Source organism: Candidimonas humi (genome assembly GCF_019166065.1).
Classification (GTDB): domain Bacteria; phylum Pseudomonadota; class Gammaproteobacteria; order Burkholderiales; family Burkholderiaceae_B; genus Candidimonas; species Candidimonas humi.
Genome location: NZ_JAHTBN010000002.1, coordinates 395121 through 452791, shown reverse-complemented (window position 1 = coordinate 452791; position 57671 = coordinate 395121). Strand labels below are relative to the sequence as shown.

Here is a 57671-nt window from a genome sequence, read left to right as displayed (position 1 = left end):
AGGCCGGCCGGCCGTCCAGGCCTTGCGGGGCTTCGAGCATGGGGCTGGCGCTGTGCAAAGCCTGGCGCTCTTCCCAGAGCGGCCGATCGTCGGGCCCGATGATGCGGGTCAGCGTGCACAGGCCGGCGTCGTTCCAGGACTCGCCGCTGGCTCGGCGGCCCAGCAGTGCGGCGTCCCAGCCCAGCGCCGTGGCGCCGGCGGCCAGGCGCAGGGTGAACCGCTGGCGCGCATGGCTGCCGTTGAAGAAGATATTGTCCTGCGGCAGCCAGTCGAGCCGGGCATCGCGCCGGACGGTGATGTCTATGGCCTGGCTTGCGGGCCGCTCGGGCAGGCCCTTGTACCATTTGGTGGCGCCGGGCGTGGTGAGCAGGGCATGGGCGCCGGATTGGACGTCGAGCGTGATGCGCAACTGGTCGCCCGCTGCCAGGCCGCCCGGCGGGTGCACGATCACGACGTGGCAGATGCCGCCGCCTTCCGGGTAGAGCGGCTTTTGCACCGTGAGCGGGCCTTCGTGGCGGCGTTCGGCCAGCACTGTGCGTTCGCCCCGCCGGGCAAACCCCATGTGCAGCCGGGCCTGCCAGCACGCATGCGCAGCGCCGCAGGCGCTACCCTGATCCGATTTCCAGTTCATCGAACCGTTTCCATCGATAGATCAATACCGAGCACAGCCAGCTCACGACGAATACGCCGACGATGGCATAGCCGATCAATCCGAAGTTGTTGTTCAAGGCGCCGATGGCGTTCCAGAACGGCCCGGCAAGCCGCAGTTGGTCCGCGAGCAATCCGAGTCCCTCGATGCCGCCGACGACGAACGCGACGAGGACCGAGATCGAGGTGATCGTGATGTTGTAGTAGAGCTTGCGGACGGGCTTGGCGAACGCCCAGCCGTAAGCGCCCAGCATCAGGATGCTGTCGGTCGTGTCGATCAGGGTCATGCCGGCGGTGAACAGCACGGGAAACACGAGGATGGACCAGATCGGCATGCCCTGGGCAGCGCCGGCGGCCGAGATGCCGAGCAGGCCGACCTCGGTCGCGGTGTCGAAGCCCAGGCCGAAGAGGAAACCGAGGAAATACATGTGCCAGCTACGCGTGACGAGCGCGAACATCGGCCGGAAGATCCGCGCGAAAACTCCCCCGCCCGCCAGCAGCATGTCGAAGTCTTCCTGGACATAGGATAGCCCGCGCCGCACGTTCCGGAATGCGGCGATCACCGTTTTCAGGACATACAAGTTCACCAGCGCGATCGCGAACAGAAAGAGCGTCGAGACCGACGTGCCGATGACGCCGCCGACGCTCTTGAAGGAATCCATGTGGCTTTTCATCGCCAGGGCGGCGATCGCGATGCCGATGGAGGCCAGGACGACGACTGTCGAATGGCCGAGCGAGAACATGAGCCCGACGGTGAGCGGGCGCTTGCCCGCCTGCATCAGCTTGCGCGTCACGTTGTCGATGGCGGCGATGTGATCGGCATCCACCGCGTGGCGCAGGCCGAACGACCAGGCGAGCAGGCTCGTGCCCATCAGCAGGGGGTAGCGGTGGAACGCGGCGAATGCCCACAGCCATGCGCCGGCGTTCGAAGCAATCAGCAGTGCATAGAGTATTCCGATCTTCTTTTTCATGTTCAGGGCGGGCCGGAAACCTTGTTGCGGGAAATGAATCACACCGAGAGAAATTTTCGTACCTCCTCGCTGCCCATGTCGGCCTGCGCGCCGCGGGCCACGACTTCGCCGCGCGACAGCACGATGAACTGATCCGCCAGTTCCCTGGCGAAATCGAAATATTGCTCGCACAGCAGAATGCCGATGTCGCCGCGCTGGCGCAGCATGTGGATCACGCGGCCTATGTCCTTGATGATGGAGGGCTGGATACCTTCGGTGGGTTCGTCCAGGATGATGAGCTTGGGTTCGGCCACCAGCGCCCGCGCGATCGCCAGTTGCTGCTGCTGGCCGCCGGACAGATCGCCGCCGCGGCGGCCCAGCATGGACTCGAGCACGGGGAACAGCTCGAAGATCTCTTTCTTGATGCGCCGCGCCTGCGCGGCCGGCTTGGCCGCCATGCCCATGGCGATGTTTTCCCCGACCGTCAGGCGCGCGAAGATTTCGCGGCCCTGGGGCACGTAGGCCATGCCCAGACGGGCGCGCTGGTGCGGAGCGAGCCTGGTTATGTCGATGCCGTCCAGCCTGACGCCGCCGCGCGCGACCGGCAGCACGCCCATCAGGCACTTGAGCAGGGTGGTCTTGCCCACGCCGTTGCGGCCCAGCAAGGCCAGGCATTCGCCGCGCGCGAGCGACAGCGAAATGCCGCGCAGCGTGTGGCTGCCGCCGTAGTATTGGTTGATGTTCTCGACGTCGAGCATGTTCGCGTTCCGTTCAGCGGCCCAGGTAGACTTCGATCACGCGCGGGTCGGACTGCACCGCGGCCATGGAGCCTTCGGCCAGCACCGAGCCCTCGTGCAGCACCGTCACCTTGCCTTGGCCCGCGATCTGCGCGACGAAATCCATGTCGTGCTCGACCACCATCAGTGAGTGCTTGCCGCGCAATTCGTTGAGCAGTTCTCCGGTGCGCTCGGTTTCAGCATCGGTCATGCCGGCCACCGGCTCGTCCAGCAGCAGCAGCCGGGGCTCCTGCATGAGCAGCATACCGATCTCCAGCCATTGTTTCTGGCCATGCGAGAGCAGCCCCGCGGGCGTGCCGGCGAGCGCACCCAGGCGGATGAGATCCAGCGTCTGCGCGATGCGGTCGAGCTGCTCGCCACCAAGGCGCGAGAAGAGCGTGGGCAACACGCGCTTGTCGGTCTTCATGGCGAGCTCGAGGTTTTCGAACACGGAGTGGTTCTCGAACACCGTGGGCCGCTGGAATTTCCGGCCTATGCCCTGGTGGGCGATCTGAGCCTCGGACAGCGAGGTGAGATCCATGGTCTGGCCGAAAAAGGCGCGGCCCGAGGCGGGGCGCGTCTTGCCGGTGATGACGTCCATCATGGTCGTCTTGCCGGCGCCGTTGGGACCGATGATGCAGCGCAGCTCGCCCACGTCTATGTCCAGCGTGAGATTGTTCAGGGCCTTGAAGCCGTCGAAGCTGACGGTGATGTCTTCCAGGTAGAGAATGACGCCGTGGACAGTGTCCAGGCCCCCGGTGCTCAGGCGCGCGCCCGTGCTCATTGCGCACCTCCCATGCCTTCCGCTCTCAGGCCTTCTGCGCTCATGCCCTCTTCGTTCATGCTGTTGCCGCGCAGGTCTTTGCCGACGATGTTTTTGTCGCCGACGCGTTTGTCATCGACGCCTTTGCTGCCGGCGCCCCTGTGGCCGATGCGTGCGCCGGCCTGGCGTACCAGGCCGACGATGCCCTGCGGCAAGAACAGCGTGGCCAGCACGAACACCAGGCCCAGCGCGTACAGCCAGTAGTCAGGGAAAGCGCTGGTGAACCAGAGCTTGAGGCCGTTGATCACGCCAGCGCCGATGATGGGGCCGATCAGCGTGCCGCGTCCGCCGGTGGCCACCCAGATCACCATCTCGATGGAATTTGACGTGGACATTTCGCTGGGGTTGATGATGCCGATCTGCGGCACGTACAGGGCACCGGCGATGCCGCACATGACAGCCGACAGCGTCCAGACGAAGAGCTTGAAGCCCAGCGGCTCATATCCCAGGAAGCGCAGCCGGTTCTCGGCATCGCGCACGCCGGTCAGTACGCGCCCCAGCTTGGACTGCGTGACCAGGCGGGCCACGATGAGCGCCAGCACCAGCATGATCAGCGTGATCCAGAAGAGCGCCGCGCGCGTGGCGGGCTGGGTGATGTCGAAACCCAGGATGCGCTTGAAATCGGTGAAGCCGTTGTTGCCGCCAAAGCCGGTCTCATTGCGGAAGAACAGCAGCATGGCGGCGTAGGTCAGCGCCTGCGTGATGATGGAGAAGTACACGCCCTTGATGCGCGAGCGGAAGGCGAAGTAGCCGAATACGAAGGCCAGCACGCCCGGCACCAGCACCACCAGCAGCATGGCGTAGAGGAAATGGTCGGTGAAGGCCCAGTACCAGGGATAGCTCTTCCAGTTCAGGAACACCATGAAGTCCGGCAGATTGCTGTGGTAGGAGCCGTCGCGGCCGATGGCGCGCATCAGGTACATGCCCTGGGCATAGCCTCCCAGGGCGAAGAACAGGCCATGGCCCAGCGACAGGATGCCGGTATAGCCCCAGGCCAGGTCCAGCGCCAGCGCGGCCATGGCATAGCACATGAAGCGCCCGCAGACCGTGATGGTGTAGTCCGAGACGTGCAGCGCCTGCCCGGCGGGGAAGAACAGATTGAGCGCCGGCAGCGCGGCCATGACGAGGACGGCGATGGCGAGCGCGGTCCAGGCCGCGGGCGGGAACAGCCGCCGGCGGTTCAGATGCGCGAGAGCGGCGGCGGTGGTCATTCCGAGCTCCGCCCGGCCGCCCGAAGAAGGCCGGAGCCCCCTTTGGGGATGAGCCCGGACATGGCACAGTCCCTGCGGGCTGTGCCATGCCTGGCGAATCCGAGCGGCTTGCAAGCCGCGAGGTGGACAGCGAGTACAACGAGCGTGGGGGTCATTCTGAACTCCGGCCCTTGGGGGCGAAGATGCCTTGCGGGCGCTTTTGTATGAACAGCACGACGAGAACGAGGATGGCGATCTTGGCCATGACGGCGCCGGAGTATGGTTCGAGGAACTTGTTGACCCAGCCCAGGCCCAGGCCGCCGACCACGGTGCCGGCCAACTGGCCGACGCCGCCCAGCACCACCACCATGAAGGAGTCGACGATGTAGTTCTGGCCCAGGGCCGGCCCCACGTTGCCCAGCTGCGACAGCGCCACGCCGCCCAGGCCGGCGATGCCCGACCCCAGGCCAAAAGCCAGCATGTCGATGCGGCCGGTAGGCACGCCCACGCAACTGGCCATGCTGCGATTCTGCGTGATGGCCCGCACGAACAGACCCAGCCGCGTGTGATTGAGCAGCAGCCAGACGAAGAACACCACCAGCAGGGCGAAGGCGACGACGACCAGGCGGTTGTAGGTGATGGTCAGGCCATCCATCAGGTTCAAGCCGCCGGACATCCAGCTCGGGTTGGCGACTTCGACATTCTGCGCGCCGAAGATCGAGCGGACGGCCTGTATGAGGATGAGGCTGATGCCCCAGGTGGCAAGCAAGGTTTCCAGCGGCCGCCCGTACAGCCAGCGGATCACCGTGCGTTCCAGCGCCATTCCCACCAGGGCCGCGACGACGAAGGCCACGGGCAGGGCGGCCACCACGTACCAGTCCATCAAGCCCGGCAGCCAGTGCTGGAAGAGGGTTTGCACGACATAGGTGGCGTAGGCGCCGATCATGAGCAGTTCGCCGTGCGCCATGTTGATGACGCCCATCAGGCCGAAGGTGATGGCCAGGCCCAGGGCGGCCAGGAGCAGCACGCTGCCCAGGCTCAGTCCGTAGAAGATGTTGCCGACCCATCCGAGCATCTCCATGTGCCGGTCGATGTGATCGAGCGCGGCGGCCGCGGCGGCGCGCACCATGGCGTCGGGTTCGGCATAGCTGCCGTCGGAACGCCGCTGGAGCAGCGCCTGCAGTATGGGCCGGAACGCAGCGTTGCCGCTTGCGCCCAGCGTGCGCGCGGCGGCGCGGCGCACGGCCGGATCCTTGGACGAGAGCTGCAGGCGCGCCTGGAGGATGCTCAGGGCCGAGCGCACGCCGGAGTCGGTTTCCTTGCGCAGGGCCTCATCCACGATGGGCAGCAGCGCCTCATTGCCGGACTGCTGCAGCAATTGGGCCGCGGCCAGCCTGTCGGCCGCCTTCGGCGCGCGCAGTTGGGCGATTGCCCGCGCATTGTCGATGGCGCCGCGCACCCGGTTGTTGATGACCAGCGTGTCCGAGCCGTCGGGCATGGGCCGGCTCGCGCCGGTCAGCGGATCCTTGCCGGTGGCGCCGTTGTCGTCGCTGATGTAGAGCTTATTGTCCGGCGTGGCGTAGACATTGTTGTTCGCCAGGGCTGCAAGCAGCTCGGCCGCGCGCGGATCAGACAGGCGGCTCAGCTTGTTTATCGCGGCGATCTTGTCGTCGCTGCTGTCGCTGGTGAGCAATGACAGCAGGGATGCGTCCAGGCCGCCGGCCTGGGCTGGCCGCGTTTGCGGCGTGGCGACGCCCGGCGTGGCGACACCAGGGGCGGCGCCGCTCGATGCCGCCGGCGCCTGGGCGCAGGCGGAAAGGGAGGCCAGGCCCAGCGTCACGCCCAGCATCGAGCTCCACAATACTTGACGCATCCGTACCAGGAAAACTGCGTTATGCATGGCCACCCTTTGCCGCTCAGGATTTCTGCTTTGCGCCGCTGGGCGCGGGGATGTATGGGCTCCAGGGTTGAGCGCGGATCAGACCCTTGCTCTTCCACACGACCTGGAACTGGCCATCGGCCTGCACTTCGCCGATGAACACGGGCTTGTGCAGGTGATGATTGGTCTCGTCCATTTCGACGGTGTAGCCGTCCGGCGCCTTGAACCGCTGGCCACCCACGGCCGGGATCACCTTGTCGACGTCGGTGGACTTGGCCTGTTCGACGGCCTGCTTCCACATGTGGATGCCGATGTAGGTGGCTTCCATCGGGTCGTTGGTGACGGTGGTCTGCCAGTTGGGCAGGTTCTTGGCCTTGGCGTAGGCCTTCCACTTCTTCACGAACTCGGCGTTGGTCGGGTTCCTGAGGGATTCGAAGTAGTTCCAGGCGGCCAATTGGCCGACCAGCGGCTTGGTGTCCACGCCGCGTAGCTCTTCCTCGCCCACCGAGAAGGCCACCACGGGAATATCGGTCGCCTTGATGCCCGAGTTGCCCAATTCCTTGTAGAAGGGCACGTTCGAGTCGCCGTTGATGGTCGAGACCACCGCGGTCTTGCCGCCCGTGGCGAATTCCTTGATCTTGGCGACGATGGTCTGGTAGTCGGAGAAGCCGAAGGGGGTGTATTCCTCGTAGATATCCTTGTCCTTTACGCCCTTGGCGTGCAGGAAGGCGCGCAGGATCTTGTTGGTGGTGCGCGGGTACACGTAGTCGGTGCCCAGCAGCACCCAGCGGCGGGCCGAGCCGCCGTCCTTGGACATCAGGTATTCCACGGCGGGAATGGCCTGCTGGTTGGGGGCTGCCCCGGTGTAGAACACGTTGTGCTCGAGCTCCTCGCCTTCGTACTGCACGGGATAGAAGAGCAAGCCGTTCAACTCCCTGAGGACGGGCAGCACCGACTTGCGCGACACCGAGGTCCAGCAGCCGAATATCACCGCCACCTTGTCCTGGCTGAGCAGCTCGCGGGCCTTGGTGGCGTAGGTGGGCCAGTCGGAAGCCGGATCGACGACCACCGGCACGATCTTCTTGCCCATCACGCCGCCTTGGGCGTTGATCTCGTCGAAGGTCATCAAAGCGAGGTTCTTGAGAACCGTTTCGGAAATAGCCATCGTGCCCGACAGCGAATGCAGGATGCCGACCTTGATGGTGTCCTCGGCGGCCATGGCCTCGGGCAGTCCGCCGGATACGGCCATCATGCTCATGGCCGCCAGTTGTTTGAGTATGAGTCTGCGTTTCATTTGCTGGATCCTTTCCATGTATGCCGGACACGCCCGGCGCGATTCCGCCCGAACAGCCTCTTGATGCGCCACCGCGCCCACTGCCAGGCCGCGGTACCGGCTGCATGGGGGTACAAAGCAAAACGCATGCCAGGTACTGCGGCGGGCCTGCGCCCCGCGCCGCGGCATACGCAGCACGGCCGGCACTGCGGGACGGCGCCAGCCCGCCACGCACTATGTAATGCATCGATCCGGACGCATCCGGCACATTATTGGTGCGCGCATGCCTCGAAATGGTGAATGGTGCGCACCTCGACTATGCAGCCGGCCGGCGCGCCGCGCGCGGCGGCTGGAAGACGGGCGATGTCGACCGCATCGAGATCAACGAGGCTTTCGCGGCCATCTCGATCGCGGTCATGCGCGAACTCGGGCTGCCGGAGGACGTCGTCAATGTCGAAGGCGGAGCCATCCGCCCACGGCTACCCGATCGGCGCCACGGGAGCGATCCTGGTCACGCGCCTGCTCCATTCCATGAAAAGGGATGGCCTCAGGCACGGCGGCGTCACGCTGTGCATCGGCGGCAGCCGGGGTATCGCCCTGGTCCTGGAGACGGTCTGAGGCCCGCCTGCGCCAGTCGCACAGAGCCATGGCGGCTGGCGGACGGATCCTGAACGGCTCCCCGGGCAGGCTTCAAGACCAGGTGGGAGAAAGGCTGGATTGCGCATCCGCCATGCGGCGCAGGCAGTCCTCGGCGTCGCCCACCACTACCTGCGCGCTGCAGGCGATCATCAGGTTCAAGCTCAGGCTGAAGTCTTCGACGGTATAGCCCTGGGCGTCGACGGCGCGCGCGCCGTCCCGGCCGGTAGCGACCTGCTCTATCAGGCTGGCGCCGCTGGCGGTGTAGACCCATACGGACTTGCCCAGGGCCGCGGCGTAGCCGACCTCGAACACCGTGCCCGAGTCGGGCTCGGCGCCGCGAAACGGGTTGAGATTGGCCATCACCATGTCGGCCCTGCGCAGCAGGCCGATATTGGCCTCGCAGATCCATTGCGCCAGGGCGCGCCCCGACAGTTCCGGCGGCGCCGCGTTATCCAGCGGATACAGCCCTACGAAACCATGGCGCAGGCAGGCCTGCCTGAGGCGCTCGCCGTATTCGAGCGCATCGGCGCGGAATACGTCGTAGCCGGCCAGGTAGAGGGTCTTGGGCTTCGGGGCCGGAGCCTCTTCCTTCGTCGCCGAGGCCCGCGCTTGCCTCGCTGCAACCTCCTGCTTCCTCGCCGAGACTTTCTCTATCATCGTCGTGCCATCCCCTTTCACGGCCGCCCCGGCGCCGCGTGGCCTCTACCGCGGGGCCGGAAGCCAATGCTCGACCCCGTCATTTGAAGGCGGTCTCTATGAAGCTGCGCAGCTTGCGCGAATGCAGGCGCTCGCGCGGCATATTGCGCAACAGCTCGAGCGCGCGAATGCCGATATGCAGATGCTGGCCGACCTGGGTGCGGTAGAAGTCGCTGGCCATGCCGGGCAGCTTGAGCTCGCCATGCAGGGGCTTGTCGGACACGCACAGCAGCGTGCCGTAGGGCACGCGGAAGCGGAAGCCGTTGGCGGCGATGGTCGCCGATTCCATGTCCAGCGCGATGGCGCGCGACTGCGACAGGCGCTGGATGGGCTCGTGGTGGTCGCGCAATTCCCAGTTGCGGTTGTCGATGGTGGCAACCGTGCCGGTGCGCATGATGCGCTTGAGATCCCAGCCCGACAGGCCCGCAATCTCGGCCACGGCCTGTTCCAGCGCGACCTGGATCTCGGCCAGGGGCGGCACCGGCACCCAGGTCGGCAGATCGGCGTCCAGCACATGGTCTTCGCGCACGTAGCCGTGGGCCAGCACGTAGTCGCCCAGGCGCTGCGTGGTGCGCAGGCCCGCGCAATGTCCCAGCATCAGCCAGGCCGAAGGACGCAGCACGGCGACGTGGTCGGTAATGGTCTTGGCGTTGGACGGCCCCACGCCGATGTTGATGAGAGTGATGCCGGAATGGTTCTCGCGCACCAGATGATAGGAAGGCATCTGCGGAACGCGCGCCGGGTCCTGGCCGCTGCGCTCGGCGTCGGCGCCGCGTGGCGTCACGACATTGCCGGGCTCGACCAGGGCCAGGTAGCCGCCCTCGCCCTGGGCCAGGGTCTCGCGCGCCCACTGGCAGAAGGCGTCGACGTAGAACTGGTAGTTGGTGAACAGCACGAAGTTCTGGAAGTGCTGCGGCGCGGTGGCGGTGTAGTGCTGCAATCGGTGCAGCGAGTAATCGACGCGCGGCGCGGTAAAGGGCGCCAGCGGCATGGGCTCGCCGGGCCGCGGCTGCCAGGTGCCGTTGACGATGGCGTCGTCGGTCACGGCCAGGTCGGGCACATCGAAATGGTCGCGCAGCGCGTCGCCGTGGGCGTCGCTGTATGTGGCCTCGACATACTTGCCGTCGGTAAAGGAAAAATGCAGCGGGATGGGCATGCTGGACTCGCCGATTTCCACGGGCACGCCGTGGTTGCGCAGCAGCAGGCCTATCTGTTCCTTGAGATAGTCGGCGTAGAGCTCCGGCTGGGTGACGGTGGTCATGTAGGTGCCGGGCTCGACCACGTGGCCGTACGACAGCCGGCTGTCCACGCCCTGGTAGGTGCGCACCTTGATGCGTATGGCGGGGTAGTAGGCGCGCACGCGCTGGCCCGTAGGCAGGCGACCGGCGACGTAGTCGTCGAAGGCCTTGCGGATGAATGCGGTATTGCGCTGGTAGATTTCCACCAGGCGCTGCACGGCCTGCGCGGCGTCGGAGAAGCCGGCGAAGGGGATGAGTTCGGGCAGCAGAGGCGGGCTGTCGTAGCTGAATGAGTCGTACATGCAGTGTCGGTTCAGGATGCGGGGCGCGGCACGGAACACAGGCCGCCGGAGGGCGCCGGCCGGTTTGCTTGCGCTCCGGCGCCCTTGCATGGATGGGCGGGCGCGGACGCGCCGGCTGTGTCGATCACTTTACCGCAAATGTGTGACGGGAATGCGGGCCGCACCGGCCGGAACCATGCAAGGAGAATGAAGGGTAAAGGCGCTACACTTTCGGACTTTCGCCTTTGCCGCGGGCGGGCGCGCGGGCCGCGTCCAGGTAGGCCCGCGACGTGGCACCGCGCCGGGCGGGGCATCGGCCGGCGTGCATGGCGGCGCGAGACGCGAGGAAATGGATTGGATCTGGTATTGACTGCGGTGCTGCCGCTGTTCGGGCTGATTGCGGCGGGCTATGTGTGCGCCCGCAAGCGCTTGTTCGGGCCGGGCGCGGTGGACAGCCTGAACAAGTACGTGGTGTGGCTGGCGCTGCCGGCGTTGCTGTTCCAGGCGATGGCGCACATCACCTGGGACCAGCTCGACCATCCGGGCTTCGCCTGGGCCTTCACATTGGGCATTGCCGTGGTGTTCGCCGCCTCGTACGCGATGGACCGGCAACGCCGCGGGCGCCTGGCGGACGCGAGCATCGAAGGGCTGGCGGCCTCGTATCCGAACGCAGGCTTCATGGGGATTCCGCTGTGCCTGGCGGTGTTCGGCCGCGACAGCCTGCCGGCGGCGATCATCACTGCGCTGCTGACCGCTTGCGTGCTGTTCGCATTTTCTATCGTGCTGATCGAGATCGACCTGCAAGGCACGCGCAGCCTGGCGCGCACCCTGCGCAAAGTGCTGCTGTCGGTGTTGCGCAATCCGCTGGTGGCCTCGCCGCTGGCCGGACTGGTGTTCCCGCTGATGCACTGGCGGCTGCCCGGCCCGGTGGAACAGTTCGTGGGATTGCTCTCGGACTCGGCGAGCCCCTGCGCGCTGGTGACGATAGGGCTGTTCCTGGCGCAGTCGGCGCCCGCCGCCGGGCGCCAGGGCGCGGTGTGGCGCATCGTGGGCCTGAAGATGCTGCTGCAGCCGGCGGTGACGGCAGCGCTGGCGTACTGGGTGTTCGACATGCCGCCCATGTGGGCGCAGGCGGCAGTGCTGCTGAGCGCACTGCCCATAGGCACGGGGCCGTTCATGCTGGCCAAGCTGTACGACCGCGAAGCCGCGGTGACTTCGCGGGCGATCCTGATTTCGACGGTGCTGTCCGTGGCGTCGGTCTCGGCGCTGGTGGCGGTGTTCAGGCCGGGCCACTAAAAACCACTGCAGATCACACGAGCTGGTCCATGTAGGCGGCCAGGGATACGTCGAGCTGGGTCACGCCCTTGGCGTCGTGCGTGGCGAGCACGACGCTGACGCGGTTGTAGACATTGGACCATTCCGGGTGATGGTCCATTTTTTCGGCCTGCAGGGCAACTCGGGCCATGAAGCCGAAGGCCTCGCTGAAGTTCTTGAAGACGTAGGTCTTCTGGATGGCGTCGCGCGCGGGCACGGCCGACCATCCGTCCAGCAACAACAGGGCGGCGGGCGCGCCCACCAGTTGGGGTTGCGATTTCATCGGTGCGCTCCTATTCCGTTGCACAACACGGCATCAGGACTGCAGATGCTGCAAACCATTGTACTTGCGCCGCCGGCCGGCTCTACTGGCCGCTCCAGGCCGCGATGGCGGCGCGCTCGGCGTCGGTCATCTTGGTCAGGTTGCCCAGCGGCATGTAGCGGCTGGCCACGACCTGCTTGATCTGGGCGCCGCGGGCGCGGATTTCCGCGGGCGTGTCGAACATGATGCCCGCGGGCGCGGACGCAAAGCCCGCTTGGCTGGGCTTGGCGGAATGGCATTCGATGCAGCGCATGCCTATGATGGCGCGCACCTGTTGCAGCTCGTCCGCGGCCCCCGAGGCGGCGCCGGCTGCGGCGCCTGCCGCAGTAGCGGCCGGGGCAGCGCCGGCGGAGGCGGCGGCCGCGGAAGATGCCATGGCCGGCCCGCCGGACGCCGCGCTCGCAGCGGCAGCCGCATTGACCTGGGCCACTGTCGAAGCCGCGGCCGGAGCCGCAGCCACCGCGGGCGCCGGCGCAGGCGCGGCCAGCCAGGCGATGATCAGCAGCATGACAATGCCGGCGGCGGGATAGCCGAGCTGGTTCTTGCCGACGTGGCGCAGCACGAAGTACTGGCGAATCACCGCGCCAGCGAAGATGAACAGGCTCATGATGATCCATGCGTACTCGCTGCTGAAGGCGAACGAGTAGTGGTTGCTCAGCATCAGGAACACAACTGGCAGCGTGAAATACGTGTTGTGCACCGAGCGCTGCTTGCCGCGCTTGCCGTCCAGCGGATCGGGCTTGCGGCCGGCCTTCAGGGCATCGACCATGCGGTGCTGGCCGGGAATGATCCAGAAAAACACATTGGCCGACATGCAGGTGGCCATCAGCGCGCCGGTCAGCAGGAACGAGGCCCGGCCCGCGAAGATGTGGGTGGCCAGGTACGAAACCACGACCATCATCACGCCCACGGCGGCGCTGAGCCAGCCGTCGTGATCCATATTGGGGCTGATGCGGCGGCATAGCTGGGAATAGACGATGTAGCCCACGACCAGGAAGGCGACCGCCAGGACGCCGGCCTGGAGCCCGCTCATGGAAGCCGCCCAATGCCAGGGGCTGGCGGGATTGACCAGGTAGAGCTGCGGGTTGCTGAGATACAGCAGCGCGAACAGGGCGAAGCCCGAGAGCCAGGTAGCGTAGGACTTCCAGAACGACCAGTGCAGGTCGTCGGGCAGCTCGGCCGGATTGGTGAGGTACTTCTGGTTATGGTAGAAGCCGCCGCCGTGCACGGCCCACATTTCGCCGAACACGCCGCGCTGGCGGCTCTGCTCGCCGCGCGGCGGGTGCAGGCTGTTGTCCAGCATGACGAAGTAGATGGATTCGCCTATCCAGGCGATGGCGGCGACGACGTGCAGCCAGCGCAGCAGGAGATTGCCGAATTCGAGTACGTAAGCTTGCATAGTGAAGGTGCTCTGGTTGCGCCGGCGTCCGGTTCGATGGGACGGCTCGACGGGACTATCTGCCGGATCAGTGCCGTGTCTGGGAAGTTCGCACTGAAAAGAGGGGCCGCACTGGCGGGCTTCGGAATGGGCCGGGCGATGCAAGCCTTGCTTCGCCCGGCGAGGATGCGCCGCCATGGCGGCGCGTGTCAGCTACCGCGGTACGTGGACCAGGTCCAGGGGGTTACCAGCAGCGGCACGTGATAGCTCTGGGCTGCGTCGGCCACGCCGAATCGCAGGGCGACCTCATCCACGAAACGCGGTTCGGGAACCTGGACTCCGCGGCCGGCGAAATAGTCGCCGGCATGGAAGACCAGCTCGTAGACGCCGCTGACAAAGGCCGGGCCGTGCAGCAGCGGCTGGTCGCAGCGGCCATCGTGATTGGTCGTGGCGTGGCCCAGCAACTGGCGCTGGCCGTCCTGCACCAGGTAGAGGTCGATATGCACGCCTTGCGCGGGCACGCCGTGCATGGTGTCCAGGACATGGGTGGAAAGCTTGCCCATCGGGCTCCTCCTGTCGGTATGCGCCCGGTTGCGGCGGCCGCCGCAGCCGGGGGCGCGTGAGCGGGAAAAAGCCGGAATTCCAGGCCTTTCCATCCGATCACCAATTATTGTTTACAATTTCTGTTGACGATTTTGTGCCCATCGCCAATAATTGTCAATACTTCATCAAAGGTTTTTCCCATGCTCAGTCTGAATGCCTCACAGGATGCGCCGGCGGACCTGCAGGCGCCGCGGGCCTCGTCGCTGCGCCACCCGCACGCCGGCGCCAGGACCGAGGTCGACCGCGTCTACGACGACATTTTCGATGCCGTGATGGACCGCCGCCTGCTGCCCGGCGCCAAGCTGACCGAGGCGACGCTGTGCTCGGTCTTCGACTGCACGCGCGCCACGGTGCGCGCGGCCCTGGCGCAGCTTGCGCACGACAAGATCGTGCTGATCGAGCCGAACCGCGGTGCCTTTGTGTGGCAGCCGCAAGCCAAGGAAACGCGCGATGTGTTCGCCATGCGCCGCGCGCTGGAATGCACCGTCGTCGACATGCTGCTGGCGCTGCCCGACCTGGCGCAGCGCCTGGAACCGCTGTACGCCATGGTGGGCCGCGAGCGCCAGGCGTTCGAATGCGGCGACCGCATAAGCTGGATCCGCCTGTCCAACGCCTTCCATGTAGAGCTGGCGCAACTGCTCGACAACGACGTGCTGACCGACATCCTGCACAGCCTGTGCGCCCGCAGCTCGCTGATCATCGCCTACTACGACACGCCGGGCCAGAGCGCCTGCTCGTATTTCGAGCACCAGGACATACTCGACAAGCTGGCGCAGGGCGACGCCGCCGGCGCCAAGTCGGCCATGCAGCACCACTTGCATGACTGCGAAGAGCGCATGGGCGAACCCGACAAAGCCCCGGCGGCCGACCCGTGGCTGGCTTTCAGCGTCAAGCGCTGAAGGCCGCATAGCCGCCCCCAGACACGAACCCGCAGCCTATACCAGAACAGGCCGCCGGACCCGCCCGCGCCGACACGGCATGACGGGCCGGCCCGCGGCCTCACCAGATCGGAGACTCAGCAAATGCCGGAACCACACTACCCGCGCGACCTGGCCGGATACGGCCGCAACCCGCCCCAGGCCGACTGGCCCGGCAAGGCCCGCATCGCCCTGCAATTCGTGCTGAACTTCGAAGAGGGCGGCGAGAACTGCGTGCTGCATGGCGATGCAGGCTCGGAACAATTCCTGTCCGAGATCATCGGCGCCGAATCCTATCCGGCGCGGCACATGTCCATGGAATCCATCTACGAATACGGCTCGCGCGCCGGCGTCTGGCGGGTGTTGCGCGAATTCGAGCGCCGCGGCCTGCCGCTGACGGTGTTCGCCATCGGCATGGCGCTGCAGCGCAACCCCGAGGCGGCGCGCGCCTTCGTCGAGCTCGGCCACGAGATCGCCTGCCACGGCTATCGCTGGATCCACTACCAGTCGGTGGCCGAAGAGCTGGAACGCGAGCACATGCGCCGCTGCGTGGAAATCGTCACGCAACTGATAGGCCGCCACCCCGATGGCTGGTACACCGGGCGCGACAGTCCGAATACCTTGCGCCTGGTGGCCGAGGAAGGCGGCTTCCTGTACGACGCGGATTATTACGGCGACGACCTGCCCTTCTGGACCGAAGTGCAACTGAGCGACGGCAGCAGCAAGCCGCAATTGATGGTGCCGTATACGCTGGACACCAACGACATGCGCTTCGCCTCGCCGCAAGGCTTCAATAGCGGCGAACAGTTCTACCAATACCTGCGGGACGCTTTCGACGTGCTCTACGAAGAAGGCGCGCAGGCGCCGCGCATGATGTCCGTGGGCCTGCACTGCAGGCTGGTGGGGAGGCCGGGCCGCTTCAGGGCCCTGCAGCGCTTCCTCGACTATGTGCAGGCCCGCGACGGCGTCTGGATCGCCACGCGCGCCGCCATCGCCCGCCACTGGGCCGAGCGCCACCCCTGGCAGGCGCGCACGCCTCTTGCCGGCGCCCACGCCTGAAACCGGCGGACATCCATATACGGGCTTGCAAGCGGAACCGGGCACACGGCGCTACATCCGACGCCGCCGCCGTTCCGATAGCAAACCCCCGGCACGCCCCGCCATTGAACATCAACCTGCCACTCATTCCGGAGACAAGACCATCATGTCCAAGCCCGCCCTGCCCGACGGCACCATCGTCAACGCGCCGCCCAGCGAGCCGCCGCCCTACGCCACCCGACACGCCAACCTGGCCAGCGCCGACTTCGGCGCCAAGGTGCTGACGTGCACCGATGAATTCTTCGCCAGCGCGCAGCGCATGCTGCAGCCGTCCGAGCCGGTGTTCATCGTCGGCAAGTTCGACGAGCACGGCAAGTGGATGGACGGCTGGGAAACGCGGCGCCGGCGCAACGGCGGCCATGACCAGGCCATCGTGCGCCTGGGGCTGCCGGGCGCCATACGCGGGCTGGACATAGACACCAGCCACTTCACCGGCAACTTCCCGCCGGCCGCGTCGGTGCATGCGTGCCGCTGCGACGGCGACCCGGACGAAGCCACGGCCTGGACGGAAATCGTGGCGCCGCGCCCGCTGCAGGGCAATGCGCACCACTACGTGGAAATCGCCGATGACGACCGGGTCTGGACGCACCTGCGGCTGGACATCTATCCCGACGGCGGCGTGGCGCGCCTGCGCGTCTATGGGCAGCCGGCCTGCGACTGGGCGGCGCGCGACCCGCAGGCGCTGCACGAGGTCTCGGCGCTGGCCAACGGCGGGCGCATCGTGGCCTACAACGACGCGCACTTCGGCGTGCCGTTCCGATTGATCATGCCCGGACGCGGCGTGAACATGGGAGACGGCTGGGAAACGCGGCGCCGCCGCGAGCCGGGCTATGACTGGTGCATCATCGAACTGGGCCACGCCGCGCTGGTGGAAAAGATCGAGATCGACACCGCGCACTTCAAGGGCAATTACCCCGACCGCGTGTCGGTACAGGCGGCACGAGTCGAGGCCTGCACCGACGAGTCGCTCGTCACGCAAGCCATGTTCTGGCCCGAGCTGCTGGGCGAACAAAAGATGGAAATGGACCGCCAGCATTTCTACGAAAGCGAGGCCGTGCGCGACATAGGCCCGGTCAGCCATGTGCGGGTCAATATGTATCCCGACGGCGGCATCAGCCGCGTACGCATCTGGGGGCGGTTGGCGAAGTGATGCCAATCGGCTTTCAAAGAGATAAGAATCCCTTGTATGAATTCTTATATTTTTGATGGCGGATGCGTATGAGGCCCGCGCCGGGCAACACAAAGCGCGGCTCCGAGATCCGGCGTCCGGCATGAGCCGGCCCCGCTGGCTCGCGGCGCGTAGATACCGCGGCCCCAGGGCAAGGCCGGCCAGGGCCTGTAAAACTAAAGCCGGCGGCCGCAATCGCCCAGCAGGCCGCGCAGCCAGCGCTGCGCGGGCGCGTGGTGGCTGCGCGGATGCCACAACTGATAGAAGCGCATAGGCGGAAAGCTGAGCGGAGCCGGCAGGATGGCCAAGGGCAGCAGGCGCGCGTAGAAGGCGGCGAAATGCCGCGACGTGGTGAACACCAGATCGGTGCCCGGCAGCAGATAGGGTGCGAGATTGAACGACTGCACCACCACGCGCTCGTCGCGCTCTATGCGGTTGGCGGCCAGCACGCCGTCGATCACGCCGCGCTGGCTGACCGAATACGGCATGGGCACCACGTGCACCGCGCGCCGGTAATCGTCCAGGCTCAGGCCGCGGGCGGCCAAGGGATGGTCGGCGGCCACCAGGCAAACAATTTCGTCTTCCAGCAGCACCGACAGATGCATGCGATCGGGGGGTTCGGGCCAGTTGCCGATCACCACGTCCAGCTCGCCCTCGGCCAGCGAACGCTCGAAATCGAAGTCGGGGCCCAGCGCATGCATGCTCAGGCGCGCGTGCGGCGCCTGCCGGCGCAGCCTTGCGGACACGCTGCCCATGAACAGCGGCGCGAGATAGTCGGGCGAGCCGATGCGGAAATCGTGCCGGCTGGATTGCGGGTCGAAGGCTTCGGGCTGCACCAGCATCTGCTCGACCTCGGCCAGGGCGCCGCGCGCATGCGGCAGCAGCGACAGCGCTTTCTCGGTGGGCACCATGCCGCCCTTCTCGCGCACCAGCAGCGGATCGCCGAAGATTTCGCGCAGGCGCTTGAGCGCCACGCTTACGGCCGGCTGCGACTGGTTGAGCTTGAGCGCGACGCGCGAAACGCTGCGCTCGCTGACCAGCAGGCTGAACACCTTCAGCAGGTAAGTATCGAGCAATTCGTCGCTGCGCCGGGCCGACATCGCGCCTCCGTAGAGCCCGGGCGTGGTTCTCTTTGCAACACGCGGCGCCCCGGGCTGCGGATCCGCTATGCGTATCATAAAGAGGATATCCAGGTCTGTGTATCCCTTTCGGAGCATGCGGGCTGGCAGCCTTGCACGGCCCGGCGCCCGGGCGCGTGCGCGGCCACGCCCGACGCGTCAGGCCGGCACGCGCACGCCATCCCGCGCGCGCGAGAAAGCAGATCCGGGAAAGCCGCAGCCGGCGCGCTCAGCAATTGTCGGCGCGGCGGTGCAGCATGCGCCCCGCGGAATACGTGGCGGCAACGGCACGGTCGTCGCCCAGCATGGCGAAAGCGAACAGCAGTTCTTCCAGCGTATCGGCCCTGGCGGTGCGCCGCGCCAGCAGCTCGGTGGCGCGCGGGTCGAGCACGATGAAGTCGGCCTCGGCGCCCTCGGCCAACGTGCCTATGCTGTCCTGCAGGCCCAGGGCCTGGGCCGCCCCCGCGGTCGCCAGATAGAACATCTCGAGCGCGCTCAGATGATGGCCGGAGAGCCGCGCCACCTTGTGCGCCTCGTTCATGGTCTGCAGCATGGAAAACGACGAACCGCCGCCCACGTCGGTGGCCAGAGCGGTGGGCATGCCGGCGGTGCGCGCCGCGGCGTAGTCGAACAGGCCGCTGCCCAGGAACTGGTTGGAAGTCGGGCAATGCGCGGCCAGCGCACCGGCGTCGCGCATGCGCAGGCGATCGGCCTCGTCCAGCCAGATGCAATGCCCGTAGACCGAGCGCGGACGCAGCAGGCCGTAATGGTCGTAGATGTCGAGATAGCTGCGGCGCCCCGGAAACAGTTCGTGCGCCCAGCGCACTTCGTCCTGGTTCTCGGCGACGTGGCTCTGTATGAATACGTCCTGGTAGGCTTGCGCCAGTTCGCCGCAGGCGCCGAGCTGCGCGGCGCTGGACGTGGGCGCGAAGCGCGGCGTCAGCGCATACATCTGGCGTCCTGTGCCATGCCAGCGGCGCAGCAGTTCCTCGCTGTCGCGAGCCCCGGATTCGGCGGTATCGCGCAGGAATTCGGGGCAGTTGCGGTCCATCATGACCTTGCCGGCCACCATGCGCAGGTTGCGCGCGTGGCTCTCGGCAAAGAAGGCCTCGGCCGAACCCGGATGTACTGTGCAGTACACCAGCGCCGTGGTGGTGCCGCAGCGCTGCAGTTCGTCCAGGAAAAAGCGGGCGACCTCGGCGGCATATGCGGGGTCCTCGAAGCGCGCCTCGGTGGGAAAGGTGTAGGTCTCCAGCCAAGGCAGCAGACCCGGCGCGGGCGAGGCGATCATGTCCGTCTGCGGATAATGGATGTGCGTATCGATGAAGCCCGGCACGATCAGCCTGCCGCGCCAGTCCACGAGGCTCACGCCCGCATCCAGCGTGGGAGCCAGGGTCGCGTAATCGCCGATGCGCAGGATACGGCCCTGGTCGACGATCATCAGGCCGTCGTCCAGGTACACCACGGCATCGTCCCCGCCTGCGCGGCCGGGCGCCGCAGCGCCCGAGGCCGTGATGCGCAACGTAGCGGCGCTCGGCACAGCGGCGCCCGACGCCTCCACACGGGGCGCGCCCTTGAAATACAGCATGCGCGCACGATAGGCGCAAGGGCCGCCGGGCGATGCCGGCTGCCCGGCTCGTTGCTTCGAATCCATCGATCAATTTTCCTTGTTCAAACGGCGGGTTGGTGCACATGCATATATGCCGCAGGCCCTGTTGCCTTGCTTGCCCGATCCACGGAGACTGCAAGGGCGCAAAACCCCGCCCCCTGCGCGATCAGGCATGAAGCGCCAGGGCAAGGGCATGGTCGCGGGCGGCAATTTTCTCTTGCTCGCAACGTTCGCGCACTTGCAGCAACTGGGCGGCGACGGCCACCGCGATCACCTCGGGCACCTTGCCCGTGACGCCTTCCACGCCTATGGGGCAGGTCATGCTCGCGTAGCGCTCGGCCGTCACGCCGCGCTCGCGCAGGCGGCGCTCGAACTGGCGATGCTTGGTGCGCGAGCCTATCAGGCCGAAATACGCGTAGTCGTCGCGACGGAAGATATGCTGGCACAGATGCTGGTCCAGCGCATGACTGTGGGTCATCACCAGGAAATAGCTGCCCGCCGGCGCCTCGGCAATGGCGGCCTCGGGCGTGTCGGAGGCCTCGATCTCGACATTGGCCGGCACCTGCGCGGGAAACAGGGTGTCGCGCTCGTCGATCCAGTGCACCGTGCACGGCAGCGTGCCGAGCAGCCTGACCAACGCCTGGGCCACATGGCCCGCACCGCACAGCACGATGTGAAAATCGACCGGCGCCAGGGTTTCGGCCATGCGGGCGCTGCCGTCTTGCGCGCGCACCAGTTCGCACGCGTCGTGTGGGTCTGCGTCGGCGGATTCCGCTTCGACCATGACGCGCGGCGCAGCATGTTCGGGCGTTGCAGCCGGCGCAGCGAAATAGGCTTCCCGCCGGCACGCCCGGCCGGCGCGCAGTTGCGCGTCGAGTTCGCGCAGCCAGGCGAGGTCGCCGCGGCCCAGGGGCTCGAAGGCCAGGGTGGCGGCGCCGCCGCAGCATTGGCCGAGCGCGGGCCCCAGCGGCAGGCGCTCGAGGCGCGCGGCCTGCGGGCCGTCGCGGCGCAACAGCATCTGCCGCGCGATGCCGGTAGCACGCCATTCCAGGTGGCCGCCGCCTATGGTCTGCCACAGCCCCTCGGCGGTGACGAGCAGGCGTGCGCCCGCCTCGCGCGGCGTAGAGCCCTCGGCGCACGCCACGGTCACCAGCACGGTGGGCTCGCCTGATTCCAGCAGGCGGTAGGCCTGTGCGATCCAGTCGTGCATCATGCCTGCGCCTGTGTGCGCAACTGCGTAACCGCGGCCAGTATGGCCTCGGGGGTGGCAGGCGCATTCAGCCGGGGCTCGCTGCGATAGCCGCCGACACTGGCCACCGCGTCGCGGATGGCGTTGTAGACGCTGAAGCCCAGCAGCAGCGGCGGCTCGCCCACCGCCTTGGAACGATGCACGGTGTCCTTGACGTTGAGGTTGCGGAACAGCTTGACGCGGAAGTCCGCCGGGCAGTCGCTGACGGCCGGGATCTTGTAGGTGGAAGGCGCGTGCGTGGTCAGGCGGCCCTGCTCGTTCCAGCACAGTTCTTCGGTGGTGAGCCAGCCCATGCCCTGCACGAAGCCGCCCTCGATCTGGCCCAGGTCTATGGCCGGATTGATGGACTGGCCCACGTCGTGCAGCAGGTCGGCGCGCAGCAGCTTCCATTCGCCGGTCAAGGTGTCGACCACGACTTCGGAAACGGCCGCACCGTAGGCGTAGTAATAAAAGGGCTTGCCGGACATGGTGGCCTTGTCCCAGCGTATGCCCGGCGTGGCGTAGAAGCCTTCGGACCAGAGCTGCACCTGCGACCAGTAGGCGGCGTCCACGACTTCGGCAAAGGGCTTGGACACATCGCCGGCGCGGACCATGCCGTCGGCGAACACCACCGCGTCGGGCGTGCCGCCCCAGCGCTCGGCCGCGAACTTCGCCAGGCGCCGGCGTATCCTGCGCGCCGCGTCCTGGCCCGCCTTGCCGTTCAGGTCGGAACCCGTCGAGGCCGCGGTGGCCGAGGTGTTGGCGATCTTGCTGGTGTCGGTGGCGGTGGCGCGCACTTGATGCAAGTCCAGCCCCAGCTCGGCGGCAACCATCTGCGCCACCTTGGTGTTCAGGCCCTGGCCCATCTCGGTGCCGCCATGGTTGACCAGCACCGAGCCGTCGCGATAGACGTGCACCAGCGCGCCGGCCTGGTTGAAGGCCGGCACATTGAAGGAAATGCCGAATTTCACCGGCGTCAAAGCCAGACCCTTGCGCAGCACCGGGCTTGCGCGGTTGTAGGCGCGCACTGCCTCGCGCCGCTCGCGATAGTCGCTGCTCGCCTCGAGCTCGGCCAGCAAGGGATGCAGCACATTGTCCACCACCATCTGGCCGTAGGGCGTGATGTTGCGCTCGCCGACGCCGTAGAAGTTCGCGCGCCGCACATCCAGCGGGTCGCGCCCCAGCTGGCGGGCGATCATGTCCATCAAGACTTCCATCATCAGCGCGCCCTGAGGGCCGCCGAAGCCGCGGAACGCGGTGTTGGACTGGGTGTTGGTCTTGCCGCACATGGCGCTGACGTCGATGTCCGGCACGAAATAGGCGTTGTCGAAGTGGCACACGGCGCGCGTGGCCACGGCCTCGGACAAGTCCGCCGAGAAACCGCAACGCAGGGTCATGTCCAGGCGCACGCCGACGATGCGCCCTTCGTCGTCGAAGCCCAGGTCGTATTCGTAATAGAAGCCGTGGCGCTTGCCGGTGATCATGAAGTCGTCGTCGCGGTCCAGGCGCAGCTTGACCGGGCGCCGCAGCCGCGTGGCGCACAGCGCGGCCACGCAGGCCGGCAGCGCCGATTGCGACTCCTTGCCGCCGAAGCCTCCGCCCATGCGGCGGCATTCCACCAGCACTTGGTGCGAGTGCCAGCCCAGGGCATGCGCTACTAGCGCCTGCATCTCGCTGGGATGCTGGGTCGAGCACCAGACATGCACGCCGTCGGCCTCTTTGGGCACGGCATAGGAAATCTGCCCTTCCAGGTAGAACTGTTCCTGGCCGTTGCATTCGAAGGTGCCGGCGAGGCGATGCGGCGCCCGCTGCAAGGCGGCGTCCGCATCGCCGCGGCGCATGCGCATGGGCGGCAGCAGCGCGGCGTTCCGCGCCTTGGCTTCTTGCGGGGTGAGTATCGCCGGCAGCTCTTCGTATTGCACCTGCGCCAGCCGCGCGGCGCGGCGCGCGGCGTCGTGGCTGTCGGCCACCACCGCGAACAGCGGCTGGCCTATGTACTGCACCAGCCCGTCGACCAGCAGGGGATCGTCGTGCAGCACCGGGCCGCAGTTGTTCTCGCCCGGTATGTCGGCCGCGGTCAGCACCGCGACCACGCCGGGCGCCGCGCGCACGGCGTCCAGGTTCATTTCCAGGACCCTGGCATGGGCCTTCTGCGACATGCCCAGCGCGCAATGCAGAGTGCCCTGCAGTTCCGTGATGTCGTCGGTATAAGTGGCTTCGCCGCTGACGTGCAGCGCAGCCGATTCGTGCGGCAGCGGCTTGCCCGCCGCCTGGCCGGCGGAGGCGGCCGCCGGCGGGGCCATGAAGGCTTCGACCTGTCTGTTCATCGTGGCCTCCCTCTCTTAAACCGCCGCGACGGCGGCGTAGACATTCACTTCGTCCTCGGCCAGCGCGCCGTCCGGGCGCGTCTCGAGGTAGAAGCGATACAGCAGATTCTGAGCCGCCGCGATCCGGTAGGCGCTGCTGGCGCGCATGTCCGACAGCGGGCTGTAGTCATGCGCCAGGGCCTGCATGGCCAGCCGTGCGGCGGCTTCGTCCCAGGCGCGGCCGGCCAGGGCCTGCTCGGCCGCCGCGGCGCGCTTGGGGGTGGCAGCCATGCCGCCGAAGGCGATACGGGCCTGCTCCACCTTGCCGTCTCGCAAGGTGACGGCGAAGGCCGCGCACACGGCGGAAATGTCCTGGTCGTAGCGTTTGGACAGCTTGTAGGTGCGAAAGCGCTGTTCGGGGCGGGGCAGCGGCACGCGCAGGCCCTGCACGAATTCGCCGCGATCGAGGGCGTTCTTCTGGTAGGCCAGGTAGAAGTCTTCCAGGGGCATGTCGCGCTCGCGTTCGCCGCAGCGCAACACGATGCGCGCGCCCAGCACGATCAGCGCCGGCATGGAATCGCCGATGGGCGAGCCGTTGGCCACATTGCCGCCCAGGGTGCCGGCATTGCGTATAGGATACGAAGCGAAGCGCCTATGCAGTTCGGCAAGCTCGCCGTAGCGCGCCGACAAGGCGCCGTAGGCCTCGTTCAGCAATGCGCCGGCGCCGATATGGAGCCAGCCGGCGTCTTCGCGGATCTCGCGCAGCTCGGCCACCTGGCCGATATAGACGAGTTCGGGCAGCTCGCGCATCTGCTTGGTGACCCACAGGCCTACATCGGTGCTGCCGGCCAGCATGCGCGCCTCGGGACGCTCGAGGCGCAGCCGCGCCAGTTCGGCCAGCGTGCGCGGGGCATGAAAAGCCTGGTCGCCGCAGCGATATGTAAAAGTGTCGCCGCGCCGCAGCGCGCGCAATTGCTCGGCCAGCGCCTCGCGGTCGAAAGGCACGGCGGGCAGATCGAACATGGCCTGGGCGGCGTCGATGATGGGGCGATAGCCCGTGCAACGGCACAGATTGCCCGACAGCACGTCGTCGATCTGCTGGCGCGCGGGCGGCGGATCGCCGGGCTGGTGGTCCAGGTACATGCCCCACAGCGACATCACGAAACCCGGGGTACAGAAGCCGCATTGCGAACCATGGCAGTCGACCAGCGCCTGCTGCACGGGATGCAGCGAGCCGTCGGGCTTGCGCAAGTCCTCGACGCTGTACAGCGCCTTGCCGTCTAGCGTGGGCAGGAACTGGATGCAGGCATTGACGGCGCGCAACTGCACTGCGCCGCGCGCATCGAGCTCGCCCACCACCACGGTACAGGCGCCGCAATCGCCCTCGGCGCAGCCTTCTTTAGTGCCGGTGCAGTGCGCGTCTTCACGCAAATACTGCAGCACGGTGCGAGTCGCGGCGCTGCCGCCGATCTCCTGCACCTTGCCGCGATGATAAAAGCGTATGTTTTGCGTCTCCATGGCCTGCCCTTCTTCGTCGAGGATCCTGTGCCCCGGCGCCGCGGAGCCCCTGCCCGGGGCTCCGCCCGGAACAGCGGATTGAAGATAGCATCGCAAGACTGCCGGCGACATTCACGGCCGGTGATGATGTCCATCACCGCCGGCCCGGGCGACGAAGGCGGGTCGCACTCGGCTGCGGGATTTCCCTGATGCGGCGCAAAACACGCCGCAGCGCCATGCAGACCCCGCGCCGCGCGCCCGTCGTGGACAAACGCCGCGCCTGCACACCATAATAAGCCCGATGGAACGACAACGCGAACTCCTGGAAACATCCCTGCTGCGCGTGCTGCAAGTGCTGCTGACCGAGCAGAGCGTGTCGCGCACCGCCATGAAGCTGGGGCTGTCGCAGCCCGCAGTCAGCAATTCGTTGCGGCGGCTGCGCGACATCACCGGCGATGTGCTGCTGGTGCGCGGCAAGACCGGCATGGTGGCGACCGAGCGCGCCCGCCAGTTGCTGGCCTACGCGGGCGAAGCGCTGCAGGCCATAGACCGCATCACCCGGCCGGCCGCCGAGTTCGACCCGCATACGTCCACGCGCAGCTTCCGCCTGGGCGCGCCCGATTATCTCGACGCGCTGTTCCTGCCCAATATCGCCGAGTCGCTGTGCCGCCTGGCGCCGCAGGCGCGGCTGATCGTGCAGCCCATCAATGCCGGCTACGACTACCAGGCGGCGCTGGAAAGCGGCGATCTCGACGTCGTCATCGGCAACTGGCTGGAACCCCCGCCGCAACTGCACATATCGCGCCTGTTCGACGACGAAGTGGTGTGCATGCTGGGCGCCCAGCATCCCCTGGCCGCCCGCGGCATTTCGCTCAAGCATTACCTGGAACTGCGCCACCTCGCGCCCACGCCTTATGTGTCGGAGCGCAGCAGTTTCATCGACGGCCAGCTCGCCGAGCGCGGCCTGCATCGCAACATCCACATGACCATCCCGTATTTCGGGCTGGTGCCCTACATACTGATGTCCACCGACCTGGTGTTCACCACCGGCCGCCAGTTCGCCCAGCACTATGCCCGCCACCTGCCGGTGCGCGTGCTGCCCGCCCCCATCGAGTTCCCGCCCATGCGCTTCTACCAGCTGTGGCACGAGCGCACCCACCATGCCCCCGAAGTGACGTGGCTGCGCCGCCTCGTAGCCGAAGTGGCGCTGGCCTTGACGGAAGGCGCGGCGCAAGCGGGAATGGCCGAGCCGGCTGCGCCCCTCGCGCCATCCGCTGCGCCCATACGCAAAACGCCGGCATCCTGATCGCGGCGGCATCGCGCCGCGCACGAATAATGAACGAATGACAGTGCGGCCCCGATCTCGGGAGCGCGTGCGCACAGGCCGTGCCTGCGCATGATCGCAGGCAGCCATTGCGGACAGCCATTATCACCCCGCATGGATAGTCATCATCACCGCAGCCATACGCAGAATGGCGGCACGCGCCGATAGAATGGCCCGGCAAGAAACGCGATCCGGCAGAGAAAGCCGCAGCCGGCACGCCGGCTGCCGAAAAACGCGAGGAGACACACGGCGCCCTTGCCGTAACGGCAAGAATGCATACGGCGGCCCCGTTACCGGGGGCCCCATCCGGCCCGGCCATGCCGCTATCCGCGGCAGCGCAGCGGCACTTCCCGGCACACCCGCCTTACTCGAGGCACAGGCGTGCGGGGGCAGCCCAGCCAGCGCCATGCCCGTGAAGCACGGGCGGCGCAATCTCCCCGCTACGGCGTGACGTATGCCCAGTCCACGGACCGGGCAGGCGCCACGCCAGCTCTTTCCTTACGCGTCAGAAACGCAGGCTCCGCCTGTGGCGCCCCAACAGGCCCGCGGCGGGGTACGCGCCCGCAACATCACAGACCACGCCAGCCGTCATCGAGGACGGCCCAAGCATACCTGACGACGCGGCCCAGGCGCCCGTTTCAGCACGCTGATAAAGGAGCTAGAAAAAATGGCAGCAGACCAAGAATACGTACTCACCCCCGCGGCCAATGCAGCGGCCGCGCCGCCCGGCCTGCGCCGGCGCGTGGAATCCTATTTCGGCATCAACGCACGCGGCACCTCGCTGCGCCAGGAAACCCTGGCGGGGCTCACGACCTTTCTCGCGATGGTGTATTCGGTATTCGTCGTGCCGTCCATGTACGGCAAGGCCGGGTTCGACACCTCCGCGGTGTTCATCGCCGTGTGCCTGACCACGGCCTTCGGCTCGCTGCTGATGGGGCTGTGGGCCAATCTGCCGATCGCGATCGGCTGTGCCATTTCCCTGACGGCGTTCACGGCCTTCGACCTGGCGCTGGGCAAGGGCATGGCGCCGCCGGTGGTGCTGGGCGCGATCTTCCTGATGGGCCTGGTGTTCACGGCGATCTCGGTCACCGGCGTGCGCTCCTGGATATTGCGCAACCTGCCTGCCGGCGTGGCGCACGGCACGGGCGTGGGCATAGGCCTGTTCCTGCTGCTGATCGCCTCCAACGGCGTGGGACTGATCGTGAAGAATCCCGGGCCGGGCCTGCCGGTGGCGCTGGGCCACCTGGACAGCCTGCCGGCGCTGGCGTCGGTGGTGGGCCTGGCGGCGATCTTCGGCCTGGAACGGCGCCGCGTGCCGGGCAGCATACTGATCGTCATCCTGGCCTTGTCGGCCTTCGGCCTGGCCTTCGATCCGCACGTGAAGTTCAACGGCATCTTCGCCCTGCCCTCGCTGGCCGCGCCTGGCCACGCCTCGCTGATCGGCGCCATGGACCTGAAGGGCGCGCTGTCGGCCGCAGTGATCCCGAGCGTGCTGGCGCTGGTCATGACCGCGGTGTTCGACGCCACCGGCACGATACGCGCCGTGGCCGGGCAGGCGGGACAGCTCGACGAGCAAGGCCGCATCATCAACGGCGGCCGCGCTCTGACGGCGGACTCGGTGAGCTCGATCTTCTCTTCGCTGTTCGGCGGCGCGCCGGCGGCGGCCTATATCGAATCCGCGGCCGGAGTCGCGGCCGGCGCCAAGACCGGCTTGTCCTCGGCAGTGGTCGGCGTGCTGTTCCTGGCGCTGATCTTCCTCTCGCCGCTGGCGGGGCTAGTGCCCGCCTACGCCACCGCGCCCGCCTTGATGTACGTGGGCCTGCTGATGCTGGGCAGCCTGCGCCGCCTGGACATGGACGACATGGTGGACGCGATGGCGGGCCTGGCCTGCGCGGTATTCATCGTGCTCAGCTGCAATATCGTCACCGGCATCATGCTAGGCTTCTGCACCCTGGTGATAGGCCGCATCGCCGCCGGCGAATGGCGCCGCCTGAACCTCGGCACCGTAGGCATCGCCGCGGCGCTGGCGGTGTTCTACCTGGGCGGCTGGGCGATCTGAATCTGCAGCGAAACCCGGGCGCAGCACCGCCCCCTGCGAGCCGTCATCCGCTCAAAGGGGAATGATTGCCGCGCCCGGCAGCCGGGCCGCAGCTTGATCGAAGGTGACCAGGGTACGTACATGCTGAATCGCATTGGCGACATGCATGCAGTCAGCAAAGTCGGCGCCAGCCAAGCTCCGCCATAGCTTGAGGGCCTCCTCCAGAATGGCTGGCTCTTGCACGACGAGTTCATGTGTCTCCAGAATCGCGTTGAAGGCCCGCCGGATTTCTGCCGGCAAAAGCTTGTAGCGACTGCGCAGCACCCACTCTGTCTCGAGCAGCACACCTGATGAAATCAGGGCCGGCGCGCCCTCTTCCGCGGCAGCCTGGATGACCCGGACCGCTGCGGCGCACTGGGCTTCATTGTCGCGAGTCAAGAGCCGGACGAGCACGTTCGTGTCTATGGCGATGCTCATGAGGCGATGTCATCGTTCGGCAGATCAACAGCCATGTCCTCGAGCGGTACAAGCGCCCTGCCTGGCTTATGCAGCAGCCCAGCCAAGTCTGTCACGCGCCGCAGTTTGGGGCGCACTACCAAGGTTCCATCGCCGAGCAGGGAGAAGGTAATCTTGTCGCCGGGCTTCAGACCCATGCGCTGTCGTATCTCCCTGGGAACGGTCACTTGCCCCTTGCTTGTCAGGGTGGTGGCATCTGTCATGGTGCACCTCTATAGTGTAAGTATTACGTTTATTGAAATCGTAATACTATCGGAATCCAGGGTCAATTTCGTGGATAACTGGACCCCCGCGCGGCGCTTTGTCCTCCGGCTCGTTCCTGACCGAGGCGTGGAAAGTGCCTGTCCGATGCATGGGCTTACCGGCTGCAGGCAAGCAATCTGCGGGATCTTTCCATTTCACCACTACATACATCCCCGCATATATTCCCTATAAAAGCCACGTACTATCCCGCGGCCCGCGTGCGTCTTACACTGCCGCATATCGCATCGCCGGGCGCCTAGCCCGGCACCTGACATCGCCACGCCTCATGACCCCCACCGCAAGCCCCGCACTCACGCTGGAAGACCTGTCGAACATGCCGCAAGCCGAATTCACGGCCTGCCTGGGAGACATCTTCGAGCACTCTCCATGGATCGCCGCGCAGGCCTGGCAGGCCCGTCCTTTCGCCGACGCGGCGGCGCTGCACGCGGCGATGCTGGCCGCCGTGCAGGCGGCGGGGCCGGAACGCCAGCTCGCGCTGATCGCCGCCCACCCGGAGCTGGCGGGCAAGGAGGCGGCCCGCGGCACGCTGACGCACGACTCCACGCAGGAACAACGCGGCGCCGGACTGGACCAGTGCAGCGCCGAAGAACTGCAGCGCCTGCGCGGCCTGAACGCGGCCTATCGCGAGCGCCACGGCTTTCCTTTCGTGATCGCCGTCAAGGGGCTGGACCGCTACCAGATCATGGCGGCCATGGAACAACGCCTGGGGCACGACCGCGACACCGAGCTGCAGGCTTGCCTGCGCGAAATCGGCAAGATCGCCCGCCTGCGGCTGCAGGCGCGTTTCGGCCAGGAGGCCGCGCAATGACGAACTCTTTGTTGAAAGCATCGATGCCGGATGCGTCTGCGTCGAAAACCCCCGAGCCCGATGCGTCTGCGTTGAAAGCCCCGGAGCCGAATGCGCATGTATCGCAGGCTGCCGCGATGAAGATAGAGGCGCTGCAGCCCGAATCCTTCGCGGTGTTCGGCGACGTGATCGAGACCGAAACCGCGCTGCGGCATTTCACGATCAACGAAGGCAATACCGAGCGCTACCACGATCTGGCGCACATCGACCCGGGCAAGGACGGCCGGGTGATCGTGTCGATATTCCGCGGCCAGCCGCGCGCGCTGCCGTTCGAGATCTCGATGATGGAGCGCCATCCGCGCGCCAGCCAGGCATTCGTGCCGCTATCCGACCGCCCCTACCTGGTGGCGGTGGCCCCGGCCGGCGCCGCGCCGCGGCTGGAAGATGTCCGGGTATACGCCTGCCACGGCAGCCAGGGCGTGAATTACGCAGCCGGAGTCTGGCACCATCCGCTGATGGCGCTCGAAAGCGTATCGGATTTCCTGGTCATAGACCGCGACGGCCCGGGCGACAACTGCGACGTGGTGCAACTGGAGCAGGCCGGATTGATATCGGAGCAAGACGTAGGGGCTGCGCTTAAATTGTCTTGACAATGTCTGGCATTTTGCTAAGATGCATCAAGGAGCATGCATCATGACCGCACGTATCAATCGCAGCGAAAAGCTCGATCTCCGCCTGACGGCGGAAGCCAAACATACCCTGACGGCCGCCGCGCTCGCCCAACGCCGCTCGCTCAGCGAGTTCGTGCTGGAAAGCGCTCTGGGCCGGGCCGAAGAAACTCTTGCCGACCGTCGCGTTTTCCAGCTTCCGCCAGAGAAATGGGAAGCCTTCATCGCCGCCCTGGACGCCCCGCCGCGCGACTTGCCGCGGCTGCGCAAGCTGCTGAAAGAGCAGAGTGTCTTCTCGGGCGGCAAGCCGGCGTGACGGAATTCCGGATCGAGAAACTGAATCGACGCCATGCCGTCGAAGCGTTCGATTGCGGCGAGGAAGCATTGAACCGGTTTCTGGTCCGCTACGCCCTGCCGAGTCAAATGGCGAATGCCTCGCAGACCTATGTCGGCATTGCCAACAATGACACTATCGTAGGTTTCTACACGCTCGCCGTCGGCGAGGTTCGCTACGAGAACGCGTCCGAACGGCTGTCCAAGGGACTGGCCCGGCATCCCGTGCCGGTCATGTTGCTGGCCCGACTCGGGGCAGACAGGAATTGGCGGGGCAAGGGGATCGGCGCGGGACTGCTGCGCGACGCCATCCTGCGTACGCTGCAAGCAGCAGACATTGCCGGTGTCCGTGCGCTCGTGGTTCACGCCAAGAACGAGGCGGCGCGTTCGTTTTACGAGCAGTTCGACTTTGAGCCGTCTCCCACCGATCCGCTGCATCTGTACGCGCTCATCAAAGATCTGAAGAATCTTTAGACGAGAAGAATACCGCCTGCGCGGTGCCGCCCTCTATACCCGCTATTGCTCCGAGCATCAGCTTGACACCTGTGTCTCGAGGGCACATCGTGCCACCCTCCTACAACTCGCCGTCCCAATAGCCCGGGCGGCGATAGATCTCGCGCAGGTAGTCGATGAAGCGCCGCACCTTGGCGGGCAGGTAGCGCTGCTGGGGGTACACGGCCTGGATGTCGTAGCCGGGCAGGGCGTAGTCGTCGAGCACGGTGATGAGTTCGCCGCGCTTGAGTTCGGCCTGGATTTCCCAAGTCGAGCGCCAGCCCACGCCCAGGCCTTGCCTGACCCAGTCGTACAGCAGCTCGCCGTCGTTGCAGGCCAGGTCGCCGTCGACGCGCACGGCGAAAGGCCGGCCGTCGCGCACGAAGGTCCAGCCGCGCTGCTGGCCTCCCTGCAAGTTGAAGGCCAGGCAATTGTGGCGGGCCAGGTCTTCGGGTACGCGCGGCACGCCGTGCAACTCGAAATAGGCCGGCGTGCCGCAGACCACGCGCCGGTTGGGAAAGAGCTTGACGGCAACGTAGTTGGGGTCGCGGACTTCGCCGATGCGTACGGCCATGTCGTAGCCTTCGCGCACCACGTCGACCACACTGTCGGTGAAATTGAAGGACATCCGCAGGCCCGGATGGCTGGCGCGGAACGCCGCCGCGTGCGGGGCGATGTGGCGCCGGCCGAACGCGGCCGGCGCCGAAACCACCAGGTGCCCGCTCACGGCGCCGCCGCCGCTGCGCACGTCTTCTTCGGCGGAGGCGAAGTCGCGCACGAGCTGCTGGCAGCTTTCCAGGTAGCGCTCGCCTAGTTCGGTCAGGGCCAGGCCGCGGGTGGAGCGATGCAGCAACTGCACGCCCAGTTGGCGCTCCAGCGCGCTCAGGCGCCGGCCCATGACCACCGGGGTCACGCCCTCGGCCAGGGCGGCGGCGGCGAAGCTGCCTTTTTCCGCCACCAGGACGAAGCTGCGTATCGCGGCGTAGCGGTCCATTCCATACCTTTTATAAGGATTATCACGAAAACCATATAAGGTCCCGACGACGGGCCAAGGCCGCGCCCGGCTGCGAGCCAGCTTCGCCGAACGCTTGTGCAGCGAGCCCGGAAATACCCGTATATGGTGCCACTACCATGGGTTTTGGGAAAGTATAGCGGCCTCCAGCACAAGATATAGTGCCGGGCCGGTACCCACCGGCAAGGCTCTGGGCAAGGAGCCAAACGCACCTGCCAGCGGCTCACATGACGGCCCACAACATACTAAAAGTATCGACAGTATCGATGGCTACGGCAATTCCCCCGGGCCCGGCTTTTCCCTATCCTGAGCTACACCCATCGTCATATCACGCAGTCACATCAAGCATTGAAGGGAGCAGTCATGGCACGGATGAGAGCAGTCGACGCGGCCGCCGCGGTTTTACGGAAGGAAGGCATCAGCACGCTGTTCGGCGTGCCCGGCGCGGCCATCAACCCCTTGTACTCGGCGCTGCAGGCCGACGGAGGCTTTCGCCACATCCTGGCGCGCCACGTGGAAGGCGCCTCGCACATGGCCGAGGGCTATGCACGCGCGCAGCCGGGCAATATCGGCGTGTGCCTGGGCACCTCGGGCCCGGCCGGCACCGACATGCTCACCGGCCTGTATTCGGCCTCGGGCGATTCCATACCGATACTCTGCGTGACGGGCCAGGCGCCGCGCGCGCAGCTTCATCAGGAAAGTTTCCAGGCGGTGGACATCGAATCCATCGCCAAGCCAGTCACCAAGTGGGCCGTGACAGTGCGCGAACCGGCGCTGGTGCCGCGCGTGTTCCAGCAGGCCTTCCACATCATGCGCTCGGGCCGCCCCGGCCCGGTGCTGATCGACCTGCCCTTCGACGTACAGATGGGCGAGATCGAATTCGACCCCGACACCTACGAGCCGCTGCCGGTCTACAAGCCGGCCGCCACGCACGCCCAGGCAGCCAAGGCGGTGGCCATGCTGAACCACGCGCAGCGCCCCGTGATCGTCTCGGGCGGCGGGGTGTTCAACGCCGACGCGGCCGACAAGCTGCGCGCCTTCGCGGAGCTGACCGGAGTGCCGGTGATCCCCACGCTGATGGGCTGGGGCGTGATCCCCGACGACCATCCGCTGATGGCCGGCATGGTGGGGCTGCAGACCTCGCACCGCTATGGCAATGCCACGCTGCTGGAATCGGACTTCGTGCTCGGCATCGGCAACCGCTGGGCCAACCGGCATACGGGTTCGATAGACGTGTACACCAAGGGCCGCACTTTCGTGCACATCGACATCGAACCCACGCAGATCGGCCGCGTGTTCGGCCCCGACTACGGCATCGTGTCCGACGCCGGCGCAGCACTGGACCTGATGATCGAGGCGGCGCGCGAACTGAAGGCGGCCGGGCTGCTGCGTGATCGCGGCGAGTGGGCGGAACAATGCCGGGCGCGCAAGAGCGCGGCGTCCATGCAGCGCAAGACGCACTTCGACGCGGTGCCCATCAAGCCGCAGCGCGTCTACGAGGAAATGAACGCGGCCTTCGGGCGCGACGTGCGCTACGTGAGCACGATAGGCCTGTCGCAGATCGCGGCGGCGCAGTTCCTGCACGTGTACCAGGCGCGCCACTGGATCAACGCCGGCCAGGCCGGCCCGCTGGGCTGGACGGTGCCGGCCGCCCTGGGCGTGCGCGCCGCCGACCCCGAGGCGGAGATCGTCGCCATCTCGGGCGACTACGACTTCCAGTTCATGCTGGAAGAGCTGGCCGTGGGAGCGCAGTTCAAGCTGCCCTATATGCACATCCTGGTCAACAACGCCTACCTGGGCCTGATACGCCAGTCGCAGCGCGGCTTCGACATGGACTACTGCGTGCAACTGTCTTTCGAGAACATCAATGCCCCGCATACCAAGGGCTACGGCGTGGATCACGTGGCCGTGGCCGAAGGCCTGGGCTGCAAGGCGATCCGGGTCGAGGAGCCCGGCCAGATCCGTCCCGCCATCGAGCAGGCGCGCGCCTGGATGAAGGAATACCAGGTGCCGGTGCTGGTCGAATGCATCCTGGAACGTGTCACCAATATATCGATGGGCGCCGAGATCGACAAGGTCGGCGAATTCGAGGAACTGGCCGCGAACGCCGCCGACGCCCCCACCGCCGTGGCGCTGCTGGACTAGTGCCGTGTAGCAGAAACCAGGGCCTGCAGCCCGCCCCGGACGGGGCGCGGCGCGGCCGCAAGACTGCCTGCCCGCGAAGGCGCGAAGCACAGCCGTGGCGGGGCCACGGCGGGCATGAGCAAGCCGGGGAAGGGGATGCCTGGTCAGCAGCCGATGGGCGCCCCCCTACGTTTTTCCATATCAAACATAGCCGCAAGGAGTTTCCATGCCGAAGTTCGCCGCCAATCTTTCCATGCTGTACACCGAACTGGATTTTCTCGACCGCTACCACGCGGCCGCCCGCTCGGGCTTTCGCGGCGTGGAGTTCCTGTTTCCCTATGCCTACGACAAACAGGAACTGGCCGCGCGGCTGCGCGACAACGGCCTGACGCAAGTGCTGCACAACCTGCCCGCCGGCAATTGGGAACAGGGCGAGCGCGGCATCGCCTGCCTGCCCGAGCGCCGTGCCGAATTCCGCGACGGCGTGGCGCGCGCGATCGAGTATGCCGACGCCCTGGGCTGCAAGCAGTTGAACTGCCTGGCCGGCATCGCGCCGCAAGACGCCGACCCCGCAGCGCTGCGCGCCACCTTCGTCGAGAACCTGCGGCTGGCCGCCGACGAGCTGGGGCGCTTCGGCATACGCCTGCTGATCGAGCCCATCAACACCTACGACATACCCGGCTTCTACCTGAGCCGCACGGCCCAGGCCCTGGACATCATCGCCGAGACCGGCTCGGACAACATCCAGGTGCAATACGACATCTACCACGCGCAGCGCATGGAAGGCGAGCTGGCCAACACCATCGCCGGCCACCTGGACCGCATCGGCCACATACAGCTTGCCGACAACCCCGGGCGCCATGAGCCCGGCACCGGCGAAATCCATTACGGCTGGCTGCTCGAACATATCGACGCGCTCGGCTACCAGGGCTGGATAGGCTGCGAATACAAGCCTGCCGGAGCCACCGAGGCCGGCCTGGGCTGGCTCGAGGCGCTGGGCTATGGCCTACAAGCCGAGGCCGCCACGGCCTGACCCAGGGACTGTCCGCAAAACGAAGGAGCCGCAAGGCCCCGGCTCGGCGGCGCAGGCCCGTCCTCACGAGGCGGCCTGCCGGCAGGCTGGAAAGGGCCGCGGCATCGCACGGGATACCACCGTTACTTCTACATAAATTCAAGCTTCTCAACCCATCATCCCATCACGCATCGGAGATACACATGGCAAACATCGGCTTCATCGGCCTGGGCATCATGGGCGCACCCATGGCGCTGAACCTGATCAAGGGCGGCCATCGCCTGTACACCCATACCCTGGAAGGCACGCCGCAGGCGCTGCGCGAAGCCGGCGCCACCGACTGCGCCAGCGCCGCCGAAGCCGCGCGCCAGGCCGAGATCATCATCACCATGGTGCCCGATACCCCGCACGTAGAGGCCGCGCTGTTCGGCCCCGAGGGCGTGGCCGAGGGGCTTGCGCCCGGCAAGATCGTGGTCGACATGAGCTCGATCTCGCCGGTGGCTACCAAGGATTTCGCGCGCCGCATCGGCGAGCTGGGCTGCGCATACCTGGACGCGCCGGTCTCCGGCGGCGAGGTCGGCGCCAAGGCGGCCACGCTGACCATCATGGTCGGCGGCAGCCAGAAGGCCTATGACACCATGCTGCCGCTGTTCGAACTGATGGGCAAGAACATTACGCTGGTGGGCGGCAGCGGCGACGGGCAGATCACCAAAGTGGCCAACCAGATCATCGTCGCGCTGACCATCGAAGCCGTGGGCGAGGCGCTGCTGCTGGCTTCCAAGGCCGGCGCCGATGCGGGCAAGGTGCGCCAGGCGCTGATGGGCGGCTTCGCCAGTTCGCGCATCCTGGAAGTGCACGGCCAGCGCATGGTCGACCGCAGCTTCGAACCCGGTTTTCGCATCGCCCTGCACCAGAAGGACTTGAACCTGGCGCTGACCACCGCACGCCAGATCGGCGTGTCGCTGCCCAGCACCGCCGTGGCCCAGGAACTGTTCAATGCCTGCGCGGCCTACGGCGGCGCAGGCTGGGATCATTCAGGCATGGTGCGGGCACTGGAAAAATCCGCCAACTTCGAGATCGGCCAGTAGGCCATAGCGGGAAACAGTCTCATGCAGATCGCGCCGCGCCAGTTGCTCGCCGACATGTACGCCGCCGCGGTGCGCGCGGCCCAGCCGGTCCATTGCCTGCAAGACTTGCGGCTGGCCCCGCCGGCCGGACGCACCGTGGTGCTGGGCGCCGGCAAGGCCTCGGCCGCCATGGCCCAGGCCTTCGAACGCCTTTGGCGCAGGCCTCTCGAAGGCCTGGTGGTCACACGCTACGGCTATGCGGTGCCGTGCGCACGCATCGAGATCGTCGAGGCGGCGCATCCGGTGCCGGACGAGGCCGGCGGCCGCGCGGCCGCGCGCATGCTGGAACTGGCCCGCAGCCTGGGAGCCGATGACCTGGCGGTGTGCCTGATGTCGGGCGGCGGCTCGTCGCTGCTGCCGCTGCCGGCGCCAGGCCTCGGCCTGGCCGACAAGCAGGCCGTCAACCGGGCGCTGCTGGCCTCGGGCGCCAGCATTTCCGAAATGAATTGCGTGCGCCGCCACCTGTCGGCCATCAAGGGCGGCCGGCTGGCCGCGGCCTGCCATCCGGCCCGCGTGGCGAACTTGCTGATATCCGACGTCCCCGGCGACCAGGAACGCGACATCGCCTCGGGGCCCACCGTGGCCGACCCCGACACCTGCGCCGATGCGCTGCAGATCGTCGCCCGCTATGCCATCGAACTGCCGCCGGCTGCAAGACGCCTGCTCGAAAGCGGCGCCGGCGAGACGGTCAAGCCGGGCGATGCCCGCTTGCGCGGCGTCAGCACGCATATGCTCGCCACGCCGCAGATGGCGCTGGCAGCGGCCGCGGCCGTCGCCGAACGGGCCGGCGTGCGCGCCTGCATCCTGGGCGACAGCATCGAAGGCGAGGCACGCGACGTGGGCAAGGCCATGGCCGGCATCGCCCTGCAGGCGCACCGCCACGGCCAGCCCATCGCCCCGCCCTGCGTGCTGCTGTCGGGCGGGGAAACCACCGTCACCGTGCGCGGCAGCGGCCGCGGCGGACGCAATGTGGAATTCCTGCTGTCCCTGGCGGTGGCCCTGAACGGCACGCCGGGCATACATGCCCTGGCCGCCGACACTGACGGCGTGGACGGCCAGGAAGAGATCGCCGGCGCCTACGCCGCGCCCGACACTCTGGAGCGCGCCCGCCGGCTCGGCCTGCACGCGCGTTCCAGCCTGGACGACAACGACGGCCACGGCTTCTTCCAGGCCCTGGGCGACTCGCTGGTCACCGGCCCCACGCTGACCAATGTGAACGATTTCCGCGCCATCCTGGTGGCCTGAATCCGATGTATCGAAGCCGATGTCCGAACCCGGCATCTCGAATCCGATGTCCTGAACCCGGTGTCCTGAACCCGGTGTCCTGAACTCAATGTCCCGAATCCGCCGTCCCGAAACCATTGTCCTGAACCGCGCCGGGCAAGCCCCCTGCGCAAGGGAGATACTCATGTCATTCCGCCGCGCCCGCATCCTGGCCACGCTCGGTCCCGCCAGTTCCAGCCCGCAGCGCATCGGCGAGCTGGCCCGCGCCGGTGTCGATGTGTTCCGGCTCAACTTCAGCCACGGCAGCCACGAAGACCACGCGCAGCGCCTGCACAGCGTGCGCGCGCTGGAAGCCGAGCTGGGCCGGCCCATCGGCGTACTGATGGACCTGCAGGGCCCCAAGCTGCGCGTCGGACGCATAGCCGGCGGCAGCATCGTGCTGCGGGCCGGCCAGCCCCTGCGGCTGGATCTCGACCCGGCCGAGGGCGATACGAGCCGCGTGCCCCTGCCGCACCCCGAGATCTTCGCCGCGCTGCGGCCCGGCGCCGAGCTGTTGCTGGACGACGGCAAGCTGCGCCTGCGCGTGGAATGCTGCGGCGACGGGTTTGCGCAAACCATCGTGGCGACGGGCGGGCCGCTGTCGGACCGCAAGGGCGTCAATGTGCCTGGCGTAGTGCTGCCCATCTCCGCGCTCACCGCCAAGGACCGCACCGACCTGGAGTTCGGCCTGTCGCTGGGCGTGGACTGGGTCGCCTTGTCCTTCGTGCAGCGCCCCGAGGACATCGAACAGGCGCGCGTACTGATAGGCGATCGCGCCCGCATCATGGCCAAGCTGGAAAAACCGGCGGCCATCGAACACTTGCAAGCCATCATCGACAGGGCCGACGGCGTCATGGTGGCGCGCGGCGACCTGGGCGTGGAAATGCCGCCCCAGCAGGTGCCGGTGCTGCAGCAACGCATCGTGCGCGCGGCGCGCGCCGCCGGCAAGCCGGTAGTGGTGGCCACGCAGATGCTGGAATCGATGATCTCGGCCCCGGTGCCCACGCGCGCCGAGGCCTCGGACGTGGCCACCGCCATCTACAGCGGCGCCGACGCCGTGATGCTGTCGGCGGAATCGGCCTCCGGCCAGTATCCGGCGCAGGCCGTGGCCATCATGGCCGACATCATCGGCGAGGTCGAGCGCGACCCGGCATGGCGCGCCGGACTGGACGCCAGCCACAGCCCCGCCGCGTCCAGCACGCCCGACGCGATCTGCTGCGCGCTGCGGCGCGTGGCCGAGCTGCTGCGCCCGGCCGCCACCGTGGCCTACACCGCATCGGGATTCAGCGCACTGCGCGCCAGCCGCGAACGCCCCTCGACCCCCATCCTGGCGCTGACCCCCGACCTGAAAACAGCACGTCAGTTGAGCCTGGCCTGGGGCCTGCTGCCCATGCACTTCGAGCCGCAGCCCGACAGCGTGGCAGGCATCACCGCGCACGCCGCAGCGTGCGCGCTGCGCAGCGGCCTGGCCCGCGACCGGGACGACATCATCGTGATCGCCGGGCTGCCGTTCGGGCGCAGCGGCAGCACCAACCTGCTGCACGTGGCCACGATAGACGCCGCGGCGGCAGGCGCCGGGCTCGGCAGCGAGGCTGCGTCGCAGCCCGTGCCGGCCTGAACCCACATCCAGCCTCCGTTTCCTTCTCTACCCTCTCGTCCCGCCAGCCCCGCCCGGGGCCGGCGCCGCATGGCCTTGCGCGACACGTCCTATAATCACGCGTGACGATCGCGCCACCAGCGCCCTCTAAAAACAATCCGGTCTGGCGTACCCGGCCTCCCCCGCAGCAGGCACCGCAAACGACATCGGGCTATCCGCCTCGAACGGCCGGACAGCGCGGGATACGCATGGCCGCGACAGCCGGTTTAGAAATTACTGACCATCCGACGAGAAGGAAAAACATGACCGAGCGTATCTCCTGCGGGCGGCTGCAAGTCGCCAAGGTGCTGCACCAATTCATAGAACAGGAAGCACTACCGGGCACGGGCCTGGACGCCGGCGCCTTCTGGGCGGGCTTCGATGCGCTGGTGCACGATCTGGCTCCGAAGAACCGCGCACTGCTGGCCGAGCGCGACCGCCTGCAGGCGGAACTCGACGCCTGGTACCGCGAGCATCCCGGCCCCGTCAAGGATGCCGCCGCCTACCAGGAATTCCTGCGCGGCATCGGCTACCTGCAGGCAGCGCCGTCGCACGTGGCCGTCAAGACCACCAAGGTCGACACCGAAATCACCCGCCAGGCCGGCCCGCAACTGGTCGTGCCCATCACCAATGCGCGCTATGCGCTGAACGCCGCCAATGCACGCTGGGGCAGCCTGTACGATGCGCTGTACGGCACCGACGCCATACCCGAGGACGACGGCGCCACGCGCGCCGGCGCCTACAACCCGGTGCGCGGCGCCAAGGTCATCGCCTACGCCCGCGCCTTCCTGGACCAATACGCGCCGCTCGCGCAAGGCTCGCACAAGGACGCCACCGGCTACGCCGTGGCGCAGGGCGCGCTGGTGGTGACGTTGCAAGGCGGCGCCGCCACCGGGCTGGCCGACACCACTTTGTTCGCGGGCCACCGCGGCGATGCGCAGGCGCCGCAAGCCATCGTGCTGCGCCACAACGGCCTGCACTTCGAAATCCAGATCGACAAGAACCACTTCATAGGCAAGCAGGACGCCGCCGGCGTCAAGGACCTGCTGCTCGAGGCGGCGATCACCACCATCATGGACTGCGAGGACTCGATCGCGGCCGTCGATGCCGACGACAAGGTGCTGGCCTACCGCAACTGGCTGGGCCTGATGCAAGGTACGCTCACCGAACAGGTCACCAAGAGCGGCAAGACCTTCACCCGCGCCCTGAACGCCGACCGCGAGTATCTCGACCCGCAGGGCCAGACCCAGAAACTGCATGGCCGCTCGCTGATGTTCATCCGCAACGTCGGCCACCTGATGACCAATCCTGCGGTGCTCGACGGGCAAGGCCAGGAAGTCCCGGAAGGCATACTGGACGCCGTCTGCACCTCGCTGATCGCGCTGCACGACATGCAGCGCCGCGGCAATTCGCGCACCGGCTCGATCTATATCGTCAAGCCCAAGATGCACGGTCCGGCCGAAGTGGCTTTCGCCAGCGAACTCTTCACGCGCACCGAGCAATTGCTGGGCCTGCCGGCCGACACGTTGAAGATGGGCATCATGGACGAAGAGCGCCGCACCAGCGCCAACCTGAAGGCCTGCATCGCCCAGGCGAGCACGCGCGTGGCCTTCATCAACACCGGCTTCCTGGACCGCACCGGCGACGAAATGCACACCTCGATGGAAGCCGGCCCGATGGTGCGCAAGGGCGACATGAAGCGCAGCGCCTGGATCGACGCCTACGAGCGCAACAATGTGCAGACCGGCCTGGAATGCGGCCTGCGCGGCCAGGCGCAGATCGGCAAGGGCATGTGGGCCATGCCCGACCTGATGGCCGACATGCTGGCGCAAAAAGCAGCCCAGCTGCGCGCCGGCGGCAACACCGCCTGGGTGCCCTCGCCCACGGCAGCCACGCTGCACGCGCTGCACTATCACCAGGTCGATGTGCAGGCAGTGCAAAAGAGCATGGAAGGCAAGTCCGAGCCGCTGCTCGACAAGCTGCTCACCATACCGGTAGTGGAAAAAGCGCAGTGGTCGGCGCAAGAAATCCAGGAAGAGCTGGACAATAATTCGCAAGGCATACTGGGCTATGTGGTGCGCTGGGTCGACCAGGGCATAGGCTGCTCCAAGGTGCCCGACATCCACAACGTGGGCCTGATGGAAGACCGCGCCACGCTGCGCATCTCCAGCCAGCACATGGCCAACTGGCTGCGCCACGGGGTGGTCACGGCCGAACAGATCCGCGCAACCATGCAGCGCATGGCGGCGGTGGTCGACGCACAGAACGCGGGCGACCCGGCCTACCGGCCGATGGCGGGGCACTTCGACACCTCCGCCGCCTTCAAGGCCGCTTGCGACCTGGTGTTCAAGGGCCTGGAACAGCCCAATGGCTATACCGAGCCGCTGCTGCATCGCTGGCGCCAGCAAGTGAAGGCGCAGCAGTCGGCATAGTCAGTTGCAAACCGGCAGCGCGGCGCGAGCCGCCTGCCGGCCAGGCAAAGCACGGGGCGGCCATGCCGCCCCTTTGCATTTATTCCATTCCATATCAACTGCGCACCTGGCCGGCGGCGCTTGCCGGCATTATGCGCAGCGCCTGCGCTTCGATTCCACGTTCAGGATCGACACATACACGGAAGCTACAAGGAAGCACTGCTACTTCCACGCCGCGCTCATTCGGCGATTTCCTTGATGATGCGCTGCGTGCCAGCGGCGAAGACCGAGGGCTCTTCGGGGTTGCCCAGGCGCAGGTGATTGAACACCAGGTTCAGCAGCACCGCCATGATGGCGGTCGAGCTGATGCCCGAATGGAAGATGGTGGCGACCCAACGCGGGAAGTGCGCGTAGAAGTCGGGCGCCGCTATCGGTATCATGCCGAAGCCCACCGCCGTGGCGACGATGATCAGGTTCATATTGCCTTCGTAGCGGACCTTGGCCAGGGTGCGGATGCCGCTGGCGGCCACCGTGCCGAACAGCACCACGCCCGCGCCGCCCAGCACTGCGGGCGGCACGCAGGCGATCACCCGGCCCATGACGGGCAGCATGCCCAGCACCAGCAGGATCACGCCGCTGAACGCTACCACGTAGCGGCTCTTGATGCCGGTCACGGCCACCAGCCCGACGTTCTGGGCGAAGGCGCTTTGCGTGAACGAGCCGAACACCGGCGCCACCGCGCTGGATATCATGTCAGCGCGCAAGCCGTCTCCCAGGCGGCGCGCATCGATGTCGGCGCCGATGATGTCGCCCACCGCCAGGATGTCGGCCGAGGTTTCCACCAGCACCACCAGTATGACGATGAACATCGAGACGATGGCGGCCACGTCGAATTGCGGCATGCCGAAGTGGAACAGGCTGGGCGGCGCGAAGACGGGCCCGTTCGCGACGCCGGAAAAATCCGCCAGGCCGCAGAGCACCGCGATCACCGTCCCGACGATCATGGACAGCAGTATCGACAGGCGCGATATGGCCGCGCTGCCGAGCTTGCTCAGCGACAGCACGATCGCCAGCGTAAGCGCCGCCAGGCCGATGTTGGCCATGCTGCCGTAGCCGGGCGCGCGCGGGCTGCCGCCCATCGCCCAGTGCGCGGCCACCGGCATCAGCGACAGGCCGATGACGGTGATGACCGAGCCGGTGACCAGCGGCGGGAAGAACTTGATGACCTTGGAAAATATCGGCGTGATCAGCAGGCCCAGCAGGGCGGCGACCATGACGGCCCCGAACACCGACTGGATGCCGCCGCCCGCCTTGAGGATGGCGACGATGGTCGCGACGCTGGCAAAGGAAACCCCCTGCACCAGCGGCAGCCGGCAGCCGAACCAGGGCAGGCCCAGGGTCTGCAGCAAGGTGGCCAGGCCGCCCATGAACAGGCACGAGGCCACCAGCACGCCGATCTCCGCGGCGGGCAGGCCCGCGGCCTGGCCCACGATCAGCGGCACGGCGATGATGCCGCCGTACATGGTCAGCACGTGCTGGAATCCATAGGCGATGTTCGCGCCCAGCCCGAGGCGCTCGTCTTCGGGACGCATGGGCTGCGCGGAATGTGCCCTTGTGCTCATCTTTGTCTCCCGGCTGTTATATGTGTATGCGTCGTGCCGCGGGCGCCGGCCTGCGGCGGCTCGGGTGCCCGCGGGCGGCAGGCCATGCAGGCCGCCCGGGGATCCTGACGCCATTGTGGCGCGGATCGGCGCATAAAACTCGGGGATTTCCGTATAGCCTATATAAAAGCGCCCGAATGTGGGCGCCTGTCCATCAGTATTTCTACCGAGAGGTGCTGTACATGGCCTGGATGGGCTTTAGATGGGCGCAGGATGCTGCCGCGGCGCCAGGCGAGGCCGGCGCCGGCAGCCGGCCTATGCTTCAGGCCGGCCGGGCGCGCAGGCGAGCGGCCGTGCCCGGCAGCAGCAGGGCGCCGACGAGGCCGATGAGCACGCTCGCCATCACATAGTAGATGGGGGCCATATTGCTGCCGGTCGCCTTCACCAGCCAGGTATTGAACAGTGGCGCCAGGCCGCCGAAGACCAGCACCGCGACGTTATAGGTGATGGAAGCGCCGGTGGAGCGCACGCCGACCGGGAAGACCTCGGTCAGGGTGATCGGGGTCGGGCCCCAGAAGAAGCTCATGAAGAAGGAAATCAGCACTTGGGCCAGCAGCAGCGACTCGAAGGACGGCGACTGCACGAAATGCCGGAACAGGAAGTAGCCGGCAATGCCGTAGGCGATCATGCCGGGCAGATACACGGCCTTGCGGCCGTAGCGGTCGGACAGGTGGCCGGCCAGCGGGCAGCATACCAGCAGCACCGCAGTGCCGACGAAAGTGGCCAGGTTCACGTCGGCGATCGGCATGCCCAGTTGCCGCTTGGCGAAGATGGGCATGAAGAAGACGAAGACATAGGCCGACACCGTGCCCACCACGCAGATGCACAGCGTAGCCAGCATTTCACGCGGATAGTCCCGGAACAGGCTGGCGAAGGAGGACCGTACGCTGTCGCGCCCCGCTTGCGCCTTGCCCGCCTTGTCGCGCATATAGGCCACGAACTCGGGCGACTCGTCGATGCGGGCACGAATCACCCAGCCCACCGGGCCGACCAGAATGCCGAACAGGAACGGAATGCGCCAGCCCCACGTATCCAGGTCGTGGGGCGTCAGGTGGGCGGTCAGCAGATAGGCCGCCAGGGCGCCGCAGGAAAACGCCAGGGCCTGCGAGCACATCTGGAAACTGCCGTAGAAGCCGCGGCGATGTTCCGGCGCGAACTCGATCAGCATGGTGGTCGCGCCGCTGAACTCGCCGCCCGTGGAAAAGCCCTGTATCAGGCGCGCCAGCACCATCAGGAGCGGAGCGGCGATGCCTATGGCCTCGTAGGTCGGCAATATGCCCATCATGCCGGTGCCGATCGCCATCAGCAGTATCGTCAACGACAAGGCCTTCTTGCGCCCGACCCGGTCGCCGTACAGGCCCAGTATCACCCCGCCCAAGGGCCGCATGGCGAAGCCCACGCCGAAAGTGGCCAGGGCCAGCAGCAGCGAGGCGAAGTCGCTGTGCGCCGGGAAGAACAGCCGCGAAATGACCACGGCGAACAGCCCGAAGATCGCGAAATCGAACCATTCCAGCGCATTGCCGATGACCGATGCCGCCACCACGCGCCGCATCATGCGCGGCGAAACCTGCATGTCACTCATGTTTGTCTCCTTGATCTGTCTATCCGGATCTGCGTATACGATGGTCTGTCGATGATCTGTCCAACGGGCGGCCCGCCCGGCTATGGACTGCGAGGCCGGCGGCGCGACTCAGCCCAGGCGCTGGCGCACGATCTCGACGAACACGGCCGCCCCGGTGGAGGCGCTGCTGTCGTCGAAATCGAACTCGGGGTGATGGCAGGTCAGCCCGTCGTGGCCGAGGAAAAAATACGAGCCCGGCCGCTGTTCCAGCATGAAGGCGAAGTCTTCCGAGGCCATCAGGGGCTCGGCCTGCACGACCTTGTCCGCCCCCACCACCGCGGCCGCGGCGCGGCGCACCGTTTCCGTCTCGGCCTCGGTGTTGATGGTGGGCGGCGAGGACAGCAGGTGCTCGAAGCGTATTTCGCAGCCGTAGGTGGCGGCGATGCCGTCGCAGATGCCGCGCAGGCGCCCCAGCGCCACTTCCTGCGCCTGCTTCGACAGCGTGCGCAGCGTGCCTTCCAGGCGCGCGGTGTCGGCGATGACATTGATCGCGCTGCCGGCATGGAACTGGCAGATGCTCAGCACGGCGGTGTCGAGCGGGTCGACGTTGCGGCTGACCACGCTCTGCAGCGCCTGCACCAGGGCCGAGCCCACCACGATGGGGTCTATGGACTTGTGCGGCATGGCGGCGTGGCTGCCCACGCCCTGGATGTGGATGCGGAACAGGTCGCAGGCCGAGAGTATGGCGCCGCTGCGCACGCCGACCTGGCCGGCGGGAATACAGTTGTTGTTGTGCAGCGCGTAGATCTCGTCGCAGGGATAGCGTTCGAACAGGCCCTGGCGTATCAGTTCCGAGCCGCCGCGCAAGGTTTCCTCGGCGGGCTGGAAAATGAAATGCACGACACCCTTGAAATCGCGCTGCGCGGCCAGATGCTTGGCCACGCCCAGCAAGATGGCCGTATGGCCGTCATGGCCGCAGCCATGGAACACATTGTCGTGCACCGAACGGTATTCGGGGCTGCCTTTTTCCTGCATGGGCAGGGCGTCCATGTCGGCGCGCAGGCCCAGCGTGAGGCCGGCGCCGCGCGTGCCGCGCAGCGTGCCGATCACGGCAGTGGTGCCACCGAATTCGGTTTCGGCGTCTATGCCCCAGGACTGCAGCAGCTCGGCCACCTTGGCGGCGGTGCGATGTTCCTTGAAGCCCAGTTCGGGATGGCGGTGTATGTCGCGGCGCCAGGCCCGCATGTCGTCGGAAAGACGGGAAATTTCGATTTCGGCCAGCATGATCTGGAACTCCTCGGTATAGCCTGCCGGGCGCTTGCGCGGCCCGATGCCCTGCCTGGTGGCGCGCGGCCCGCCTGTCCCGGGAGACTGGCAAACCTGGCGCCCGAACAAGCGGCACAGGCCGGGCAGATCGACCCGGATGAAAGCCGGCCGCACTTGCCCGGCCGGCCGATTTTTCGTAGATTACTTTAATAATTGAAAATTTCAACTAATTGCTCATCGTGGATTTCCCTAGGGCCGACATACGCCGAATGGGCAACGCGCAGGCAGCCGCCGAGCGCCGCGCCTGGCAGGACAGGCAAGCAGCCGCCACACGCAAGCAGCGCGCAACGACGCTAGAATGCAGGCTGAACACAACACACGCCACACGATTCTGGGCCATGGCCAAAAAAACTACCGACGCCGGGCGCCACGATTCCGGGTACACCAGCTATCTCACCTTCAAGCTCGATCTCGTGAAATCGGCGATGCTGCGCCGGGCCAATCTGGTCTATAGGCGCGAGCTGGGGCTGGACGTGCGTTCCTTGCGGCTGCTGCGAGCCATCTGCGACAACCCTGGCGTCACCGCCACCGGCCTGCGCGAGCTGACTCTGGTCGAGAAGACCCTGCTGTCCAAGGACCTGGCCGAACTGGTGAGCCTGAAGCTGGTGCGCCGCTCCATCCATCCCGACGACGCGCGCCATCATCAGTTATGGCCCACCGCGCGCGGCAAGCAGGTACGAGTCGCCAGCGACGATCTCGGGCATGCGATGGAAGTCGTGATGCTGTCGGTGCTGTCGCCCGAAGAGCACGCCACGCTCGATGACTTGCTGGGCAGGCTGGCCCGCGAATTCCTGGCCGCGACGGACGACATCGAAGACCTGCTCGCCGTGCTCGAAGAACACACCAGGAAGGCCAGGCGGCTGCGCGGAGCCTAGAGCAAGTTTGGCGTAAATGTTTACCACCTTCTCGCAGCACCCGCCACATGCAGTGCTTCGAAAACTGTAAACATCCGAACCAAAAATGCGCTAGCGCCCATGCCCGAAGCAGAGCCGCCGCGGCGGCCAGCCGCGGCCTTTGCGTGGTTACAGGCGCGCCGCGCATGGCGCAATCCGCGGCGGGCCGCGCCGAGGTTCAGGCTATGGCGAAGTATTGCGGGTGATCGGCGCGGATCTTGCCGACGTATTCCAGGGTGCCCGACAGATGCGTGCGCAGGTGCTGCTGCGCGGCCTCGGGTTCGCCGCGTTCCATGGCTTCCAGTATCGCTGTGTGGTCGCCGACGATGCGGGCGATCTTGCCGGCCGCGGGCAGATGCAGATTGCGCAGCCTGTCGATATGGCCGCTGCGGCTGCGTACCAGTTTCCACAGGCCCAGCTTGCCGGCGGCTTCGTACATCAGGCAATGGAATTGCTGGTCGGCATCGGCGAACTCGCCGTAACTCTGGCCGTCGCGCAATTCGGCCTGGCGCTGCAGCACCGCCCGCAGCCGGCCCAGCAGCAAGGGGTCGGGATGCAGCGAGAGATCGCGCACGATTTCCAGTTCGATGGCGCGGCGCAGGAAATGGGTTTCCTCGGCATGGCGCACGTCGATCAGGCTGACCTTGGTGGCCGCCTGGGGAAACACGTCCACTAGCCGGTCTTCGGCCAGGCGCAGCAGGGCCTCGCGCACCGGCGTCTGGCTGACGCGGAATTCCGCCGACATCTGCACCCGCGATAGAGACGCCCCCGGCAGGTATTGCAAGGACACGATCTTGTCACGCAGCAGCTCGTAGAGCTGGGGCGCCGCCTGCCGGTACCGGTCGAGTTCAGCAGCTTGTGCCATAGTCAAAACCAATCAGTGGATTTATCCGGATGCGAATTATATATTTCTTATTGAGATACTAATATATTAGTATGCGAGCTGGCAACAGAAAAATCACTATTCCAACTGCAACCGGAGGAGTTCCATGAAGTTCACGAAACTATTGGGCGGCATGCTCGTGGCAGGCGCCATCGCGGGGGCCCCCGCAATCGGCCATGCCGAAGAAATCACCATCACGAAGCAGCCCAGTATCCTGTACCTGCCCGCGCTGGTCATGGAAAAGCAGGGGCTGATCGAAAAAGCCGCTGCGGCGGAAGGCGTGAAAGACCTGAAGGTCAACTGGCGCAGCTTCAGCAGCGGCGGGGCCTCGACCGACGCGCTGCTCTCGGGCAATGTACAGATCGTCAACAGCGGCCTGGGCAACCTGCTGCTGCTGTGGGACCGCACCCACGGCAAGGTCAAGGGCATCACCACCAACTCGGCGCTGCCGCTGGCCCTGGTCACCCGCGATCCCAAGATCAAGTCGCTCAAGGACTACGGCCCCAAGGACAAGATCGCCGTGCCCACGGTGCGCATCTCGACACAGGCCATATTGCTGCAAATGGCCTGCGAGAAGGTCTTCGGCAAGGACAACTGGGCCAAGCTCGACGCCAACACGGTGCAGCTCGGCCACCCCGACGCGGCCGCCATGCTGGCCAACCCCAACGGCGAGATCACCAGCCACTTCGGCGCCCCGCCCTTCTATAACAAAGAAATCAAGACCATACCCAACGCGCACATCATCCTGCGCTCCAACGACATCATCGACGGCGGCCTGTCGCAATCGACGCTGTTCACTACGACCAAGTTCGCCGACGCCAATCCGAAGATCATCAAGGCGGTGCTGACGGCCTCGGCCCAGGCCATCGACTACATCAAGGCGCACACGCCCGAAGCGGTCGACATCTATCGCGAACTGAGCGGCGACAAGACCAGCCAGGCCGACCTGCTGGCCATGCTCAAGCAGCCCGGCATGATGGACTTCCAGCTGGCCCCGGCCGGTTCGATGAAATTCGCCGCACACATGCACAAGGTGGGCATACTCAAGACCATGCCCAAGCAGTGGACGGACTACTTCCTGCCGGTATCGGCTTCTCTCAAGGGCAATTGACGCCCAGGCCGTCCGGCGCATGGCCGCCGGACGGCGCGCCACATCCGGAACCTGGAGTACGTCCATGCCGCACCTGTTAGAAGTCGATTCCGTCACCCTGCGCTACAAGACGCCCGACAGCATCGTCACCGCCACCGACAAGGTCAGCTTCAATGTCGAGAGCAGCGACCGCTTCGTGCTGCTGGGCCCATCGGGCTGCGGCAAGTCCACCTTGCTCAAGGCCGTCGCCGGCTACCTGACGCCCGAAGAAGGCGAGATCCGCATCAAGGGCAAGCCGGTGAAACGGCCGGGCTCCGACCGCATGATGGTCTTCCAGGAATTCGACCAGCTGCTGCCCTGGAAAACGGTGCTGGAAAACGTCATGTTCCCGCTGCTGGTGGCACGCAAGATGCCCAGGCGCCAGGCCGAGGAACGCGCCCGCGCCTATGTCGAGAAAGTACATCTGGGCCAGTTCGCCGACAGCTATACCCATACGCTGTCGGGCGGCATGAAGCAGCGCGTGGCGATCGCCCGCGGCATGGCGATGGAGCCCGACATCCTGCTGATGGACGAGCCCTTCGCCGCCCTGGACGCCCTGACGCGGCGCCAGATGCAGGACGAACTGCTGCAGCTATGGGAAGGCACGCGCTTCACCATCATGTTCGTCACGCACTCGATCGCCGAGGCGATACGCATCGGCAACCGCATCCTGCTGCTTTCGCCGCACCCCGGCCAGGTCAAGGCCGAAGTCAGCGAGGTCGAGGCGGTGTCCGCCGAAGACGGCTCGGCCGCGGCGCTGGAACAAGAAATCCACGATCTGCTTTTCAGCTCGCAAGGAGCACACTGATATGGGACGAGCCACCATCACCTTGCGCCAGCAAGGCGCCGAGGCCGAGGCCGGCAAACAGACCGTGCTGGTGCGCGAGCTTTCCGCCGCGCAAAAACTGTGGAACAACACTTTTTTCCGCAAGACGCTGATCATCATAGTGCTGGCGGTGGCCTGGGAACTCTATGCCCGCTGGCTGGACAACCCGCTGCTGTTTCCCACGCTGACGGACACAGTGCGCTCTTTCTTCGACAGCATCGGCAGCGGCGTGCTGCTGGCGCGCGCCTGGACTTCGATACGCGTGCTGCTGATCGGCTATGTGGTCGGCATCGTGCTGGCCGCGGTCATCACCATACTGGCCATCAGCACGCGCATAGGCACCGACTTCCTGGAAGTCATGACCGCCATGTTCAATCCCCTGCCGGCCATCGCGCTGCTGCCGCTGGCGCTGATCTGGTTCGGGCTGGGCACCACCAGCATCGTGTTCGTGCTGCTGCATTCCGTGGTGTGGGTGGTCGCGCTCAATACACAGGCGGGCTTTCTGGCGGTGTCGCAGACCTTGCGCATGGTCGGCCGCAACTACGAGCTGCAGGGGCTGAGCTACGTGGGGCGCATCCTGATACCCGCGGCCTTCCCGTCCATACTCACCGGCCTGAAGATCGGCTGGGCCTTCGCATGGCGCACCCTGATCGCCGCCGAGCTGGTGTTCGGCGTGGCGTCGGGCAAGGGCGGACTGGGCTGGTTCATCTTCGAGAACCGCAATCTGCTGGACATACCGGCCGTGTTCGCGGGCCTGCTCACCGTCATCATCATCGGCCTGCTCGTCGAGAATTTCGTGTTCCGCCTGATCGAGAAAAAGACCGTCAGGCGCTGGGGCATGCAAAGCTGAGCCTTCCGTCATTATCATATACATCACGCAATATGAGCCGCCGCACATACCGCGCAGCGCGCCGGTCCGCCCCGGATGGCGGCCCGCGGGCCGCGGCTTCGATTTTCCGCACACCGATTTCGGCGCCATCGCCGGCATAACGGATATTTTCCAGGAGATGTTCCCATGGCAGCACTCGATCAAACCATCATCGACCAACTGCGGCAAGTCAGCGTGGCCACCGTCACCACCGCGCTGTACAAGCGCGGCCTGCGCAACCAGATGATCCAGGCCGTCTACCCGGTCGGCCGCAACCGGCCCGCGAGCGAACGCATCATCGGCCCGGCCTACACGCTGCGCTATATGCCCGCGCGCGAAGACCTGAACGGCCTGGAAGTCTTTCGCAACCATTCCCACCCGCAACGCAAGGCCGTCGAAGAATGCCCGCCCGGATACGTGCTGGTGATGGACAGCCGCAAGGACGCCCGCGCCGCATCGGCCGGCAGCATCCTCGTGACGCGCCTGCAGCAGCGCGGCGTGGCCGGCGTCGTCACCGACGGGGGCTTCCGCGATTCTCCCGAGATCGGCGAGCTGGATATGCCCGCCTACCACCATCGCCCGTCCTCGCCCACCAACCTCACGCTGCACCAGGCCATAGACATCAATGTGCCCATAGGCTGCGGCGACGCGCCGGTGTTCCCCGGCGACGTCATCTTCGGCGACGGCGAAGGCGTGGTGGTGATCCCCCAGCACCTGGCTGCCGAGATCGCCGCCGAGGCCGTGGAAATGACCGCGTTCGAAGACTTCGTCACCGAGAAAGTGAAGGAAGGCCGCTCGACCCTGGGCCTGTATCCCGCCACCGACCCCAAGACGCTGGAAGACTTCGCCGCCTGGCGCAAGGCCAACGGCCGCTAAGCGGGCAGGCGCGGCCAGGAGCCGCCCGGCCGTTCGCGGTATGCGGCGGCCCGGCCCGCAATGCCTCGCCGCCCCTCCGCAATTCTCGACGGCAGCCCGCAGCCGGACAAACGTCCGCGTAGCGCGGCTGCCTTTCATTTCGGGCCCCGCAGCCGCGGCGCGCGGGCGACACGCTGGCGCTCTCGATTCCGCCCTCGCAGGCTATTTTTCTCGCGTCCTGAACCAGACCCAGGGCCTGTTGACGCTAAAAGAGGCGCCCCTTTTAGCGCCAACAGACCCTAGCCCATGATGCCGATCTGCCAGGGGACGAATTCATTGTCCCCCAGACCCAGCAGTTCGCTCTTGCTGCGCTTGCCGGACGCGGTGTCCAGCAGCTCGCGGAAAATGCGTATGCCCATTTCTTCGAGCGTGGCCGTGCCGTCCAGTATTTCGCCGCAGTTGACGTCCATGTCTTCGGTCAGGCGCGCATACATGGGCGTATTGGTCGCCAGCTTGATCGACGGGACCGGCTTGGCGCCGAACATCGAGCCTCGCCCCGTCGTGAACGCGATCAGGTTGGCGCCGCCCGCGATCTGGCCGGTCGCGGAACAGGGATCGTAGCCCGGCGTGTCCATGAACACGAGGCCGCTGGTCGTGACCGGCTCCGCATACTTGTAGACCTCCATCAAGGCGGTCGTCCCGCCTTTCATCGACGAGCCGAGCGATTTTTCGAAGATGTTGGCCAGGCCGCCCTTGTTGTTGCCCGGGCTTACGACGCCGTTGATCTGCACGTCGCGGCCCTTGGCGTATTCTTCTTTCCACCACAGTATCCGTTCGACCAGTTTTTCGCCGATCGCGCGGCTCGCGGCGCGGCAGGTCAGGGTCTGCTCGACGCCATAGATCTCTGGCGTCTCGGACAGGATCGCGGTGCCGCCATGGCTGACGAGGATATCCATGGCCGCGCCCAGGGCAGGATTGGCGGTGATCGACGAAAAGCCGTCCGAGCCGCCGCACTGCAGCCCTACTTTCAGGTGGCTGGCCGGCACCGGCGTGCGGACCACGTCGTTCGCCGCCGGCAGCATGAGCTCGATCTCGGCGATGCAGGCCTCTATGGTCTTGCGCGTGCCGCCCGTGTCCTGCATGACGAAGGTCTTCAGGTTCGCGCCTGTTTCCAGCGCTTCCTGTTCCAGCAGGGTCGAGACCTGGTTGCGCTCGCAACCCAGGCCGACGACTAACACCGCGGCCAGGTTGGGGTGCCGCGCATAGCCCGCCAGCGTGCGCCGCAAGAGACTCATGGGCTCGCCGGTCATTTCCATGCCGCAGCCGAGCGCGTGGTTGAAGGCCACGACACCGTCGACATTCGGGTATGCGGCCAAGCGCTCCGGCGTGAACCATTCGGCCGCCTTGCGTATCACGGTTGCCGAACAGTTGACGGTGGAAAGCAGCCCGATATAGTTGCGCGTGGCCACGCGGCCGTCGGGGCGCACGATGCCATTGAACGTGGCTCTTTCTTGCGGCGGGACCAGCCTGTTGGGCTTGTAGTCGCGGGCATGGGCGTAGTCCCTGTCGAACTCGCGGAATTCGACGTTATGGCTGTGGACCATCGTTCCCCGCGGGATGTCCCGGGCGGCGAAGCCGATGATCACGTCGTATTTGCGGATCGGCTCGCCGCCCGCGATATCGCGTGCCGCGATCTTGTAGCCGGCCGGCACCTGGCTGCGCGACCGGTACGCGCCGTCTTCCAGGGCCACGCCCAAGCCGACGTCGGTTCGCGCAATTACCACGTTGTCGTTTGCATGCAGGCGAATGATGGGCCCGATGACGCGCTTGCCCGACAGGTTCAAGGTGCCCGATTCGGCCGGGACTGCCGTGGTGTCCGAGGCCGCCATCATGCCCCCGCCTCTGCTAGGGATTGTTCCAGGCGCTGGACGAGCAGGTCTATGTCCTGCAGATCCGCAGCGGTGAGCTTGGGGCCCGGGGCGCGCATGGCGGCCGAGCGTATGGCGCCGCGACGGCGGAGGCCTTCCTTGCGCACGGCTACGCCCCATTGCGACTGATTCTCGTAGTTCAGCAGCGGCAAGTACAGGTTGAACAGGTCGTGGGCTTCCTGGACCTTGCCTGCGCTGTACAGCCTGTGTACGCCCGAGAGCATTTCGGGATAGGAGAAGCCCGCCATCGGGCCTTCGATGCCGCGGCCGAGTTCCTGCATGAGAAAGACGCCGTTATTGCCGGTGAGTATGGAAACATGCCGCGACAGGGCCGCGCGCAAACGCGTGATCTTTGCGGCACTGGGGATGTCTTCTTCCTTGATCGCCCGGATCTGCGGATGCTGTTCGACCAGGCGGGCAATGGTCGGCACGGACATCCACACGCCTGTGGAAAACGGGAAGTCCTGCAGCACGGTGGGCACGTCGCCGATGCGCTCGAAGACCGTCGCGTAGTAGTTCAGGACGTCTTCTTCGGTGCGCAGGCCCGGCGGCGGCGCGATCATGACACCGTAGGCGCCGGCGCGCATGACTTTGTCGGCCAGCGTGGCGAGCTGGGCCACGCTGGAATTGCTTACGCCCGCGATGACCGGCTTGCCGGCGGCCCGCTGGACATAGCGGCGCACCACGTCGATCGACTCTTCCATGGACAATTTGGCCGCCTCGCCGGCGACGCCCAGCACGGTCAGGCCGGCAGCGCCGTGCCTGAAGTAGAAATCGCAAAGGCTGTCCACGCTTTCCAGGTCCACCGCTCCTGCGTCGGTGAACGGGGTCTGCGCGACCACGAAAAGTCCTCGAATGTCCTGCGTCATGATCCTAGCGCTCCTTCAAAATTAGCGCTAATATTAGCGCTAACATTTAATCGGTGGAGCTAGGGTAAATACCTAGCAAAGCATCTACGCCAGAGCACCATGCTATCCTGCGCCATGAGTCAAGATCGGCAAAAACTATCGTCGGGAAACCTTGTCTCGAACAAACGCTATCGCCGCGGTTCCGGGCGCACCACGCTGGCGGATGTCGCAAAAGTCGCCGGCGTTTCCGCGCAAACCGTATCCCGCGTCCTGAACAATCCGCAGGCCGTTCCGCCGCCCACGGTGCTGCACGTACGCGCCGCAATCGAGCAGTTGCGCTATGTGCCGAACCGGATTGCCGGCAGCCTGGCGTCCGGGCGCAGCAAGCTCGTCGCGGCCCTGGTGCCCGCGATCGCCTCGCCGGTCTTCCTGCAGACCCTGGAGGCCCTGACCCAAGTCCTGGCCCGGTCCGGCTACCAGCTCATGCTGGGCGAAAGCGGCTACGACGACGCGGACGAAGTCCAGCTCCTGGAAAACATCATCAGCCGCGGCCCCGATGGCATAGTCCTGACCCGGGTCGTGCAGTCGGAACTGGCCAGGCAGCGCCTGTCGAACTCCGGGATCCCCGTCGTCGAGACTTGGGACTTGACGGACAGGCCGGTGGACATGCTGGTCGGCTTCTCGCACGAGCGCGCCGGGGAAGCCGTCGCCGATCTCCTCATTTCCCGCGGCGTCCGGCGGCCGGCGCTGATCACGGGCAACGATCCCCGCGCAAGACGCAGGCGCGACGGCTACGTGCGCAGACTGGTCGCCCGCGGCATGCTGCGCGACATCGACGAACTGCCCGTGGCCGAAGTGAGCACGCCCGCGCCCATGGGGCACGGTCGCAGGGCGCTGCAGGCGCTGCTGGCGCGCGGCGTGGATTTCGACGGCGTCTTCTGCAGCACCGACATGCTCGCGCTGGGCGCGCTGATCGAGGCCCGCGACCGGAACATCCAGGTGCCCGAACGCCTGGCCGTGGTGGGCTTCGGCGACCTCGTGGTCGCCGCGGACACCAGCCCGGCGCTCACCACCGTGCGCATCGACGGATACAAGATGGGCACGCTGGCCGGCCAATGCATCATAGACAGGGCCTCGGGCGTGCAGATCGTCGATAAAACCGTGGACATCGGCTTCGAGCTGGTGATTCGCGACAGCGCCTGATCCGTGGCCCGCCCGCAGCTTGCCGCGCAAACCCCGCAACCCATCCCACACAAGGCAGCAACCATGACCGCGTCACCCAGATACCACGCCCAAGCTTTGACGGAACACGCCCGCGCTTTGATGGAAAAACTCGGCATGCCCGGCGACAAGGCCCAGGCGGTCGCCGAGATCCTGGTGGAAGCCGATCTCATGGGCAACCCGACGCACGGGCTGAACCTCATCGATATATATTTGGATCATATCCAGCAAGGCCATATGCAGGTCCAGGGCGTACCGGACATAGTGAAAAAGCGGCCGGCCGTCGAAGTCTGGGACGGCTTGCGCCTGCCCGGGGCGTGGCTCGTGCTGCGAGCGCTGGAAACCGCCGCGAAATCGGCGGCCAGCTATGGCACGGGCACCATCGTGATCAAGAATTCCCACCATATCGGCAGCCTCGCAACCTATCTGCGGCGCGCCAGCGAGAAAGGCCTGGTGCTGCACCTGGTGTCGTCGGCGCCGCGCGCTTCCAGCGTGGCGCCCTTTGGCGGACGCAAAGGCGTATTCTCGCCCAGCCCCATCGGCATCGGCCTGCCTGCGACGGACCATCCCATCCTGGTGGACATATCGACTTCCATCACCACCGTCAATATGGTGAAGAAGCTGGCACGCGAAGGGAAGAAACTGCCGGGCCCCTATCTGCTCGACGCCGAAGGACACACCAGCGACGACCCCGCCACCGTGGCCAGCGCCACGCCCCCCGGAACCATACTGCCCCTGGGCGGCCTGGACACCGGGCACAAGGGATACGGCCTGGCATTGCTGGTCGAAGGATTGACGGCGGGCCTGACCGGCCAGGGCCGGGCGCAGCCCAACGGCCTCATGGCAAATACCGTCTATATGCAGGTCATCGACCCCGAGGCTTTTGGCGGGCTGGACGCCTTCAAACAGCAGATGGGAGACATCGCGCAATCCTGCCGGGACAATCCGCCCCGCGCCGGCTTCGACAAGGTGCGCCTCCCCGGCGATCAAGGGCTGGCGCGCGCCGCAAGCTATGCAGAGCACGGCATTCCGCTGGCCCCGGGCATCGTCGCGTCGCTGGCCAAATGGTCGGCGCAACTGGACGTTCCGATGCCGCAGCCGCTAGGCGCGTGATAGCGGCGTTGCTTGCGCAGTCGAGGTCCGGCTACCCGCAGCCGAACCTCAGGCCGAGCCGCCCAGCCACTCGGCCGCGAACATGCCGGCGGCGCTCACGGCGTCGACGGCCGCGCAGCCTATTTCCCGGCGTATGCGCGGCGCCAAGCCTATGGTGGTCAGGCCCGTGCAGGAAAACACGATCACCTGCGCACCCGCGTCGTGCAGCCGCCGGGCGCAGGCCAGCGCGGCTTCGCGGCCTGCGGGCGTGAGCAGGTCGGTGGTCTTGGCGACCCCTTCCGGGCGGGCATACGTGACGTCTTCGCCCAGCAGGCGCCGGTAGGGCGCGGGCGCTGCGCTGCCTATGCCGATCACCGCGGCGGGCAATTGCAGGTAGGCGGCCACCCGCGCGGCGGCGCTGCCCGCCGACACCACGGGAATGGACACGGCGCGGCGCAATTCGGCCAGGCCGGGGTCCGCGGCGCAGCTCAGGAACAGCGCCTTGCAGCCTTGTTCCTGCAACTGCCGGCCCAGGCGCAGGATCTTGGGCACGGCCAGCGCCTCGCTCTGCACATCGTAGATGCCGTCGGGCTGGTCTTCGATGCAGCGCGTGACGGATTGC

Annotated in this window: 49 protein-coding genes and 2 pseudogenes (2 of these 51 cut by a window edge); 24 read left to right on the top strand and 27 right to left on the bottom strand. The window is 66.6% G+C overall.

From position 1 onward, the window contains the following. From KVP10_RS05495 to urtA, 7 genes and pseudogenes are all read right to left on the bottom strand, one after another. On the bottom strand, positions 1–631 hold the 5' portion of the coding sequence (locus tag KVP10_RS05495) for an urease accessory protein UreD (protein ID WP_217963503.1). Its footprint begins 245 nt before the window's first position; only the first 631 of its 876 coding nucleotides appear in the window; it begins with the start codon at positions 629–631; its stop codon lies beyond the left edge, outside the window. Beyond that, positions 606–1619: a HoxN/HupN/NixA family nickel/cobalt transporter gene (locus tag KVP10_RS05490; protein WP_217963501.1), complete on the bottom strand. Its 1014-nt coding sequence runs from the start codon at positions 1617–1619 to the stop codon at positions 606–608. The genes KVP10_RS05495 and KVP10_RS05490 overlap by 26 nt, the downstream gene beginning before the upstream one ends. A 38-nt stretch (positions 1620–1657) precedes the next feature. Continuing rightward, positions 1658–2356, bottom strand: coding sequence for an urea ABC transporter ATP-binding subunit UrtE (gene urtE, locus KVP10_RS05485; RefSeq protein WP_217963499.1), 699 nt, complete (start codon positions 2354–2356; stop codon positions 1658–1660). 13 nt (positions 2357–2369) lie between these two features. After that, positions 2370–3158, bottom strand: a complete 789-nt coding sequence (gene urtD, locus KVP10_RS05480) for an urea ABC transporter ATP-binding protein UrtD (RefSeq protein WP_217963497.1) — start codon at positions 3156–3158, stop codon at positions 2370–2372. Positions 3159–3319: 161 nt separating this feature from the next. Further along, positions 3320–4408: pseudogene (gene urtC / locus KVP10_RS05475) on the bottom strand (urea ABC transporter permease subunit UrtC); the annotation flags it as partial. 151 nt (positions 4409–4559) lie between these two features. Then, a complete protein-coding gene (gene urtB, locus KVP10_RS05470) occupies positions 4560–6236 on the bottom strand; it encodes an urea ABC transporter permease subunit UrtB (RefSeq protein ID WP_217963801.1) in 1677 nt (558 codons plus the stop codon). Between the two features lie 67 nt (positions 6237–6303). Then, entirely contained in the window at positions 6304–7560 is a 1257-nt protein-coding gene (gene urtA / locus KVP10_RS05465; protein ID WP_217963495.1) for an urea ABC transporter substrate-binding protein, read from the bottom strand. A 320-nt stretch (positions 7561–7880) separates the two neighbouring features. Between urtA and KVP10_RS05460 the strand changes: the two are divergent. After that, positions 7881–8157: pseudogene (locus KVP10_RS05460) on the top strand (acetyl-CoA C-acyltransferase); the annotation flags it as partial. Between the two features lie 72 nt (positions 8158–8229). On the opposite strand, the gene KVP10_RS05455 reads toward KVP10_RS05460, so the two are convergent. Continuing rightward, the gene (locus tag KVP10_RS05455) at positions 8230–8835 is read right to left on the bottom strand and encodes a nucleoside 2-deoxyribosyltransferase (protein ID WP_217963493.1); all 606 of its coding nucleotides are present in this window, start codon (positions 8833–8835) and stop codon (positions 8230–8232) included. A gap of 79 nt (positions 8836–8914) precedes the next feature. Further along, on the bottom strand, positions 8915–10414 hold the full coding sequence (locus tag KVP10_RS05450; RefSeq protein WP_217963491.1) for an AMP nucleosidase: 1500 nt from the start codon (positions 10412–10414) through the stop codon (positions 8915–8917). A 333-nt stretch (positions 10415–10747) separates the two neighbouring features. On the opposite strand from KVP10_RS05450, the gene KVP10_RS05445 reads away from it, so the two are divergent. After that, entirely contained in the window at positions 10748–11689 is a 942-nt protein-coding gene (locus KVP10_RS05445) for an AEC family transporter (protein ID WP_217963489.1), read from the top strand. 13 nt (positions 11690–11702) lie between these two features. On the opposite strand, the gene KVP10_RS05440 is transcribed toward KVP10_RS05445, so the two are convergent. The 3 genes from KVP10_RS05440 to uraH all read right to left on the bottom strand — a co-directional run bounded on the left by KVP10_RS05440 (position 11703) and on the right by uraH (position 13970). Then, positions 11703–11990 (bottom strand): 4a-hydroxytetrahydrobiopterin dehydratase, encoded by a 288-nt coding sequence (locus KVP10_RS05440; protein WP_217963487.1) that lies wholly within the window; start codon positions 11988–11990, stop codon positions 11703–11705. A gap of 82 nt (positions 11991–12072) precedes the next feature. Then, positions 12073–13428, bottom strand: a complete 1356-nt coding sequence (locus tag KVP10_RS05435) for a urate hydroxylase PuuD (protein WP_217963485.1) — start codon at positions 13426–13428, stop codon at positions 12073–12075. A 188-nt stretch (positions 13429–13616) separates the two neighbouring features. Next, positions 13617–13970, bottom strand: coding sequence for a hydroxyisourate hydrolase (uraH, locus tag KVP10_RS05430; RefSeq protein WP_217963484.1), 354 nt, complete (start codon positions 13968–13970; stop codon positions 13617–13619). A gap of 180 nt (positions 13971–14150) precedes the next feature. On the opposite strand from uraH, the gene KVP10_RS05425 reads away from it, so the two are divergent. The 3 genes from KVP10_RS05425 to alc all read left to right on the top strand — a co-directional run bounded on the left by KVP10_RS05425 (position 14151) and on the right by alc (position 17175). Next, complete coding sequence (locus tag KVP10_RS05425; RefSeq protein ID WP_217963482.1) at positions 14151–14909, top strand: GntR family transcriptional regulator; 759 nt, start codon at positions 14151–14153, stop codon at positions 14907–14909. A gap of 123 nt (positions 14910–15032) precedes the next feature. Further along, positions 15033–15986: an allantoinase PuuE gene (gene puuE, locus KVP10_RS05420; RefSeq protein WP_217963479.1), complete on the top strand. Its 954-nt coding sequence runs from the start codon at positions 15033–15035 to the stop codon at positions 15984–15986. 145 nt (positions 15987–16131) lie between these two features. After that, the gene (alc, locus tag KVP10_RS05415; RefSeq protein ID WP_217963477.1) at positions 16132–17175 is read left to right on the top strand and encodes an allantoicase; all 1044 of its coding nucleotides are present in this window, start codon (positions 16132–16134) and stop codon (positions 17173–17175) included. Positions 17176–17369: 194 nt separating this feature from the next. Here the strand turns inward: alc and KVP10_RS05410 are convergent, their stop codons facing one another. From KVP10_RS05410 to xdhA, 5 genes are all read right to left on the bottom strand, one after another. Further along, complete coding sequence (locus tag KVP10_RS05410) at positions 17370–18293, bottom strand: LysR family transcriptional regulator (RefSeq protein ID WP_217963800.1); 924 nt, start codon at positions 18291–18293, stop codon at positions 17370–17372. Positions 18294–18540: 247 nt separating this feature from the next. Further along, positions 18541–19965, bottom strand: a complete 1425-nt coding sequence (gene guaD, locus KVP10_RS05405) for a guanine deaminase (RefSeq protein ID WP_246600342.1) — start codon at positions 19963–19965, stop codon at positions 18541–18543. A 121-nt stretch (positions 19966–20086) separates the two neighbouring features. Further along, entirely contained in the window at positions 20087–21130 is a 1044-nt protein-coding gene (gene xdhC / locus KVP10_RS05400) for a xanthine dehydrogenase accessory protein XdhC (protein WP_217963798.1), read from the bottom strand. Continuing rightward, on the bottom strand, positions 21130–23475 hold the full coding sequence (gene xdhB, locus KVP10_RS05395; protein WP_217963475.1) for a xanthine dehydrogenase molybdopterin binding subunit: 2346 nt from the start codon (positions 23473–23475) through the stop codon (positions 21130–21132). The genes xdhC and xdhB overlap by 1 nt, the downstream gene beginning before the upstream one ends. 15 nt (positions 23476–23490) lie before the next feature. Next, on the bottom strand, positions 23491–24972 hold the full coding sequence (xdhA, locus tag KVP10_RS05390) for a xanthine dehydrogenase small subunit (protein ID WP_217963474.1): 1482 nt from the start codon (positions 24970–24972) through the stop codon (positions 23491–23493). Between the two features lie 280 nt (positions 24973–25252). On the opposite strand from xdhA, the gene KVP10_RS05385 reads away from it, so the two are divergent. Both KVP10_RS05385 and KVP10_RS05380 read left to right on the top strand, forming a co-directional pair. After that, on the top strand, positions 25253–26257 hold the full coding sequence (locus tag KVP10_RS05385; RefSeq protein WP_217963472.1) for a LysR substrate-binding domain-containing protein: 1005 nt from the start codon (positions 25253–25255) through the stop codon (positions 26255–26257). A gap of 685 nt (positions 26258–26942) precedes the next feature. Next, a complete protein-coding gene (locus tag KVP10_RS05380) occupies positions 26943–28334 on the top strand; it encodes an NCS2 family permease (RefSeq protein WP_217963470.1) in 1392 nt (463 codons plus the stop codon). A gap of 51 nt (positions 28335–28385) precedes the next feature. Here KVP10_RS05380 and KVP10_RS05375 read toward each other — a convergent pair whose 3' ends face one another. After that, positions 28386–28790: a type II toxin-antitoxin system VapC family toxin gene (locus KVP10_RS05375; protein ID WP_217963468.1), complete on the bottom strand. Its 405-nt coding sequence runs from the start codon at positions 28788–28790 to the stop codon at positions 28386–28388. Beyond that, a complete protein-coding gene (locus tag KVP10_RS05370) occupies positions 28787–29032 on the bottom strand; it encodes an AbrB/MazE/SpoVT family DNA-binding domain-containing protein (protein WP_217963467.1) in 246 nt (81 codons plus the stop codon). The genes KVP10_RS05375 and KVP10_RS05370 overlap by 4 nt, the downstream gene beginning before the upstream one ends. Positions 29033–29358: 326 nt before the next feature. Between KVP10_RS05370 and uraD the strand changes: the two genes are divergently transcribed. From uraD to KVP10_RS05350, 4 genes are all read left to right on the top strand, one after another. Then, positions 29359–29901 carry a 2-oxo-4-hydroxy-4-carboxy-5-ureidoimidazoline decarboxylase gene (gene uraD / locus KVP10_RS05365; protein WP_217963465.1) on the top strand — a complete coding sequence of 181 codons (543 nt, stop codon included), beginning with the start codon at positions 29359–29361 and terminating at the stop codon, positions 29899–29901. A gap of 116 nt (positions 29902–30017) precedes the next feature. Next, positions 30018–30530 (top strand): ureidoglycolate lyase, encoded by a 513-nt coding sequence (locus KVP10_RS05360; RefSeq protein WP_217963797.1) that lies wholly within the window; start codon positions 30018–30020, stop codon positions 30528–30530. Positions 30531–30573: 43 nt separating this feature from the next. Beyond that, positions 30574–30864 (top strand): type II toxin-antitoxin system TacA family antitoxin, encoded by a 291-nt coding sequence (locus KVP10_RS05355; protein WP_217963464.1) that lies wholly within the window; start codon positions 30574–30576, stop codon positions 30862–30864. Further along, a complete protein-coding gene (locus tag KVP10_RS05350) occupies positions 30861–31355 on the top strand; it encodes a GNAT family N-acetyltransferase (protein WP_343218692.1) in 495 nt (164 codons plus the stop codon). The genes KVP10_RS05355 and KVP10_RS05350 overlap by 4 nt, the downstream gene beginning before the upstream one ends. A 100-nt stretch (positions 31356–31455) precedes the next feature. Here KVP10_RS05350 and KVP10_RS05345 read toward each other — a convergent pair whose 3' ends face one another. After that, positions 31456–32367 (bottom strand): LysR family transcriptional regulator, encoded by a 912-nt coding sequence (locus KVP10_RS05345; protein ID WP_217963461.1) that lies wholly within the window; start codon positions 32365–32367, stop codon positions 31456–31458. 381 nt (positions 32368–32748) lie between these two features. On the opposite strand from KVP10_RS05345, the gene gcl reads away from it, so the two are divergent. The 6 genes from gcl to KVP10_RS05315 all read left to right on the top strand — a co-directional run bounded on the left by gcl (position 32749) and on the right by KVP10_RS05315 (position 41979). Beyond that, positions 32749–34530 carry a glyoxylate carboligase gene (gene gcl / locus KVP10_RS05340; RefSeq protein ID WP_217963459.1) on the top strand — a complete coding sequence of 594 codons (1782 nt, stop codon included), beginning with the start codon at positions 32749–32751 and terminating at the stop codon, positions 34528–34530. Positions 34531–34735: 205 nt separating this feature from the next. Next, on the top strand, positions 34736–35542 hold the full coding sequence (gene hyi, locus KVP10_RS05335) for a hydroxypyruvate isomerase (RefSeq protein ID WP_217963457.1): 807 nt from the start codon (positions 34736–34738) through the stop codon (positions 35540–35542). Positions 35543–35724: 182 nt separating this feature from the next. After that, on the top strand, positions 35725–36609 hold the full coding sequence (locus tag KVP10_RS05330; protein ID WP_217963456.1) for a 2-hydroxy-3-oxopropionate reductase: 885 nt from the start codon (positions 35725–35727) through the stop codon (positions 36607–36609). A gap of 21 nt (positions 36610–36630) precedes the next feature. Continuing rightward, entirely contained in the window at positions 36631–37893 is a 1263-nt protein-coding gene (locus KVP10_RS05325; RefSeq protein WP_217963455.1) for a glycerate kinase type-2 family protein, read from the top strand. 163 nt (positions 37894–38056) lie between these two features. Continuing rightward, the gene (gene pyk, locus KVP10_RS05320; protein WP_246600340.1) at positions 38057–39529 is read left to right on the top strand and encodes a pyruvate kinase; all 1473 of its coding nucleotides are present in this window, start codon (positions 38057–38059) and stop codon (positions 39527–39529) included. 281 nt (positions 39530–39810) lie between these two features. Continuing rightward, the gene (locus KVP10_RS05315; protein ID WP_217963453.1) at positions 39811–41979 is read left to right on the top strand and encodes a malate synthase G; all 2169 of its coding nucleotides are present in this window, start codon (positions 39811–39813) and stop codon (positions 41977–41979) included. A gap of 218 nt (positions 41980–42197) precedes the next feature. Here the strand turns inward: KVP10_RS05315 and KVP10_RS05310 are convergent, their stop codons facing one another. From KVP10_RS05310 to KVP10_RS05300, 3 genes are all read right to left on the bottom strand, one after another. Further along, positions 42198–43580: a nucleobase:cation symporter-2 family protein gene (locus tag KVP10_RS05310; protein ID WP_217963452.1), complete on the bottom strand. Its 1383-nt coding sequence runs from the start codon at positions 43578–43580 to the stop codon at positions 42198–42200. A gap of 301 nt (positions 43581–43881) precedes the next feature. Then, positions 43882–45201 (bottom strand): MFS transporter, encoded by a 1320-nt coding sequence (locus KVP10_RS05305; protein ID WP_217963450.1) that lies wholly within the window; start codon positions 45199–45201, stop codon positions 43882–43884. A gap of 108 nt (positions 45202–45309) precedes the next feature. After that, positions 45310–46620 carry an amidohydrolase gene (locus KVP10_RS05300; RefSeq protein WP_343218691.1) on the bottom strand — a complete coding sequence of 437 codons (1311 nt, stop codon included), beginning with the start codon at positions 46618–46620 and terminating at the stop codon, positions 45310–45312. 224 nt (positions 46621–46844) lie between these two features. Here KVP10_RS05300 and KVP10_RS05295 point away from each other — a divergent pair, with 224 nt between their 5' ends. Next, positions 46845–47381 carry a MarR family winged helix-turn-helix transcriptional regulator gene (locus KVP10_RS05295; protein WP_217963449.1) on the top strand — a complete coding sequence of 179 codons (537 nt, stop codon included), beginning with the start codon at positions 46845–46847 and terminating at the stop codon, positions 47379–47381. Between the two features lie 196 nt (positions 47382–47577). Here KVP10_RS05295 and KVP10_RS05290 read toward each other — a convergent pair whose 3' ends face one another. Then, a complete protein-coding gene (locus tag KVP10_RS05290) occupies positions 47578–48264 on the bottom strand; it encodes a GntR family transcriptional regulator (RefSeq protein ID WP_217963448.1) in 687 nt (228 codons plus the stop codon). 124 nt (positions 48265–48388) lie between these two features. On the opposite strand from KVP10_RS05290, the gene KVP10_RS05285 reads away from it, so the two are divergent. The 4 genes from KVP10_RS05285 (at position 48389) to KVP10_RS05270 (ending at position 51981) form a co-directional block, all read left to right on the top strand. Next, entirely contained in the window at positions 48389–49393 is a 1005-nt protein-coding gene (locus KVP10_RS05285; protein WP_217963447.1) for an ABC transporter substrate-binding protein, read from the top strand. Positions 49394–49412: 19 nt separating this feature from the next. Next, entirely contained in the window at positions 49413–50219 is an 807-nt protein-coding gene (locus KVP10_RS05280; protein WP_217963445.1) for an ABC transporter ATP-binding protein, read from the top strand. A gap of 1 nt (position 50220) precedes the next feature. Further along, a complete protein-coding gene (locus KVP10_RS05275) occupies positions 50221–51087 on the top strand; it encodes an ABC transporter permease (RefSeq protein WP_217963444.1) in 867 nt (288 codons plus the stop codon). A gap of 165 nt (positions 51088–51252) precedes the next feature. Beyond that, positions 51253–51981, top strand: coding sequence for a ribonuclease activity regulator RraA (locus KVP10_RS05270; protein ID WP_217963442.1), 729 nt, complete (start codon positions 51253–51255; stop codon positions 51979–51981). Between the two features lie 278 nt (positions 51982–52259). Here KVP10_RS05270 and KVP10_RS05265 read toward each other — a convergent pair whose 3' ends face one another. Both KVP10_RS05265 and KVP10_RS05260 read right to left on the bottom strand, forming a co-directional pair. Next, on the bottom strand, positions 52260–53849 hold the full coding sequence (locus KVP10_RS05265) for a UxaA family hydrolase (protein ID WP_217963795.1): 1590 nt from the start codon (positions 53847–53849) through the stop codon (positions 52260–52262). Next, positions 53849–54757, bottom strand: a complete 909-nt coding sequence (locus KVP10_RS05260; protein ID WP_217963441.1) for a dihydrodipicolinate synthase family protein — start codon at positions 54755–54757, stop codon at positions 53849–53851. Before KVP10_RS05260 ends, KVP10_RS05265 begins: the two co-directional genes overlap by 1 nt. 114 nt (positions 54758–54871) lie before the next feature. Here KVP10_RS05260 and KVP10_RS05255 point away from each other — a divergent pair, with 114 nt between their 5' ends. Further along, positions 54872–55939, top strand: coding sequence for a LacI family DNA-binding transcriptional regulator (locus KVP10_RS05255; RefSeq protein ID WP_217963439.1), 1068 nt, complete (start codon positions 54872–54874; stop codon positions 55937–55939). Between the two features lie 63 nt (positions 55940–56002). Beyond that, entirely contained in the window at positions 56003–57070 is a 1068-nt protein-coding gene (locus tag KVP10_RS05250; RefSeq protein ID WP_217963438.1) for an Ldh family oxidoreductase, read from the top strand. A 48-nt stretch (positions 57071–57118) separates the two neighbouring features. Here KVP10_RS05250 and KVP10_RS05245 read toward each other — a convergent pair whose 3' ends face one another. Further along, positions 57119–57671 carry the 3' portion of an aspartate/glutamate racemase family protein gene (locus tag KVP10_RS05245; protein ID WP_217963437.1) on the bottom strand. It continues 89 nt past the right edge of the window, so only the last 553 of its 642 coding nucleotides appear in the window; the start codon falls outside the window, past its right edge — the gene reads right to left on this strand; its stop codon occupies positions 57119–57121.

Coding starts and splice junctions, on each gene's coding strand:
- KVP10_RS05490 (WP_217963501.1), bottom strand. CDS start 1,619: ATGAAAAAGAAGATCGGAATACTCTATGCACTGCTGATTGCTTCGAAC.
- urtE (WP_217963499.1), bottom strand. CDS start 2,356: ATGCTCGACGTCGAGAACATCAACCAATACTACGGCGGCAGCCACACG.
- urtD (WP_217963497.1), bottom strand. CDS start 3,158: ATGAGCACGGGCGCGCGCCTGAGCACCGGGGGCCTGGACACTGTCCAC.
- urtB (WP_217963801.1), bottom strand. CDS start 6,236: ATGCTGGGCGTGACGCTGGGCCTGGCCTCCCTTTCCGCCTGCGCCCAG.
- urtA (WP_217963495.1), bottom strand. CDS start 7,560: ATGAAACGCAGACTCATACTCAAACAACTGGCGGCCATGAGCATGATG.
- KVP10_RS05455 (WP_217963493.1), bottom strand. CDS start 8,835: ATGATAGAGAAAGTCTCGGCGAGGAAGCAGGAGGTTGCAGCGAGGCAA.
- KVP10_RS05450 (WP_217963491.1), bottom strand. CDS start 10,414: ATGTACGACTCATTCAGCTACGACAGCCCGCCTCTGCTGCCCGAACTC.
- KVP10_RS05440 (WP_217963487.1), bottom strand. CDS start 11,990: ATGAAATCGCAACCCCAACTGGTGGGCGCGCCCGCCGCCCTGTTGTTG.
- KVP10_RS05435 (WP_217963485.1), bottom strand. CDS start 13,428: ATGCAAGCTTACGTACTCGAATTCGGCAATCTCCTGCTGCGCTGGCTG.
- uraH (WP_217963484.1), bottom strand. CDS start 13,970: ATGGGCAAGCTTTCCACCCATGTCCTGGACACCATGCACGGCGTGCCC.
- KVP10_RS05425 (WP_217963482.1), top strand. CDS start 14,151: ATGCTCAGTCTGAATGCCTCACAGGATGCGCCGGCGGACCTGCAGGCG.
- puuE (WP_217963479.1), top strand. CDS start 15,033: ATGCCGGAACCACACTACCCGCGCGACCTGGCCGGATACGGCCGCAAC.
- alc (WP_217963477.1), top strand. CDS start 16,132: ATGTCCAAGCCCGCCCTGCCCGACGGCACCATCGTCAACGCGCCGCCC.
- KVP10_RS05410 (WP_217963800.1), bottom strand. CDS start 18,293: ATGTCGGCCCGGCGCAGCGACGAATTGCTCGATACTTACCTGCTGAAG.
- guaD (WP_246600342.1), bottom strand. CDS start 19,965: ATGGATTCGAAGCAACGAGCCGGGCAGCCGGCATCGCCCGGCGGCCCT.
- xdhC (WP_217963798.1), bottom strand. CDS start 21,130: ATGCACGACTGGATCGCACAGGCCTACCGCCTGCTGGAATCAGGCGAG.
- xdhB (WP_217963475.1), bottom strand. CDS start 23,475: ATGAACAGACAGGTCGAAGCCTTCATGGCCCCGCCGGCGGCCGCCTCC.
- xdhA (WP_217963474.1), bottom strand. CDS start 24,972: ATGGAGACGCAAAACATACGCTTTTATCATCGCGGCAAGGTGCAGGAG.
- KVP10_RS05385 (WP_217963472.1), top strand. CDS start 25,253: ATGGAACGACAACGCGAACTCCTGGAAACATCCCTGCTGCGCGTGCTG.
- KVP10_RS05380 (WP_217963470.1), top strand. CDS start 26,943: ATGGCAGCAGACCAAGAATACGTACTCACCCCCGCGGCCAATGCAGCG.
- KVP10_RS05375 (WP_217963468.1), bottom strand. CDS start 28,790: ATGAGCATCGCCATAGACACGAACGTGCTCGTCCGGCTCTTGACTCGC.
- KVP10_RS05370 (WP_217963467.1), bottom strand. CDS start 29,032: ATGACAGATGCCACCACCCTGACAAGCAAGGGGCAAGTGACCGTTCCC.
- uraD (WP_217963465.1), top strand. CDS start 29,359: ATGACCCCCACCGCAAGCCCCGCACTCACGCTGGAAGACCTGTCGAAC.
- KVP10_RS05360 (WP_217963797.1), top strand. CDS start 30,018: ATGAAGATAGAGGCGCTGCAGCCCGAATCCTTCGCGGTGTTCGGCGAC.
- KVP10_RS05355 (WP_217963464.1), top strand. CDS start 30,574: ATGACCGCACGTATCAATCGCAGCGAAAAGCTCGATCTCCGCCTGACG.
- KVP10_RS05345 (WP_217963461.1), bottom strand. CDS start 32,367: ATGGACCGCTACGCCGCGATACGCAGCTTCGTCCTGGTGGCGGAAAAA.
- gcl (WP_217963459.1), top strand. CDS start 32,749: ATGGCACGGATGAGAGCAGTCGACGCGGCCGCCGCGGTTTTACGGAAG.
- hyi (WP_217963457.1), top strand. CDS start 34,736: ATGCCGAAGTTCGCCGCCAATCTTTCCATGCTGTACACCGAACTGGAT.
- KVP10_RS05330 (WP_217963456.1), top strand. CDS start 35,725: ATGGCAAACATCGGCTTCATCGGCCTGGGCATCATGGGCGCACCCATG.
- KVP10_RS05325 (WP_217963455.1), top strand. CDS start 36,631: ATGCAGATCGCGCCGCGCCAGTTGCTCGCCGACATGTACGCCGCCGCG.
- pyk (WP_246600340.1), top strand. CDS start 38,057: ATGTCATTCCGCCGCGCCCGCATCCTGGCCACGCTCGGTCCCGCCAGT.
- KVP10_RS05315 (WP_217963453.1), top strand. CDS start 39,811: ATGACCGAGCGTATCTCCTGCGGGCGGCTGCAAGTCGCCAAGGTGCTG.
- KVP10_RS05310 (WP_217963452.1), bottom strand. CDS start 43,580: ATGAGCACAAGGGCACATTCCGCGCAGCCCATGCGTCCCGAAGACGAG.
- KVP10_RS05305 (WP_217963450.1), bottom strand. CDS start 45,201: ATGAGTGACATGCAGGTTTCGCCGCGCATGATGCGGCGCGTGGTGGCG.
- KVP10_RS05295 (WP_217963449.1), top strand. CDS start 46,845: ATGGCCAAAAAAACTACCGACGCCGGGCGCCACGATTCCGGGTACACC.
- KVP10_RS05290 (WP_217963448.1), bottom strand. CDS start 48,264: ATGGCACAAGCTGCTGAACTCGACCGGTACCGGCAGGCGGCGCCCCAG.
- KVP10_RS05285 (WP_217963447.1), top strand. CDS start 48,389: ATGAAGTTCACGAAACTATTGGGCGGCATGCTCGTGGCAGGCGCCATC.
- KVP10_RS05280 (WP_217963445.1), top strand. CDS start 49,413: ATGGCCGCCGGACGGCGCGCCACATCCGGAACCTGGAGTACGTCCATG.
- KVP10_RS05275 (WP_217963444.1), top strand. CDS start 50,221: ATGGGACGAGCCACCATCACCTTGCGCCAGCAAGGCGCCGAGGCCGAG.
- KVP10_RS05270 (WP_217963442.1), top strand. CDS start 51,253: ATGGCAGCACTCGATCAAACCATCATCGACCAACTGCGGCAAGTCAGC.
- KVP10_RS05265 (WP_217963795.1), bottom strand. CDS start 53,849: ATGGCGGCCTCGGACACCACGGCAGTCCCGGCCGAATCGGGCACCTTG.
- KVP10_RS05260 (WP_217963441.1), bottom strand. CDS start 54,757: ATGACGCAGGACATTCGAGGACTTTTCGTGGTCGCGCAGACCCCGTTC.
- KVP10_RS05255 (WP_217963439.1), top strand. CDS start 54,872: ATGAGTCAAGATCGGCAAAAACTATCGTCGGGAAACCTTGTCTCGAAC.
- KVP10_RS05250 (WP_217963438.1), top strand. CDS start 56,003: ATGACCGCGTCACCCAGATACCACGCCCAAGCTTTGACGGAACACGCC.